Here is a 56,655-nt window from a genome sequence, read left to right on the forward strand (position 1 = left end):
TCTTCGCGGCCACCACCCCCAACCCCGGTAAGACATACCGAAGACCCGGATCAACCACCTAATTTCGCAACACCCCGGGAGAGATGTCGCATAACTGGCCACTCGGCGCAGACCAACGTTTCGATCCCGCATCCACCGAATCTGAATACAGCTGTGTCGCAGCGTTTTCCAAATGTCGTTCTAGGCTGTGAGGATGGCCCTCTCCAAGGACGAACGCGAACAGTTTCTAGCCGAACCGCACATCGCCGCCCTGTCGGTCTACGCAGGCGACAAGCGCGGGCCCCTGACCGTACCGATCTGGTACCAGTACACGCCGGGCGGTGAGCCTTGGCTGCTCACCGGGAACGGGTCCCGCAAGCACCGGCTCATCGAAGCGGCCGGGCATCTGTCGCTGATGGTCGAACGGCTCGAACCGAGCGTGCGCTACGTAGCCGTCGACGGCGCGGTGAGCCGCATCGAGCCCGGCACCGACGAGCAACTCGTCGAGATGGCCAAGCGCTATCTGGCCCCGGAAAAGGTCGAACCGTATCTGGAGTTCGCCCGTAGTGACCACGGCGACAGCGTCGCGGTCTACCTGAAGCCCGAGCACTGGCTTTCGGCCGACCTCGGCAGCCTCTGACACCAGAGGCATTCACAGCTTTCTGACAGTTGGTTCACAGTCCCACTGTCACAACGGAATTGGCGCGCAGACGGCGTCTCATCGGCGGTTAGGCTCCGTGGGTGACCCCGAAACTGCGCGTCGATCCCGGTGTCTTGCGGTCGGCGGCCGACGGGTTCCATCAGATCGGTGCCGTCGTGTCCGGCGCGAACGTCGGCCACGGGCTTTCGGGGCTGACCGCCAGCCTGCCGGGCTTGGTCGCCGGTGGTGCCACCGAACAGGCCGCCGCGCTTGTCGACAGTGCTGTCCGACGGGTGGGATCCGAGCTGGCTGCGCTGTCGACCAACCTGGGCCACGCCGCTGACAAGTACGAACAGACCGATGCCGAGCTGGGTAAGAAGCTCGACAAGACCGTCGACGATCCCACCAAGAACGACGACGGCGGCGCGAAGAAGGACAAGCCCGGCCCCACGGCGCCCGCCGGCCCACAGGCCATCCCCGTCGATCAGGTGACCTACGACAACGGGAATTGGCCCTCCGGGGCCGAAGCCACCCGCGCCGCCATCAACCAGGCCTTGGACCAACGCGGGGTCACCGACCCGGCTGCCCGGCAACGCTGGATCGACGCCTACATGACTCTGACCGAGCACGAATCGTCGTACAACCCGATGGCGGTCAACAACTGGGACATCAACGCCAAGCCGCCCAATTCGACCTACAAGGTCTCCGATGGCTCCGGCAACGGCTGCTCCCGCGGTCTGGCCCAGTGCGTGCCGGGCACGTTTGCCCAGTACCACCAACCCGGCACGTCGAACGACATCTACGACCCGGTCGCCAACATCGCCGCATCGATGAACTACCTGGTCGGGAACTACGGCGTCGCTCCCGACGGTTCGGACATCCTGGCCAAGATCCCGCAAGCCAACCCTGGCGTCCACCAGGGCTACTGAGAGTGAACAGGAGTTCGATGACAGCCAGGCACGCGTTGGCGCTCGTTGTCACGACAGTCATTGCCGTCGCGGCCGTGTCGGCTTGCGGTACCACCACGACAGGCACGCCTCAGGCTGAACCGTCCACCCTAACGAGCTCTACACCGCCGAAGCCGGCCGCGACTGCCGAAACGGTGAGCGCTTCTCCGTCCCCCAGCGTGAAATCGCAAGCGGCGGTTCCTGTGCCGGCCGCAGCGTGGATCAGCGCCGACCAGATTCCACAGAACTCCGACCAACCGTGGCCGAATTTCTCTGACCGCGCAGAACCACTGGGAACAAACACCTTCCGCCTCTACGGGCTGTGCGGGGCGACGCCGTCACCGATTGCCAACGGGGACAACGCCCGAGCCGTGGTGGACAACGGTGACGGCCACTGGTCAGCGGAACAAGTCATCGTGCACTACCCCGGCGACCCGTGGACCATGGGGCAGACAGCGAGCCTCGACGCGGCCAACCTGCAGAACGTTCTGACCCAGTGCACCTCCACCGCACCAGGCACAACACTGCAGTTCACCACCCCCGTGAGCTCCCGCTGCCCTAGTGTGACTCGCGGCGGATGCCACCAGGTGGCCGCTGAAATACGCTCTGCTGACGGCCAATCCACGGCACACGTCTATCTCGCCAACGTCGGCAGCACCATCACCGAGCTGACCGTGTGGGCTGGCGGCACCCCCAGCTCACCATGGGCGGGCACCGCTGACGAAGATGTGTTCGCCGCGATGAACCCGCAGCTCTGCACCGTTTGGGAATGCTGACGGGTCCCGCCGATGACGGTCACGATTTCTACGGTCAGCGGTTCGCAACCCGAGCACGTGCTGGCCGCCGCAGCCCATGCCGGCAGTTCGGCGACCACCATCAGTCAGCAGATCGACGCCGGGAAGCAGAACCTGGCGGCATTGAAAAATGGCTGGGAAGGAACAGCTTCCGAGGCTGCCGTCGCGAATGCGGAACGGACACTCGTCGCGCAGCAGAAGATCTCCGACGTGCTCCGTGCGCTCCAGTCCGCACTGTCCGACGGTGGATCACAACTGTCAGCCATCCGCACCGGCATCGTCGACGGAGTTGAATCGTTGACCCAGCAGGGTTGGCAAGTCGCCGATGACGGCACCGTGACGGTACGTCCAGGAAGTCCGCTGGACGTTCTGGCAAAACTCAGTCCGGTCACCGACATGCAACTTCGGCAGATCGCCCCGGCCAGCTCGGTCAGGCTCAAGGCAATGCTCGCGCAGTTCGACGGCGCGGACCGGGCCTTGGCCGATGCGGTTCACAAGGCGACCGCGGGGCTGGACGCATCGGCTGCCCCGGCCGGAGCCCCGAACCGGACGGACAATCCGAGGCCCACCGGACCAAAACCCGAGGACGGCAACGCTCCTGCGCCCGATCCCGGCCCGGGCGCAAAGCCGGGCGGCGTCGACGGTCCTGGCCAGGTTAATCCGGGGTCTCCCGGTCCCACACAGAAACCTGCGCCCGGCAGTCCACAAAGCGCCCTGCGCACGCCCGCCCAACCTCTGTCCGCGCCGACGCCGCGGCCCGCTTCCGGCACGACGCCGGCGCAGGCGGGCCCGTCGAATCCAGGCCGCAACCCCGGTGCAGCGCCGACTCGACCGGCATCGACGAACGCCGGATCTGCGCCCGTCCAGGCCAACACCCCGGCACAAGAACCGGCCACCCGCTCAGGCCCGACATCAGCTCCGTCCGGTGCGGGCGCCCCACCGGTCGGCAAGGGCGGCCCAGCCAGCGCAACCGCGTCGATGCCTGCGACATCGGCGCCAACAAGGTTTGACGGGAACACCACCAGTAGCAACGCGTCCGCCGCCGCCAATGGTGGCGCGCGCGTCTTCAGCGCATTCGACGGTGGCGCGGGGAATGTGCCAACCAGTTGGAAGCACCAGATTGACCACGAGGGTTGGCCGGTTTACGTCCATGTTGATGACGGTGACGAAGTAGAAGTCGACGACGACGACTGGTGAGCCTGGCACCCCGCCTTGGCAGGCATCGCTCGACGGGGCAGGGTGGGGGTATGGCGTCCCGACAGCGGTTGTTCCGAGTGTTCTACCGGCTCGGCTTCACGCCGTGGGACGGGCACCCGATCGCTCAGGGACTGCTGGAGTTGGTCGAGGGTGAGGATTCGTTACCGCCGGGCAAGGCGCTCGACGTCGGTTGCGGAACCGGTGACAACTCGATTTATCTCGCGCAGCAGGGCTGGCAGGTGACCGGTGTGGACTTCGTCGCGACAGCGGTCGACAAGGCGCGTGCGAAGGCAGCCAGACGAGGTGTCGACGTGCGGTTCCTGCAAGCCGACGCGACGCGGCTGAGCACCGAGCCGGTCGACCACGACTACAACCTGATCGTCGACAGCGGCTGCCTGCACGGGATGAGCGCCGATGACCGCGATGCGTACGTACGGGAGATCACGGCGGTCGCCGCGCCCGATGCGGTGTTGTCCATCGTGGCGTTCGTTCCCGGGACTTCGTTCGGTGTGCCAGGCATCGCCGAGGCCGAGGTCAAGCACAGGTTCTCCGAACACTGGTCCCTGGTGTCCAGCGGCAGCGAGCCCGCGATGGACCACAACGGCAAGGATCCGGCCCGACATTACGTGTTTGCGCGCCGGAGCTGAGTCGCTACCGCGGGGGGGTCGCATGCAAGTCAGGTTCGCGGGCGCGCTCATCATCGCGACGGTCGTTTGCGTCGTGAATCTGTCGGCATGCGGCAGCACCACCCGGGTCCATGCCCAGCAGACAATCATCAGATTGCCGGTCGATTGACAGTTGACCAAGCCGGAACGGCGGCAGATGCTGTTGAAGATGATCGCCGGCAGCGAGCAAGCGGCTTTGGCCGAGATCGAGCGTCGGCTCACCGTGGAGTTTCCCGAGGCCGCACCCGATGCCATCGATGCGGCAGTCAAAGAGGCTCATACGCGATTCGCCACGAGCAGGATCCGTGATTTCGTCCCGCTGTTCGTGGAGAAACACGCTCGTCACCAGCTAGCTGGTCGAGCTGTGCGAACGACCTGATTTCTGAGTAGCGAAGCGTCAGTCGGACGAAAGAGTCTCGTACCGCAGTTCCAGGCCGTCGAGCACGGCCTGAAGTCCGGTGTCGAATGCCCGCTGGTCGACTCGTTGCTGCCGCGCCGCGAGCGTATGGGCACCATCGAGATGCGGGTACTTGGCACTGTAGACAGCTGCGTCGGCGGGGAACGCCGACGCGAAGGATCCGAGTGCCGAACCGAGCACGAAGTACCGCACCACCGCACCCACGCTGATCGCCTCGCGACGCGACCATCCTGCCGCCACCAGCCCACCGAACACGTCGTCCGCAATTCTCAAAGCGTTGGGACGGCGCCCCAACCCAGCAGCCAGCACCGGCACGATGTTCGGGTGTGCCGCCACCACCTGCCGATAGGTGCGTGCCCACTTCTCCAGCGCCGCACGCCACGCAGGGTTCGTCGTACTCAGCTTCGCGAACATCGCAGTGTCCACCTCGGCGAGCACCGAGTCGACGATGTCGTCGAGCAGCTCCTCTTTGGTGCCGACGTGGTTGTAGAGCGACGGCCCGGCAACGCCTAACTCCGCGGCAAGCCTGCGCGTCGACAGCGCCTCCAAACCCTCTGAATCCACCAGCGCCAGCGCGCTCGACACGATCCGATCGCGACTGAGTAGCGGACGTGGTGGCCGCCCCACTTCACCTCCCGATGCCCGGCTTCACGACACATTACCTTTCACCGCTAGTTTTCCGCCCACGCCATGTCGTGGCACGGATCACATTGTTAAACTAGCAGCGCTAGTTTAACTTGGAATGAGGCCGGACGGATTCTCGTACGGCCGTAAATGGGAAGCAGCCCAACGCCATCGGCGGTAGCGCCCATCCCGTTCGCCTACGTCGCGCCTACTGGTCGACGGTTCCAAAACCAACAGGGAGGTGGCGCGATGCGCCGCACAGTTTTCAAGAACCGGGGTCTCTGATGGGCACCCTGCATTCGGCGCTCCGACAGGCCGAGCTGATTCAAGACACCACCCGCACGTTCGGGGCCATGGGCTTGAGCGCCGCCCGCTCGCTACCCGTGGCCGGCCAGCTGTTCACGCCGTCACCGCGCCTGCCGCTGTTCGGTCGCGTCGTGTTCATCACCGGTGCGGGCCGAGGCATCGGTGCCGAGGCGGCCAGACAGGCCCACGCGCGTGGCGCGCGGGTCGCACTCGTCGGACGACGTTTGAAACCGTTGCAGCAGTTGGCTGAACAGCTCGGCGAAGGCGCAGCCGCGTTCGAAGCCGACGTGCGTGACCTCGATGCGATGCAACGCGCTGCCGACGCCGCGGTGGCGCGGTTCGGCGGCATCGACGTCGTGATCGCCAACGCCGGCATAGCGCCGCCCTCGGAGCCGATACTGACGATCGACCCCGAGGATTTCGAGCGGACCGTCGACGTAAACCTGCTCGGCCAGTGGCGCACGATCCGCGCCACCCTGCCCGCCGTGATCGAGCGGAACGGACACATCCTGGTTGTGGCGTCGATATACGCATTCGTCAACGGAGCGCTGAACGCGTCGTATGCGGCCAGCAAGGCCGGCGTCGACCAACTCGCCCGGGCACTGAGAGTCGAGCTTGCCCACCACGAGGCAACAGCCGGCGTGGCCTATTTGGGATTCGTGAACACCGATCTCGTCGGTGACGCGTTCGCGCAGCAACAGGTCTCGGAAGCACGCTCGATTGTGCCGGAGCTCTTCACCAAGCCCATCCCGGTCACCCAGGCCGGTCGCGCGCTGGTCGAGGGCATCGAATCTCGTGCCGCCACTGTAGCGGCGCCGGGCTGGATCCGGCCGCTACTCCCGTTGCGCGGCATCGCAGGCACGCTCATGGACGAGTTCATGCTCGCCAACCCGAGGCTGTCCCGGGCAATAAGTACCGTAGAGCGACAGAATCACCGTCAACAGGCGTAGTGCTCGATCACTCGTTTCACCGTTTCAACGGACCGTTGCAGCACGTCCATGTCCACTGAGCCCAGCGCCAATCTGATCGCGTGTGGCGAGTGCTTGCTCGTGGCAAAAGGTTCAGCCGTGGACACCGAGACGTTGTCACGCATGAGCTTCGACGCGACCTGATCAGCACGTGCCCCACCAGGCAACGGCAACCACAGGAAATACGAGCAGGGATGCCCGACGAACTCGAGCCCGTCGAGAACGGCACGGGCGACAGCCTGCCGGCGAGCAGCGTCGTCGCGCTTCTGCGCTTCCAACCGGGCGACGGTGCCGTCGTTGATCCACCCGGTGGCGATCGCGGTCATCAACGCGGGAGTGTTCCAGGTCGTCGCTCGGATGACCCGCTCGAAGGTTTCGATGAATTGCGTTGGAGTAACTACGAATCCGACGCGGAGTCCGGTCGCGACGCTTTTTGAGAGTCCCGAGACATAGACGGTGGATTCTGGGGCCAGTACCGCGAGGGGCTCTGGCGCGTGTTCCACCAAATACGCGTACGACGCATCTTCGAGAATGACAAGCCCGTGCTCGCGGGCGATCTCGACCAGTCGCAGGCGGGACCGCTCGGGGCTGACCCATCCCAGCGGATTGTGCAACGTCGGCATCACGTAGATCGCCCGGACCCGCCGCGTGGCGCACAGCCGGTCCAGCGCGTCCAGGTCAGGTCCATCGATGGCCGCAGGCAAGGGCGCCAGTTCCAGTCGAAGTGACTGCGCAAGCACCTTGAATCCCGGATAGGTCAGCGCGTCGACGGCGACCACATCACCGGGCTGCAACAGCGCCAATGCCGCGACGGCCAACCCGTGTTGTGCACCGCTGACGAGCAGCACCCGGTCCGCCGGAACGCCCACCCCCCGATCTTCCAGATACAATGCGGCCGACGCCCTTTCATGCATCCGGCCACCGTGGGGCTGGTAGCGCAGCAGCGCGTCCAGGTCGCCTGACGATGCCAGTGCGCGCAGCGCGTTTCTCAGCAGGCCTGCCTGCTCCGGCAGGGATGGATAGTTGAAATTCAGGTCGACGACGTCGTCGGCGAACACACGTCTCACGATGTCGTCGCGCGACGTCAGCGTGGATTCCCGCACGAACATTCCTCGGCCGGTCTCGCCGCTGACGAGCCCCATGTCCGAGAGTTCGGCATAGACCCGGCTCGCGGTGACCAACGCAAGCCCTTCGCGGGCCGCGAGTTCGCGATGGGTGGGCAACCGCGTTCCCGGCGCGATCTTGCCGGCCCGGATGTCGGCCGCCATCGCATCGACGACCTTCTTGTATCGCGCACGGGCCACGCAGGCATTGTATGCATGACAATTTCTTGATCGTATTGGTTTGGCCGCAATAGGCTCAGCGCATGCACATCGCCATTCTCACGTTCGAGGGCTACAACGAACTCGACTCACTCATCGCACTCGGTGTGCTGAACCGAATTCGCAAGCCGGACTGGCGGGTATCGATCGCAAGCCCCGGCCCGCGGGTTCGCTCGATGAACGGCGTGGTCATCGAATCCCATGTCGCGCTGGAAAAAGCGAGTAGCGCGGACGCCGTCATCGTGGGGAGTGGCAGGCAGACCCGCGAGGTCGTCGCCGATCCGGAGCTGATGGCGCGACTGAGGCTCGATCCGTCTCGGCAGCTACTAGGTGCACAATGCTCCGGCACTTTGGTGCTGGCGAAATTAGGGCTGCTCGACGGGGTTTCGGCATGCACCGATCTCGTTTCCAAGCCGTGGGTGCAGGAGGCCGGCGTCGAGGTGCTCGACCAGCCGTTCTTCGCCAAAGGCAACGTGGCAACAGCCGGCGGCTGCCTCGCGTCGGCGTACCTCGCCGGCTGGATGATCGCCCGGCGGGAGGGCGTGGACGCCGCGAGAGGTGCTCTGCACCATGTGGCTCCGGTCGGCGAGAAGGACGAGTACGTCGAGCGGGCGATGGGCAACATCGGCCCTTACCTGGTGCGGTCCCACCAGTCGACAACCAGCGCAGCATAATCGTCGGCACGTTCTTCCCAAACGAAATGTCCGCCGCCGTCGATGAAGTCGACCTTGCTGTTCGGCAACCGATCCCCGAGATAGGTGGCGTTGACCGCAGGCACCACCTGGTCTTCGCTGCCCTGTACGACGCGCACCGGTGTGTGGATCCCGGGCAGCAACGTTCCGAGGATGGGCAACTGCTGCGGGTAGGACTGAACGTAGGCAATTGATTCGGCGAACTTGTCGCCGTCGTAGCTGGCGATGTAGTCCCCACGGACCTCGTCCGACGGCTCGTAGCCGGCGATGGTGTCCAGTGCGATCTCGACGATCTTGCGGCCACCGATTCGCCGGTACGGTTCCAGGTCGGGCGCCTCAACCCAGTCCTTGAGCGGGCTGCCCAGGGTGATCGGCACCGCGGCGCCGCCAGTGCCGATCACAAGGCTCGCGAATCGATCCGGATGGGCCGACGCGGCAAACAGTGTCGCCGAAGTTCCGACGTCCGGTGCGACGACGTGGGGCTTGTCCAGGTCGAGAACATCGGCGATACGAACAATGAAGTCCCCCATGGATTTCGGATTCATCAACGCTTCGCGCCGTTCCGACCCACCGAACCCGGGTAGGTCGACGGCGACGACATGTGCTTCTTCGGTCAGCCGTGGCCAGACCTGCTCGTAGGCGAAAATGCTTTCCGGCCACGGGCTGAGCAGCAGCGCCTCGACGGGGCCGGCGCCACCTTCGGCGAACCGGATCGAGAGTCCATCGGCGGTCATCGTCCTGGGCCGAATGTTCACACTCATGATTGCTCCTATCCAAAATTGCCATTCGCCAACCGACAGCGCAGCGTGCGCATCACCGATTCCGCAGCAGGGCCCGGCAAGGTGGCCCGCCTTGTGGTGGTACTGCCAATGCCAGGATCATTCCGGTCCGGTTGGCGCTCAAAAGTCAGGAATGTACAACTTCGGTGCAGTGCTCATGACGGTGTGACCGCAACCGCGCCTGGACCCTCCGTCATGCCTATCGGTTCGGGCACTGCCCGAGCCGCTTCACCCGGCGACTTGTTGCGTTGGTATCCGCTGGCGCTCGGATTGGGCGGCCTGGCCGGAGGTTGGCGGACGGCAGAGGGATTCGGCGCAGCCTCCTGGCCCGCACATTGCCTGACCATCCTGTGCTTGTCCGCCTGGCTGACGATCACCACGCTGTACGCAGTCAGAGGTGGTGGCAACCCGTCGACACTCGCAGCCGACTTGCGCCATCCAGAACAGGGGTTCGCCGTGGGCTACATCTCGGTGATCCCGATGTTGCTGGCCGCCCAGATCTTCCCCCACGCGTCTGGCTACCGGTACCTCGACCTCGCGCTGGTGGCGGCCTGGGCTGTGACCGCCGCAGCGATTGTGGCGCAATGGATTACCACACCTCGCGATCGCCATGCAATACATCCGGGATTCTCGCTACCTGTCGTCGCCGGGCCGTTCATCGCCAGCATCTCGCTGCAGACGAACGGCTGGCACCTCTTGGCCCAGGGTCTGTTCGCGGTCGGAGCGTACTTCTGGGTGACGTTCGGCACACTGATCATCGGACGGCTCATGACCGAACAGCGCCTGAGCGATGCGCGCTTTCCGACGCTGGTGGCGTTGATGGTGCCTCCGGCCACCGCCGGCACGGCCTGGTTTACGTTGAACAGCAACAAGATCACCACCGCCGGTGTGGGGTTGGCCGCGGTGCTGGCGATGATGGCACTCGTGCAGTTGTTCATTCTGCCCGACTATCTCCGTCGCCCGTTCGGCATCTCTTCTTGGGTTTTCAGCTTCCCTCTCGCGGCGACGGCCAACACCGTCGGCCACTGGGCCGTCGCCGATCCGTATCCCGGTGTCCGGATGCTGGCTTGGTCGATGCTGGCCGCGGCCACCGCGATCATCGCGTTGCTTGTCGTGCGCACCGGGCAGTTGATGTGGAGCACCACGCGGAGACAACGGAATGCGTCATGCAATTGACGATCGAGGAATATTCCCACGGCATCCGTCATGCCGAGCTGCCGGTAATCCCAAGGGAACTCATTGCAGATTCAAGTAAGTCGAGTCATGTTGGCAAATTGCGCTGCTATCAGCGAATCTGCGTGGAAAATGTAGCAGTTCCTGCTTAGTGGATGAGGGGGGCGCGGTTGTGGTGGCTTTGACGCCTCGACGGGACGAGGTCCCATGACCGAAATCGTCGTGCTCAACCTCGCCAAGCGAGAGATGCAGGCAGTATCCCTCGACGGCTCGCAGGTGCGAACCGTGGTGGGCGGCCTCGACGAGACCCCCGACGGCATCGTCGTCGATGCGGCACGTCGCCACATCTACTGGACCAACATGGGAAGCCCCGATCCCGGTGCGCTCCCGGGCGCCGAACCGAACTTCTTCACCCGCAACGGCTCGATCGAACGCGTCGATTTCGACGGTGGAAATCGCCGTACCATCGTCCCCCGTGGAGCCTTCACCACGGGGAAGCAACTCACCGCCGACTTCGACGCCGGCAAGCTCTACTGGTGCGACCGCGAGGGCATGCAGGTGCTCAGCTGTGACCTGGACGGCCGCAACCTGCACGCCCTGATCGTCACGGGCATCGGTGACGACGCGGCAAGGGATGCGCGCAATCACCCCGTCGGCGTGGCCGTCGATCCGGCCTGGCGGATGATCTACTGGTCACAGAAGGGCGCCCCGAATGCCGGTGAAGGCAGCATCTTCCGCGCGCCCATCGACATCCCACCCGGCCGCAGCGCCGCTGACCGTGATGACATCGAAGTGCTGTGGACCAACCTGCCCGAACCCATCGATCTACATCTCGACGTCGCCGGAACACTCGTGTGGACCGACCGAGGCAGCCCCCCGGCCGGGAACACCCTCAACCGGGCACAGGTACAACCCGCAGTCGGTCAGCGCGAGATCTGTTCGCGCGGCTACCAAGAGGCCATCGGTCTGGCCACCTCTGACGGCGTGACCTACTACGTGAGCGATCTTGCGGGCGGGCACATCCGCGCTGTCAATCTCGACGATCAGACCGAACACGAGCTCGTCACGCTGGGGCCCGGGCTCACCGGCCTGGCGCTGGCGGACCTCGCGCCGGCTGCGCCGACAGGTGAGACGCCGGCGGTAAAGTGTAAGCGACGAAAGGGCGGCGGCGTCCTCAGCAAGATATGGCTCCCGCTCGTTGTGCTGGCCGTCATCGCAATTGTCGGTTACGGGGTGAGCACCGTGCGCGGGTTGAACGAGGCAATCACCAATCCTCCTGAGGCGAAAGCGATCCCGGCCACCGTCGTCCAGATCAACCCCAAAAACGTCACGTACGAGGTGTTCGGAGACCTCGGCGGCAGCGGAAAAGTCACCTACGCAGATCTCAACTCCGCCCCGGTCGAAGTCCAGTTGACGTCGTTGCCCTGGACGTATTCGGAAACCACGATGGCGGCGTCGGCCTCGTTGAGCCTGGTGGCACAGGTCGAAGGTGATTCGGTGGGATGCCGAATCCTGGTCGACGGGCATGTGAGAGAGGAACATTCGGTGACTCATACAGGGGCCGCTGTGGCGTGCACGGTGACCGCGGCATGAGCACCACCGTGTCCGACGCACCCCAGAGCACTCCCGAACGGATGCACCGGCCCTTCCTGGCCAGAACGCTGCGGATGCTCGCCATCCCGATCGTCCTGATCTGGCTGGCGGTCGCCGTGGTGACCAACGTGTTCGTCCCCTCACTCGACGACGTCACCGCCGAGAACGCCGGACCCCTGGTCGCGCGCGATGCGCCCTCAGCGCAGGCCGCGATCCACATGGGCAATGACTTCAACGAGTCCAACTACACCAGCGTCGCAGTCCTGCTACTGGAAACCCACAACCGCCCACTCGGTGAGCAGGACCACCAGTACTACAACGAGTTGGTTCAACGGCTGCTCGACGACACCAAACACGTGCAGTCCGTCCAAGACCTCTGGGGCAAACCGGTGACCATGTCGGGGTCGCAGAGCTCCGATGCGCAGGCCACCACTCTCAACATCCGCCCCGCCGGCGACCTCGGATCCTCGCAAGCCAACGAATCGATTGCCGCGATCCGCGACATCATCGCCAAAGTCCCCAAACCCGAAGGCCTTTCGGCCTACATCACCGGCCCGGCACCGCTGGCCGCCGATACGCTCCACGCCACCGACGCCAGTTTGGTCAAGCTGACCATCGTCACGGTCATCTTGATCCTCACCCTGTTGCTGATCGTGTACCGGTCGATCACCATCGCGGTGATCCCACTGATGGGGGTACTGACCACACTGGCTGTCGCCCGCGGAATCATCGCATTCCTGGTGCAGCAAGGCGTCATCGAGATCTCCTCGTTCGCGTCCAACCTGCTGGTCTCACTGGTGCTCGGCGCATCCACCGACTACGCGATCTTCTATCTGGGCCGCTACCAGGAAGCCCGCCAAGCCGGCGAAGACAAGGAATCCTCGTATTACATATCAGTGGCCAACGTCCCACACATCATCATGGGTTCGGGTATCGCCATCACCGGCGCCACCCTGTGTCTGAGCCTCACCCACCTGGACTACTTCCGTACTTTGGGTCCGCCATGTGCGGTATCGATGGTCGTCGCGGTGCTGTCCGCTCTGACCATGGGCCCGGCGCTGCTCACCCTCGGCAGCAAGATCGGCTGGATCCAGCCGCGAAAGAAACGTGCCAACCCGGTATGGCGCAAGGTCGGCACCGTCATCGCCCGCTGGCCGGTGCCGATGATCGCAGTTGCCGCCCTTGTTATTCCGTTGTGCATGATGGGTCTGACCGCCTACAACGTGAGCTACAACGACCGCGATTTCGCCCCGGCCAGCGTCGAAGCAAGCACTGGTTACGCCGCAGCCGACAAGCACTTTCCGAAGAGCTGGCTCAACAACGACATCGTGTACATCAAGGCCGACCACGACATGCGCAACACCGCCGACATGATCTCTCTCGACCGCATCGCCAAGGCAATCACCCGAACCCCGGGAGTCGCTCTGGTACAAAGCGTGACCCGGCCCAACGGACGGCCGCTCGAACACGCATCACTGCCGTACGCATTCGGCTCACAAGGCACCAAACTCGGTGAGAACATCGGCTTCCTACGCGACCGAGTGGCCGACATCGGAGCCCTGTCCACCAGGACCGGCAGCATTCTCGAATCAACGAAGAAAATCCAGGAGATCACCGCGCAACTGGTAGTCGGAACGCACGTGTCACGCGAATCCGCCGAGCGACTCAAGGCACTCTCCGATGAAACCCGCGATCACCTGGCCGATTTCGACGATTTCTTTCGACCGATGCGCAACTACTTCTACTGGGAACCACACTGCTTCGACATCCCGATCTGTGCAGCGTTGCGCTCGCTCTACGATTCACTCGACGGGGTCGACGGCATCACCAACGAGCTCGGCAACACCGTCAAAGGCATCACCATCATCGACACCGTCACCCCGCAGATCATCCCGCAGATCCAAACCACCGTAGCGAACCTGCAAGCCATCCAATCCCTCACGCTGACCCTGCAAAGCACTCTCAATTCCATCGTCGACCAACTGGATGTCTTCATCAACCCACTGGTCGACATGGCACAAGCCTTCGACAACGCCAAAAATGACGACTTCTTCTTTCTGCCGCCCGACGCGCTGAAGACCGACGACTTCAAAGTCGGCATGAACTTCTTCATGACACCCGACGGCAAAGGCGCCCGCATCGTCTTCTACCACACCGGCGAGGCCCAAAGCCCCGAAGGAATCAAGCAGGTTCAAGATGTGACTGCCGCCGCGGAGCAGGCCGTCAAAGGCACATCGTTGTCGAACGCCAAGATCTACCTGGCTGGTGCCGCATCGAATTACCGCGATGTCAAGGACTATTCGAGAAACGACATCATCATCATGATGCTCGCGACGTTCGCTTTGGTCTTCACCATCGTGCTGGTCATCACCCGTGCTCTCGTCGGCGCCATCATCGTTCTCATCACTGTCATCCTGTCCTTCTCCGGCGCCTACGGGCTCTCGGTCTTCCTTTGGGAAGTCCTGCTGAAAACCCAATTGCACTGGCTGACATTGCCTATCGCGTTCATCGTTCTGGTGGCCGTCGGCTGCGATTACAACTTGCTCATGCTCTCGCGCTATCGCGAAGAAATCGGCGCCGGCATCAAAACCGGACTCATCCGGACCATGGGCAGCTCCGGCGGCGTCGTCTTCACCGCGGGCTTCGTCTTCGCCTTCACCATGCTGGCCCTGCTCGCCAGCGACGTCAAAAACATCGGCCAAGCCGGCTCTACCATCTGCCTGGGCCTGATCTTCGACATGATCATCGTCCGCCTTTTCCTCGTCATGCCCCTCGCCCGAGTTCTCGGCCCGTGGTTCTGGTGGCCGCAACGGCTTCCGAGCCAGCCTCGGCAGGAGTTGGTCGGTACGGCCTAGTTGTGCGGTGGGCTGAGGGTCCGGAACTTGTCGGACCCTTCTGCTTGGATAGTGTTATGTCCTCGCAGCCAACATCTTTCACTGATGATGGGCCGAGCCCTGCGCAGCGGCTGGAGGTGTTGATCGACGAACTGTCGGAGTTGTGCGGGCAACGCAACGCGATCGACGGACGCATCGTCGACATCGTCGCCGAACTGGATCGCGACGAATTGTGTGGCGCCACCGGAGCCCGCTCAATCACGGCATTGGTGGCCTGGAAAACCGGTGTCACCCCGAACAACGCCGACACGATCGTGGCGGTGGCACGCCGGGCCGAGCAATTCCCCCTCTGCACCCAAGCACTGCGGGAGGGCCGGTTGTCACTCGATCAGGTCGGGGTCATCGCCGAACGCGCCGCCGACGGCTCCGACGCGCACTTCGCCGAGCTGGCCGCGGTCGCCACCGTCGCCCAATTACGCACCGCGATCAAACTCGAACCCAAGCCCGAACCCCAACCCGACGCCGAAGCCGAGCCGGCTGTGGAGCCGAAACGGTCGTTCCGCAAAGAGGTCCACGACGACTACACGACCTACCAGATCACCCTGCCCCGGCTGGAAGCAGCGAAACTCGACGCCGGGATGCGCTCACACCAGGAGGCGCTGATCGCGGCGTGGAAACGCGACGACGACGAAGGGGACCAGGTATCAGAACAGGCAGCACCCTTCCCGAATGCTGTGGACGCCTTCATGAGCCTCGTCGAGGCCGGCTGGGATGCCGATGCGACGGCCCGCCCACACGGGCAGCACACCACCGTCGTCGTCCACGTCGATCTCGATAAGCATGGCGAGAAACCCGTCGCAGCATTGCACCTGGGCCCCGTGCTCACTGATGAGGAGCGGCGCTACCTGACCTGCGATGCCACCTGCGAGGTGTGGTTCGAACGCCACGGGCAACCCATCGGCGCGGGACGCAGCGCCCGCACCGTCAACCGCCGGCTGCGCCGCGCCCTGGAGCACCGCGACCGCTGCTGCGCGGTCCCCGGCTGCGGAGCCACCCGCGGCCTACATGCGCACCACTTGCGGCATTGGGAGGACAGTGGCCCCACCGAGCTCGACAACATGGTCTTGCTGTGTCCCTACCATCATCGGCTGCACCACAAAGGTGGGATCACCATCACCGGCCCCGCTGACCAACTCAGGGTCACCGACGCCACCGGCCGCGAACTGCACCGGGGTTCGCTGGCCCGGCCACCGACCACACCCCCACCCCAGGTGCCGCCCTATCGCGGGCCGACCGGCGAACGCGCCGACTGGTGGTGGTACACCCCCTTCCAACCCAAGCCACCACCATCGCCCAACTGATATGTAACGAAGTTTGTCAAGGGGCAGGGTGAGGCGCCGCCGGGGAGTTAACCCATACCAACTAGGGGTTCACCCGCGCCGCGGCACCGGAGCGCGCATCGATCACATCGGAAGCGCCCCAGGCTATTCGCCGGCGAGAGTCGCCGCGATCTCCTGCGAGTCCGAGCCCGTCCGGCGCAGCACGAAGGCGACGACACCGAGCGCAACGAGCGTCAGCAACAGCATGAGTGTCGACACCGCAGCCACTTCGGGGCGCAAGCCGACCTTCAACGACGAGAAGATGTAGACCGGCCACGGGGTGGAACCGGGAAGCTGAACGAAACTCGACACGATGGTGTTGTCCAAACTGAGTGTGAACGACATCAGGGCGCCGGCCAGGATTCCGGGAAACGCCAGCGGCAAGGTGACTTGGCGGAATGCGTTCCACTTGCCCGCGTACAGGTCGGCCGCGGCTTCCTCCAGGCGTAGGTCCGTTCCTTGCATTCGCGCGCGGATGATGAATGTCACGACGGCAACCGACATCACCGTATGCGAGATGATCAGTCGGACCATTCCGTTGTTCATCGGCAAGAATCCGGCATCGGTTCCCAACGACACGAACCATGGCAGCAGGGAAACACCAGTCACCACTTCGGGTGTGACCAGAGTGATGGCAAGAATCGCGGTGAGCGCGATGGCCCATCGGTTGCCTTTGCGGGAACGCGCGAGAGCCAGCCCGCCGAGCGTGCCGAGCACGGTCGAGAGCACCGCCGCGCCGGCCGCCGCCTGTAGGGAGGTCAATACCGAGTTCCGGATCATGACGTTGTCGAAGGCGCTGGTGTAGGCGCTGAATCCGAAGCCCTGCCACGCTGCGAGGATCCGTCCGGTGTTGAACGAATAGGCGATGATCACGAGGATCGGCAAGAACAGGAACACGTACACCGCGATGCCCCACAGCCGCAATCCGACGGCGACCGGATCCCAAGACCTGCGCCTGCGTTGTACCGCTGCGACACCTGCGACGGGACGCTCCAGCGTATCGGTCATGCTTGTGCCCCTTCGGGAATCGTGACGCGGCGGGATCGTTTGATGAGCGCCTTGACGATCAACGCGACGGCGCCGACGGCCACCACGGTGGCAAGAATGAAGGTCATCAGGATGATGGCCATCGCCGATCCCAGCGCCCAGTTCTGAGCGATGTTGAACTGGGCGGCGACCAACTGGCCCACCATGTTGCCCTGTGCGCCGCCAAGCACCGACGCCGTGATGTAGTCGCCCATCAGCGGGATGAACACCAGCAGGCAGCCGGCCGCGATGCCGGGCAATGCGGACGGGACTGTGACATCGACGAAGGTTCGCATCCGGCCCGCGCCGAGGTCTTTACTGGCCTCACGCATGCTCTCCTCGGAGCGTTCCAGGGCGACGTACAGCGGCATGATCATGAGCGGCAGATAGTTGTACACGACGCCGATCTGCACCGCGGTCTGCGTGTAGAGGATCGACAGCGGCCCGTCGGCGAGCCCGACCTTGTTCAAGACAGCGGAGACGAAACCCTCCGGGGACAACATGATCTGCCACCCCAGCGTGCGGACCAGGAAGTTGGTCCAGAACGGGATCAGCACCAGCGCGAGCAGCACGGCGCGCCGGCGTGGGGCGACCTTGACCGCCAGCCAATAGGCGAACGGCAAGCCGATCACGAGGCAGATCAGGGTGCCCACGCCGGCGATGCGCAAGGTGTTCCAGAACGTGGTCAGGAAGGTCGCGTCGCCGGCCTCGAGGTAGCGGTCGAACGACATGCGCTCGTTGGAGCGGGCCGTGTAGATGTCGGGCTTGCTGCCGAAGCTGTACCAGCCGATCAGGGTGGTCGGGATCAGGAAGAAGAAGACCAGATAGGCCCACAGCGGAAAAGACAGTGCTGCATTCGATTTCGTTCCCGCGGACAGTCTGCTCACGTCACGGCTCCCGCCTGCATGCGATTGAAGATCTTCACCAATCGGCCGGTGGCGTCGGTGACCTCACTGGGCGTCAGCCGATCCAACGTGGCCTGGGTCGGGTAGATCAGGTCGAGCATCGGGACCTCGTTCTGCGCGGCGAGTTCGCGCTGGCCGATCAGCCCGGTCGGGTATCCGATGTGCTCCATTTCCTTCATGCCCACCTTGGCCTCGAGCATGTAATTGATGAATGCATAAGCGGCATCAGGGTGTTGGGCACCCTTGGCGATCGCCCACGTGTCCATCCACAGATTGGCGGTCGGCGTCGGGAACACGAAGCGCCAGCGGTCGGGATCGTCATCCTCGAGGAGGGCGAGGCGCACGTCGCCGTTGAAAGCCTGCATGAGCGCGAACTGGCGCTGGGCCAGTTGCGACGATACCTGGGACACGAACGCCGATATGGTCGGCGCGATCTTACCGACCATGAACTGCTCGCAGGCGTCCAAGTGGCGCTCGTCTGTGGTGTTCAGATCAATACCGTTGGCGGCGAAGAAGATCGCACAGACCTCCCACGGGTCCTCAAGCACCGTTGTCTTGCCCCGTGCTTCCTTTGGGCGGCATCGAGAAAGTCGTTCCACGACGTCAACTCCCGGCCGATGACATGGGTGTCGTAGACGAAACCTGTCGTACCCCAGTTCTTGCAGACTGCATAGGTGTTGGTCCGGTCCCAGGGCTGGTGCAGGTAGGGCGGTTCGACGTTGGAGAGGTTGGGCAGATAGGTGTGATCGAGCTGCTCCAGCAGGCCGGCGCGCGCCATCATCGGAACGTAACTACCGGTCGGCACCACGATGTCGTAGCCACTGGTTCCACGGGCCGCGCCGAGCTTGGCCACCAGTTCTTCGTTGGAGCCGAAGTTGTCAACCTGGAGGGTGACACCCCGGCGTCCGAACTCCGCGAGGTTGTCGGGGTCGTCGTAGTCGCCCCATGAGTAGATGTTGAGCTGGTCCTCGATCTTGCCGTCTGGCGCCGGGGACGGCACGCCGCCGTGCGAACAGCCCGACAGTGCCAGGCCTGCTCCCGCCACGGCGAAACCGGCCAGCAGGCTCCTACGAGTGATTCGCCGGGAATCGCTGGGGGAGGCGAGGATTCGTAACCGGTCCACGCGTTTCACTTCTCGGCCGCGACGGTGGAAGGATCTGCGGGGAAGACGTGTACGGAGTTGCCGTCCCAGCTGCACCGGACCGCCGAGTGCAGATCGAGTTGCTGGGCGGCAGCGGCGGGCATCCGCGACAGCAGCTCGACGCCGGAGTTCGTTGTCACCACGTACTGCACGGTCTCGCCGAGGAAGGAGATGTTGGCCAGGGTCCCGTCGACCGCGTTGATCGGAGTTTCGCCGATGACAGACCCTACTGAGATGGACTCGGCCCGCACCACGGCCACTACCGGCTGGCCGGTGCCATGACCCTCCATGGCGCTGCGATCGGGCCGGATGGTGTACTCGGGGCCGGTGAGGGTATCCGGCCCGGAGACCATGCAATTGAGGAAGTTCTGCTTGCCGATGAAGCCGGCGACGAACGAATTGGCCGGCGACTTGTAGATCTCAGCCGGAGTCCCGAGCTGCTGAATCGCGCCGTCGCGCATGACCACCACCCGGTCACTCATCGACAGCGCCTCTTCCTGATCGTGCGTGACGAAGACAAAGGTGATGCCGAGCTGGAGCTGAATCAGCTTGAGCTCCACCTGCATTTCCTCACGCAGCTTGCGGTCGAGCGCCGACATCGGCTCATCGAGCAGGAGGACCTTGGGCCGGTTGACCAACGCGCGCGCCAGTGCCACCCGCTGCTGCTGCCCTCCGGAGAGGTTCTTGGGACTGCGGTCGGCGAAGCTCTCCATTCTGGCCAGGCGCAGCGCGTCACCTACCCGGCGGCCGATCTCGGCTTTGGGGGTGCGCTTTTGCCGCAGCCCGTATGCGACGTTCTCCGCGACGGTCATGTGCGGGAACAACGCATAAGACTGAAAGACGGTGTTCACGGGCCGCTTGTTCGGCGGCAGTCCGACTATCGATGAGCCGTCGAGCAGGATGTCGCCTGCGTCGGGCTCTTCGAATCCGGCGATCATGCGCAGCAGGGTCGTCTTGCCGCACCCCGACGGGCCGAGCAGCGAAAGGAATTCGCCCGCCCGGATGTCGAGGTCGACGCCGCCCACCGCGGTCGAAGCACCGAACTGCTTGGTGATGTTGAGCAATTGTATTGCAACACCGGACTTTTGCGTTCTGGCCGGCGCCTCGGCGATGGTGGCTTCGGTCATGGTGAATCCTTCGCTCGGTGGATGTGATCAGCGGGTGGCGGTGGCGGACAACATGCCTGCATAGACGAGTGCACCGTCGACATAGGTGCGTTCGACCCGGGTCTGGCAGATCTCATCGGAGGGCAGGTCGAACGGATCCCGGTCTAGCACCACGAGATCGGCGAGGTATCCGGGCTGGATCGCTCCGGTGTCATCGAGGTGGTTGACGTAGGCCGAGCCCGCGGTGTACGCCGCGATTGCCGCCATGAGGTCGATCCGCTGCTCGGGGAGGAACACGCGGTCGTCGGTGGTGCCGGGGGCCCGGCGGTTGACGGCGACGTGGATGCCCTGGATGGGATCGGCGCTGCTCACCGGCCAGTCGCTGCCTGCGGCGAGGACGGCCCCAGCCCGCAGTAGGTCCCCGAACGGATACTGCTGCAGCGACCGTTGCTCGCCGAGAAACGGGATCGTCAGCTCGTCCATGGACGGCTCATAACAGGCCCACAACGGCTGGATGTTGGCCGTGGCGCCCAGGGTGCGGAACCGCGGAATGTCGTGCGGATCGACCACCTGCAGGTGCGCCAGATGCGGGCGGGTGTCGCGAAAACCGTTGGCACGCCGGGCGGCTTCGACGGCGTCGAGTGCTTCCCGCACAGCGCGGTCGCCGAGGGCGTGGAAGTGCAGCTGAAATCCGAGAGCGTCGAGTTCGACGACGTAGTGCCGCAACGCCTCCGGATCGACGAAGCTGACGCCGGCATTGGCGGTACAGCAGCCGCAGCCGTCGAGATAAGGCGACAGCAGCGCAGCGGTCTGGTTTTCAGCGATCCCGTCGATCATGATCTTCACCGTGTTCGCGCGTAGTCGCCCGTGCTGCAATGCGGCGCGGCGTTCGACCATCTCCGGTATCTGCTCGGCGCCGGGGTCGCGTTCCCACCATTGCGCCGCCGCGACGCGCACCGTCAGGGTTTCCTCGAGAATGGCCCGCCGATAGGCGGATTCGGCATCCGGCACTGCGGCGTAATTGCCCAGCATGGCGTCCTGCCACGCCGTGATGCCCAGCGAGTGCAGGTGTGCCTGTGCGTCCAGCAGGGCTCGGTACAACTCGTCCTCGGTGGGCGGTGGAACGTATACCGACACCAGATCCATCGCTGCTTCCTGCAGCATGCCCGTCGCCCCGCCGTCGGCGTAGCGCTCGATGCGTCCGCCCGGCGGATCGGGGGTGTCGTCGGTGATCCCGGCAATCTGCAGGGCGAGGGTGTTCACCCATGCTCCGTGATGGTCGCGATTGGGCAGGTACACCGGGCGGTCGGCGACTACGGAATCGAGCATGTGTGCTGTCGGGATTCCGCCGTCGAAGGCCTCCAAGGACCATCCGCCCCCAGTGATCCACGGGCGGTCGGGATGTGCCGCGGCATACTCGGCGATCGCGGCCAGCGTGGCGGCGGCGTCGTCGACACCGAGGAGGTCGCACGTCATGCGCTCCACGCCGGCCCCGACCGGATGGACGTGCGCGTCCTGAAAGCCGGGGATGAGAAGCCTGCCGGCCAGATCGACGACTTCGGTGTCCGGCCCGATCAGGGCGTGGGCCTCCGGTCCCACCGCGGTGATCCGGTTGCCCGTCACTGCGACCGCTCCCACGCGGGACCGAGCCGAGTTCATCGTGAGGATCGGACCGCCGCTGAATACGATGGTGGCCGGCGCAGCGGACATTGCGGTGTCTCCTCGTTTCGGTGGGGCGGACGGCGGTGAGATGGCCTCCGGTCGCGAATTGTTGTGGGCCATGACACAGCAGTGCCGCAAAATGGAGCAAGAGCGTTGACGTAAGCGAAGGCAGTGCGGATGGGCAGAACACTGAAGTCCGAGTCGCCACGGCGGCGACGGCGCCAGACGAACCAGGGCGTGTTGCTGTCCGAACAGGTCATCGTCGAAGCAGCATTGCGGGTGTTGCAGTACCACGGTGCGGCGGGTCTGACGGTCCGGCGCCTCGGGGTCGCGCTGGGAGCTGACCCGAGCGCCCTGTACCGCTACTTCCGCGGCATCGAAGATGTGGTGCTCGCCATCACCGACGAGTTGCTGCGGCGTGTGGCCGAGGGCTGGGAACCGGGCGGTGACTGGCGTGAGGCCATGCGGGAACTCGGGTTGCGCGTACACCGCGTCTACGTCGAGCATCCGCAGGCTGGGGTGCTGGCGGCAAGCCGGGTGACCGGTGGCCCGCACGAAATCCAAGTCATCGAAACGGTTTTGGGTCTACTGCGCAACGCGGGGTTCCCCGACCGGGAAGCCGTCGACGTGTATCACGCATTCATCGATCAGATGCTGGGTTTCGCCGCGCTCGACGCGGCATTCGAGGCGCTGCCCGTCGAACATCGCCAGCGCGATGACAGCAAGTGGCGCGACACGTACGCCCAGCTGCCCGCCGACACGCACCCGAATATCGCCGCCACCAGTCGGCTACTCGACGAGTCGATGCGTCGGAGTGGATGTGAACCGGCTCTGGACCTCCTGCTCGACGGCATTGCCGCGCGGCTGAAGACCCACGTCCGCTAACCCGATCAGCTGGTGTGCTCGGCGATACCGTCGAGCAATTGGCCAAGGCCGGAATGGAATTCGGTGAGCGGTCCGTCCTCGGCCTGATCGAACGCGCCGGCATCGATGGCGGCTGCCAGCGCGGGGAACCGGACCGGGTCCACCAGGCGACGCAGTAGCGCGGGGTACGCGCGGTCGTCGACACCGCGCGCTTCGATCGCCAACGCCGCCGAGCCCCGGGTGAACACCAGCACGGCGATGACGGCGGTGAGCTTTTGGCGTTCGGTCAGGCCCGTGCCGGACAAGGTGGCCAGGCCGGCGTCGAGCCATGCCAACTGTCCGGGATCGGCAGGCGGTCCGGCCGACGCGGTCTGCAAGATCCAAGGGTGCCGATGGTAGACAGTCCATAACCCTCGTGCCCAGTTCGTCAGGGCGGCACGCCAATTCGTGCCCGGCTGCGGTGACGGCGGCGGGCCGGGACCGGCGGCGAGCATGAACATCACCAGTTCGTCTTTGTTGGCCACGTGCCGGTACAGCGACATGGTGCCGCATCCGAGTCGTTCCGCCAGCCGTGCCATGGACAGGGCGGCCAACCCGTCGGCGTCGGCCAGTTCGATCGCCGCCGCGACGATCGCTTCCCGGCTGAGCCCACGTGACCGTCGCGGCGCCGGGTCCTGTTGCCAGAGCAGACGCAGCGCGCGGGGGAGCGGGGGTTCGGAGCCGTCCATCAACGCTCAGAGTAACCAGTGACATTCGAATGCGTATGCAATACGCTTTTGCGTATGACATACGCATCACCGCGCTCGGTGCGGCTCGCCATGGCGTTGGCAGTGATCGTCGTGGCGTTTCTGGCGTACTCGCTACCGCCGTATCTGTCCGGCGGCACGCGGGTGCCGTCCACCTTCGGCCTGCATTACCCGCTACTGGTCGCGCATGTGTTGCTCGCCGCCGTGGCGATGGTGTGCGCGGTAGGCCAGATCTGGCCGGGGCTGCGGCGTCGTCACCCGAAGGTGCACCGCCGAACCGGACGGATCTACGTCGCGACGGCGATTCCGGCGGCCGGGTGCGCCATGGTGATCGGTGCGGCGACGCCGTTCGGTCCGATCCTGGCGGTCAGCGACGTCGCCCTCGCTGCGCTGTGGCTCTGGTTCACCGTCGACGGATTCAGCGCTGCGCGGCGGCGTCGGTTCGGCAGGCATCGACGCCAGATGCTGCGCAGTGCGACGCTGGCGCTCTCGATCATCACCAACAGGATCTGGACACCCGTGCTGTACGTGTGTTTGGAACCGTTGCGCGACAGCATCTTCGGTGGCAACGAGGAGAAATATGTCTGGCTCGTCGCAGGCGTGGGCGCGTGGTTGGGCTGGACGATTCCGCTGCTGGCGCTGCAGCTCTGGCTGCGGCGGCAGCCGATTGCGGTTACTGATCGATCGGCGCACTTGAGCCGGCTGTGATCTGATCGATCACGGCCAGCAGTCCGTCGTCCTGTTCGGTCGCGGCCAGGTGTCCGCCGAGGGCGCGGTGCAAGGCGCTGAAGTAGAGGCCGTCGCCCATCAGTTTCACCGCACGGGCCACGTTGCGGTCACCGAGCGTCTCATGTAGGACGTTGAGCCAATCAGCCGAGACCGTCTCGATGACGGTACGGGCGCGATCATCACCCGCCTGCTGTAGTCGGGACACCGCAACCACGGCCCGATCCAGCGGTGTGCCGGCGTAGTGCGACGTGCGGATGTAATAGCGGGCCGGTCCCTCGGGCGCGGTCCGCATCCGTTGCACGTCTTCGGCGGCCAGGGCCAGCAGCCGATCGCACACGGCCGCGGCGAGGCGGTCCTTCGAGGGGAAGTGATACAGCAGGCCGCCCTTGGACACACCCGCCTTTGCGGCCACCGCGTCGAGCGTGGCGTAGCGCTCGCCTTCGACGGCAAGTAGGTCCTCATAGGCGTCGAGGATGCGGTCCCGCGACGAAGCCATTCCCAGAGCTTACGACAGCGGCATTCACTGTACCGTCTGGACGGTATAGTGATGTCCGGTCACGCGTGGTCGGTGAGGGAGTTGGTGATGCGGGCGTATCGCGATGTGGTCCGGATGCCGGGCGTGTTGAACATGACTGCCTCTCAGCTGTTCGCCCGCCTACCGCTCGGCATGCTCAACCTGGCGATCCTGCTCCACGTCCAGGCCATCAGCGGGTCCTACGCGCAGGCCGGGGCCGTGGTGGCGGGTGTCAGCGTGGGGGAGGCGCTGGCCATGCCCGTCACCGCCCGGATCGCCGGGCGCGCCATGGTGACGACGCTCGTCGTCGCGGCCCTGGCGAACGGCGCCGCGATGCTGGCCCTCGCATTCGCCGGTACTTCGGCGGTGCTGCTGATGGTGCTCGGCTTGCTCATCGGCGCAACCGTTCCGCCGTTGATGCCGGTGGTGCGGGCGCTGTACCCACAACTCGTTTCTCGCGACGCGGTGCGGGTGCTGTTCGCGCTCGACACCACTGCGCAAGAGCTGATCTGGGTCATCGGCCCCGTGGCCGCCACGTTCCTCGCGTCCACCCTGTCCACGGTCATCCCTCTGGTGGTGTCTGCCGCGGTCACCGTCGTCGGGACCGGCTGGTTTCTACTCAGCGCCAAGCATCTTCGCCTACCGGTGACGCCAAGATCGTCGGGCTTCGGCCGGGTGATGGCCAACCGCACAGTCATCCTCGCCATGGCCGCCAGCCTCACCATGGTCGCGTCATACATGGCCTTGGAAGTCGGAATCGTCGCGATGCTGGGCCGCACCGGCATCACGGCCGGTCTTGCGATCGCGGTGGCCAGCGTGGGATCGGTCATCGGAGGTTTGGCGTTCGGGCACCGGCGATTTGGGCTCCCGGGACTGGTGGCCGCCTTGGCGACCGTGGCACTGGGCACCGCGGTGTTCGGCGTCATCGACAATCAGGCACTGCAGTTCTGTGCATTGTTCGTGTCCGGCTTGGGCTTTGCGCCGGCAATGTCGGCCTTGTACATCATGGTGTCCGCGGAGATTGCCGACCATGCGGCGACGGAGGCGTTCGGCTGGCTGAACAGCGCGGCGCTGGTGGGTGGCGCCGCCGGCACGGCCATCGCCGGTGTCGCGGCCGACGCACACGGTGCCGCCGGTCCGATCGTCGTGGCGGTGGTACTGGCCCTCGTCGCCGTGAGCAGTCCGCTCGCCGCGCGCATGACCGGTCCGCTGCGGGGCCTCGCCGGGCAGCCGGAGGCCCGAACCGACACTGACGATCCCCTGTGCAGGTCGGCACCGAATTCCGAAGGTTGACAGCATGTTGTCGGGGTCGTCAGTTTCCCCGGCAACCCTCAGCGACCGGGTGTAATCTCCGGGCGATCGCCCTTATCGGCGCTTGTATCGCCAACCGGGAGTGAGGCTCACCATGGCTACCGACTTCAACGGCAAGATCGAACTGGACATCCGGGATTCCGAGCCCGACTGGGGACCGTATGCGGCGCCGACTGCCGATGAGAATGCCCCGAATGTGCTGTATCTGGTGTGGGACGACACGGGCATCGCCACCTGGGACTGTTTCGGTGGGCTCGTGGACATGCCTGCGATGAGCCGCATCGCCGAGCGCGGTATCAGGCTCTCTCAGTTCCACACCACCGCACTGTGTTCACCGACCAGGGCCTCACTGCTCACCGGCCGCAACGCCACCACCGTCGGAATGGCCACCATCGAGGAGTTCACCGACGGATTCCCCAACTGCAACGGGCGGATTCCCTTCGACACCGCACTGCTTTCGGAGGTGCTCATCGAGAACGGTTACAACACCTACTGCGTGGGCAAGTGGCACCTGACACCGTTGGAAGAGTCCAATCTCGCTGCCACCAAACGGCATTGGCCATGTTCGCGTGGTTTCGAACGGTTCTACGGATTCATGGGCGGCGAAACCGATCAGTGGTATCCGGATCTGGTGTACGACAACCATCCGGTCGATCCGCCGGCCACGCCCGAGCAGGGCTATCACCTGTCGAAGGACCTTGCCGACAAGACAATCGAGTTCATCCGCGACTCCAAGGTGATCGCGCCCGACAAGCCCTGGTTCACCTACCTGTGCCCCGGAGCCGGTCATGCCCCGCACCACGTGTTCAAGGAATGGGCGGACCACTACGCGGGCCGCTTCGACATGGGCTACGAGCGGTACCGCGAGATCGTGCTGGAGAACCAGAAACGCCTCGGCATCGTTCCACCTGACACCGAACTCTCGCCGGTCAATCCCTACGCAGATGTCAAGGGACCCAACGGCGAACCGTGGCCGGTGCAGGACACCGTGCGGCCGTGGGACACTCTGAACGACGACGAGAAGCGACTGTTCAGCCGGATGGCCGAGGTGTTCGCAGGCTTCCTGTCCTACACCGACGCCCAGATCGGGCGCATCCTCGACTACCTCGACGAATCCGGTCAACTCGACAACACCGTGATCGTGGTGATCTCCGACAACGGTGCCAGTGGTGAAGGCGGACCCAACGGATCGGTCAACGAGACCAAGTTCTTCAACGGTTACATCGACACCGCCGAGGAAGGGCTCAAGTTCATCGACCTGCTGGGCTCACCGGAGACCTACAACCACTATCCGATCGGCTGGGCGATGGCGTTCAACACGCCGTACAAGTTGTTCAAGCGGTACGCCTCCCATGAGGGTGGCATCGCCGACACGGCAATCATCTCGTGGCCCAACGGGATTGCCGCGCACGGCGAGGTCCGCGACAACTACGTCAGCGTCTGCGACATCACGCCAACGGTGTACGACCTGCTCGACATCACCCCACCCGCGACCGTGCGGGGAGTTGCCCAAAAGCCGCTGGACGGCGTCAGTTTCAAAGTGGCGCTGGATAATCCGACGGCGCCGACCGGTAAGGAGACGCAGTTCTACACCATGCTCGGCACCCGCGGCATCTGGCACAAGGGCTGGTTCGCCAACACCGTGCACGCCGCGACGCCGGCCGGGTGGTCCCATTTCGACGCCGACCGCTGGGAGCTCTTCCACATCGAATCCGATCGCAGCCAATGCCACGACCTGGCCGCCGAACAGCCGGACAAACTCGAAGAACTCAAGGCGCTGTGGTTCGCCGAGGCTGACAAGTACAACGGCTTGCCGCTGGCCGATCTGAACATCCTGGAGACGATGACGCGGTGGCGCCCGTACCTGGCAGGTGCCCGGTCGACCTACACGTACTACCCGAACACGGCCGAGGTCGGCCTCGGTGCTGCCGCCGAACTGCGCGGGCAGTCGTTCAAGGTGCTGGTCGAGTTGACCGTCGAGCGCCCCGATGCCCAGGGCGTGCTGTTCAAACAGGGCGGTGCGCACGGCGGGCATGTGTTGTACGTCGCCGACGGGCGTCTGCACTACGTCTACAACTTCCTCGGTGAGATCGAGCAGCAGTTGGTATCGCCGGATCCGATCCCGTTGGGACGGCATATCTTCGGTGTGCGGTACGCCCGCACCGGCACGGTCGAGAACAGTCACACACCGCTGGGCGACACGGCGTTGTTCATCGACGACGTCGCGGTGGCCGAACTGCCTGCCATGCGCACCCACCCGGGCATGTTCGCGCTCGCCGGCGGCGGCATCTGCATCGGGCGCAACACCGGTTCGGCGGTGTCGAAGAACTATCGGGGTCAGTTCGGCTTCACCGGCGGAACCATCGCCCGGGCCACCGTCGATCTGTCCGGGGAACCGTACGAGGACGTCGAAGCCACCCTGGCCCTGGCCTTCTGCAAGGACTGAGCCATCGGCGCGCCTACCCTGATCGCATGCACACCGAACTGGTCGAACTGCCCGGGGGAGCGTTCCGCATGGGTTCGACGCGCTTCTACCCGGAAGAGGCTCCGGTGCACACCGCGACGGTCGCATCGTTCGCGATCGAGAAGTACCCCGTCACCAACGCCCAGTTCGCCGAGTTCGTCGCTGCCACCGGATATGTGACCATCGCCGAGCGGCCATTGGATCCGGCACTGTATCCCGGTGTGGCGCAACAAGATCTGTTACCCGGGGCGCTGGTGTTCCGGCCCACCGCCGGTCCGGTGAACCTGCGGGACTGGCGGCAATGGTGGGACTGGGCACCCGGCGCGAGCTGGCGACACCCGTTCGGGCCGGACCGCGACGCCGGTCGGCCCGAGCACCCCGTCGTCCAGGTGGCCTATCCCGACGCCGCGGCCTATGCCGCGTGGGCCGGGCGGCGGCTGCCCACCGAAGCCGAATGGGAGTATGCGGCGCGCGGGGGAGCCGACACCGTCTACGCCTGGGGCGACGATGTCAGGCCCCGCGGTCAGCTGATGGCCAACACCTGGCAGGGCCGGTTCCCGTACCGCAACGACGGCGCCCTGGGCTGGGCCGGCACGTCCCCGGTGGGGTCCTTTCCGCCGAACGGCTTCGGGCTCTACGACATGATCGGCAACGTGTGGGAGTGGACGTCGACGCGATTCTCGGCCCACCACCAGCCCGGCGCGGCCCAGCCCGCCTGTTGCCCACCGGCGGATGCGGATCCCAGCGTCAACCAGACCCTCAAGGGCGGGTCATATCTGTGCGCGCCGGAGTACTGCCATCGCTACCGACCGGCGGCGCGTTCACCGCAATCCCAGGACAGCGCGACGACGCACATCGGTTTCCGCTGCGTCGCTTCGCGAGTGTGAACCGTCTGCGAAAAAACCGCCCGAGAGTCGCAGCAGGCTCACACTCGCGGCGCGCGCACGAGGAGCAACGACAGCCCGGGTGCCCCGCCTAGATTCACCGCGATCCGATATGTGGGCCCGTACGCCCGCGCGCGCCACGATGAGCCGGCGTCGGCCGCGTGCCGGCAGTCCGACACGGAGGAGCGCACGGTGACAGAGGGAACACCCGCAGACAACGCTGCGGCACCCGAGCGGGGACTGTTGGCCCGCATCGGATCCGACTGGTGGGCAACGATTCTCGGCCTCGCGGTGACCGCACTCGCGGTGGCCGGGGTGCTGCCGAAGATCCCGTGGTGAGACAACCATGAGCACTGTTGCCGACCGCGACGTCGCCGATGAGCCGGCGTCGGATTTCACCAGCAAGCGTCCCCTCGATTACCTGCCCGGCCTGCTGCTGCTCGTCGCGGTGGGGGTGGCCGGCAAGTACGCCGAGGTGGGCTGGCTGGCGCTGGCCAAGCATCAGCACTGGCGGGTGCCGGACATCGAGTATGTCCTGTGGGCCATCCTGATCGGCCTCGTGATCACCAATACCGTTGGGCTACATAGGATTTTCCGCCCGGGCGTACTGACCTACCAGTTCTGGCTGAAGGTCGGCATCGTGGCACTCGGATCCAGGTTCGTGCTCGGCGACGTGCTCAAGCTCGGCGCCACCAGCCTCGTGCAGATCCTTATCGACATGACGGTGGCCGGGACCATCATCATCGTCGCCGCGCGCCTGTTCGGGCTCTCCGGCAAGCTCGGCTCCCTGCTGGCTATCGGTACCTCGATCTGCGGGGTGTCGGCCATCATCGCGTCCAAGGGCGCCATCCGGGCCCGCAACTCCGACGTCAGCTACGCCATCGCGGCGATCCTCGCGCTCGGCGCCGTGGCGTTGTTCACGCTGCCACCACTGGGGCATGCGATCGGACTCACCGACCACGAGTTCGGCCTCTGGGCGGGCCTCGCGGTCGACAACACCGCCGAGACCACCGCCACCGGCTACCTGTTCTCCGATGAGGCCGGCAAGATCGCGGTGCTCGTCAAGTCGGTGCGCAACGCCCTGATCGGTTTCGTGGTGCTCGGCTTCGCGCTGTACTGGGCGTCCAAGGGGGAGGCCGACGAACTGGCTCCTGGCGTGCGGGCCAAGGCCGCGTTCGTGTGGGACAAGTTCCCCAAATTCGTCCTCGGCTTCCTCGCGGTGTCGGCGGTGGCGACGGCGGGCCTGCTGAGCAAGGGACAGCTGACCAATGTCGGGAACATCTCCAAGTGGGCGTTCCTGCTGACCTTCGCCGGGGTGGGCCTGTCCACCGACATCCGCCAGATCGCACGCACCGGCTGGCGTCCGCTCGTCGTCGCAGTGATCGGGCTGGTCGTGGTGGCCGTGGTCTCGCTCGGGCTGGTGCTGCTGACCTCACGCGTGCTGCACTGGGGTGTCGGCGGCGCGTAGATTGTGCCGGTAGCGACTGCGGGCCGGACCTGCAGCGATTTGGCGCCTTGCCCGAGCTCACCTACTATGTAGGGGTTGTCTTGGGTAGACCCTGGCTGATTGCTGTTCTTCAGATCAGTCTGGCGTATCCATAGCCAACAAAGACCGCGCACGTCCAGGTCGGAATCTGGCGTGCATAAAAACCCAGGTCAGGAGATCGAGTGATTCAGCAGGAATCGCGGTTGAAGGTCGCCGACAACACGGGTGCCAAGGAGATCTTGTGCATCCGCGTGCTCGGTGGCTCGTCGCGACGCTATGCCGGCATCGGCGACATCATCGTGGCGACCGTCAAGGACGCCATCCCCGGCGGCAACGTCAAGCGCGGTGATGTCGTGAAGGCCGTCGTCGTGCGCACCGTCAAGGAACGTCGTCGCGCCGACGGCAGCTACATCAAGTTCGACGAGAACGCCGCAGTCATCATCAAGAACGACAACGACCCCCGCGGCACCCGCATCTTCGGGCCCGTCGGTCGCGAACTGCGCGAGAAGAAGTTCATGAAGATCGTCTCGCTGGCCCCGGAGGTTTTGTAAATGAAGGTCCACAAGGGCGACACCGTTCTGGTGGTCTCCGGTAAGGACAAGGGCGCCAAGGGCAAGGTCCTGGTCGCCTACCCGGAGCGCAACAAGGTCCTCGTCGAGGGCGTCAACCGGATCAAGAAGCACACCGCGCAGTCGCAGAACGAGCGTGGGGCCTCGTCGGGCGGCATCGTCACCCAGGAGGCGCCGATCCACGTGTCCAACGTGATGGTGGTCGACTCCGACGGCAACCCGACCCGCATCGGCTACCGCGTCGATGAGGAGAGCGGCAAGAAGGTTCGCGTCTCCAAGCGCAACGGCAAGGACATCTGACTATGACCACCGCAGAGAAGACCCTTCCCCGGCTCAAGCAGCGCTACCGCGAGGAAATCCGCGAGTCGCTGCAGCAGCAGTTCCAGTACGGCAACGTCATGCAGATCCCCGGCGTGGTCAAGGTCGTCGTCAACATGGGTGTCGGTGACGCCGCCCGCGACGCCAAGCTGATCAACGGCGCGGTCAACGACCTGGCCCTGATCACCGGTCAGAAGCCCGAGATCCGCAAGGCTCGCAAGTCCATCGCCCAGTTCAAGCTCCGCGAGGGCATGCCCATCGGCGCGCGCGTCACGCTGCGCGGCGACCGCATGTGGGAGTTCCTGGACCGGCTCATCTCCATCGCGCTGCCCCGTATCCGCGACTTCCGCGGCCTGTCGGCCAAGCAGTTCGACGGCACCGGCAACTACACGTTCGGTCTGAACGAGCAGTCGATGTTCCACGAGATCGACGTGGATTCCATCGACCGGCCCCGCGGCATGGACATCACCGTCGTCACCTCGGCGACCAACGACGACGAAGGCCGTGCGCTGCTGCGGGCGCTGGGCTTCCCCTTCAAGGAGAACTGAGCACATGGCAAAGAAGGCTCTGGTCCACAAGGCCAACAAGAAGCCCAAGTTCGCGGTTCGCGCGTACACCCGCTGCAGCAAGTGCGGCCGTCCGCACGCCGTTTACCGCAAGTTCGGGCTGTGCCGCATCTGCGTGCGCGAAATGGCACACGCCGGCGAGCTGCCCGGCGTGCAGAAGTCCAGCTGGTAACAACGCACTGACGGCAGCACCCCGCGACCCGGCCATCCGGGACCCGCGGGGTGCTGTTGGTGTTCAGGGCCAGTCGGTGAGCTCCGCTCGCGGATTTGGCTCTGAGCTGCCGGTTGTCTACACTTGACCGGTTGCCTGTAGCTATTCGCCCAGGCGAGTCGGTATGTGCCGCCCACAAGTGTCACTACTGATGCACGACCCCTGACCGAACCCGGTCAGATACGGATGAACACTTCGCAGTAGGCCCACCGTGCGATGTGCCAGGCCCTTATTCCGGGAACCGGCGCGAGCACGCTGCATGGGAACCGCAGCGGGAGAGGTTGATTGACACTGTCATGACAATGACGGATCCGATCGCAGACTTTCTGACACGTCTGCGCAACGCCAACTCGGCGTACCACGACGAGGTGACCCTGCCCCACTCGAAGATCAAGGCGAACATCGCCGAGATCCTCAAGAAAGAGGGCTACATCTCCGATTACCGCACTGAGGACGCCCGCGTCGGCAAGTCCCTGGTGGTGCAGCTCAAGTACGGCCCCAGCCGTGAGCGCAGCATCGCCGGCCTGCGTCGCGTGAGCAAGCCCGGTCTGCGGGTTTACGCAAAATCCACCAATCTGCCGCGCGTTCTCGGCGGCCTGGGCGTGGCGATCATCTCCACGTCCTCGGGCCTGCTCACCGACCGCCAGGCATCTCGACAGGGCGTGGGCGGCGAAGTCCTCGCTTACGTCTGGTAGGGGGAAGCAGAAATGTCGCGTATTGGAAAGCAGCCGGTTCCGGTTCCCGCCGGAGTCGACGTGACCATCGACGGTCAGAACGTTTCGGTGAAGGGGCCCAAGGGCACCCTGGTGCTCGACGTCGCCGAGCCGATTGCCGTGTCGCGCAACGACGACGGTGCGATCGTGGTGGCCCGTCCCGACGACGAGCGGCGCAACCGCTCGCTGCACGGACTCTCCCGCACCCTGATCGCCAACCTGGTCACCGGTGTGACCGAGGGCTACACCCGCAAGATGGAGATCTTCGGCGTTGGTTACCGCGTGGTGGCCAAGGGCTCGAACCTGGAGTTCGCCCTGGGCTACAGCCACCCGGTTCTGATCGAGGCACCCGAGGGCATCACCTTCGCGGTGGAGACGCCCACGAAGTTCTCGGTGTCGGGTATCGACAAGCAGAAGGTCGGCCAGATCTCCGCGGTCATCCGTCGCCTGCGTCGCCCGGACCCGTACAAGGGCAAGGGCATTCGCTACGAGGGTGAGCAGATCCGCCGCAAGGTCGGAAAGACAGGTAAGTAACCATGGCTCCCAAAACTGTTACCGCAGAAAACGCAAAGCGTAAGCCGGTGGGCCAGAACATCTCTGAGACCCGTCGCAACTCTCGTCTGCGCCGCCACGCCCGGTTGCGCAAGAAGGTTGCCGGCACCGCCGAGACCCCGCGTCTGGTGGTCAACCGGTCGGCCCGGCACATCCACGTCCAGCTCGTCGACGATCTGGAAGGCGTCACCCTGGCGGCGGCCAGCTCGATCGAGCCCGACGTCCGCGCAGTGGACGGCGACAAGAAGGCGCACAGCGTGCGCGTCGGTCAGCTGATCGCCGAGCGTGCCAAGGCTGCCGGCATCGAGGCTGTCGTGTTCGACCGTGGTGGCTACACCTACGGCGGCCGCATCGCCGCGCTGGCCGATGCCGCGCGTGAGGGTGGGCTGAAATTCTGATGACTGTTAACGAGAGGACTGCATGATGGCCGAGCAGGCTGGCGCCGCTTCGGCGCAGGACAACCGTGGCGGTCGTGGTGACCGCGACGGCCGTGGCCGCCGCGATGACCGTGGTGGCCGTGGCCGCGGCGACGACCGTGGTGAGAAGAGCAACTACATCGAGCGCGTGGTCACGATCAACCGCGTGTCCAAGGTGGTCAAGGGTGGCCGCCGGTTCAGCTTCACCGCTCTGGTGATCGTCGGCGACGGTCACGGCATGGTCGGTGTGGGCTACGGCAAGGCCAAGGAAGTTCCGGCCGCCATCGCCAAGGGTGTCGAGGAAGCGCGCAAGGGCTTCTTCCGGGTTCCGCTGATCGGCGGCACCATCACCCACCCCGTGCAGGGCGAAGCCGCTGCCGGTGTGGTGATGCTGCGTCCGGCCAGCCCCGGTACCGGTGTGATCGCCGGTGGCGCCGCCCGCGCCGTGCTGGAATGCGCTGGGGTGCACGACATCCTGGCCAAGTCGCTGGGTAGCGACAACGCGATCAACGTGGTTCACGCCACCGTTGCCGCGCTGAAGCTGCTGCAGCGTCCGGAAGAGGTGGCGGCCCGTCGCGGTCTGCCCATCGAGGATGTTGCGCCGGCCGGCATGCTGCGGGCCCGACGCGAGAGCGAAGCGCTGGCTGCTGCAGCCGCGCGTGAGGGATCGGCATAACCATGGCAGAGCTCAAGATCACCCAGGTGCGCGGGGTCATCGGCGCACGCTGGAAGCAGCGCGAAAGCCTGCGGACGCTGGGACTGAAGAAGATCCGTCAGTCCGTGGTTCGTGAGGACAACGCCCAGACCCGCGGTCTGATCAATGTTGTGCATCACCTCGTCGAGGTGGAGGAAGTCAAATGAGCGTTATCAAGCTTCATGACCTGAAGCCGGCTGCGGGCTCGAAGACCGCCAAGACCCGCGTTGGTCGTGGTGAGGGCTCCAAGGGTAAGACCGCCGGTCGCGGTACCAAGGGCACCAAGGCCCGCAAGAACGTCCCGGTGACGTTCGAGGGTGGCCAGATGCCGATCCACATGCGGCTGCCGAAGCTCAAGGGCTTCAAGAACCGCTTCCGGACCGAGTATGAGGTCGTCAACGTCGGCGACATCAACAAGGCCTTCCCGCAGGGCGGCACCATCGGTGTCGACGAGCTGGTGGCCAAGGGTCTGGTTCGCAAGAACAGCCTGGTCAAGGTTCTCGGCGACGGCAAGCTGACCGCCAAGGTCGACGTCACCGCCAACAAGTTCAGCGGCAGCGCCCGTGAGGCCATCACCGCTGCAGGCGGTTCGGTCACCGAACTGTAGATTTCGGCGTGCAAAGGCCCTCGCTTCGGCGGGGGCCTTTTCCGTTGCCGCCCCTTTCGCGAATGTGAATCGTCTGCGAGATCCCGCGCGATTTCTCGCAGAGGATGCACGCTCGCGGTGGCTTCGTATTGAATACGGATACGAGCGGGACGGGAGGCGCGGCTGTGGATGCCGATGTGATCGTGGTGGGCGGGGGACTGGCCGGACTGGTCGCCACCCGTGAATTGACCCGGCGCGGAAAGAAAGTCGCCGTGGTCGATCAGGAGAACGCAGCCAACCTCGGCGGTCAGGCGTTCTGGTCGTTCGGCGGTATCTTCCTCGTCGGCAGCCCTGAGCAACGCCGGTTGGGAATCAAGGATTCGCTCGAGCTGGCGTGGAACGACTGGCAGGGCAGCGCCGCGTTCGACCGTGGCGACGACGAAGATGCCTGGGCGGTCAAATGGGCCCGAGCCTACGTGGAGTTCGCCGCCGGCGAGAAACGCGCGTACCTTTCCGAGCACGGCATCACCTTCGTACCGACCGTGGGTTGGGCCGAGCGGGGAGATCTGCGCGCCGATGGGCACGGCAATTCGGTGCCCAGGTTTCACGTCGCGTGGGGTACGGGCACGGGAATCGTTGAACCCTTTGTGAATTCGGCTCGGAGCGCAGCCGGTGACGGGCTCGTGACGTTTCGCCACCGGCATCGTGTCGACGAACTGGTGTTCACCGATGGTGCCGTCACCGGCGTCCGCGGCGTGGTGCTGGCCCCCGATGACGCGCCCCGCGGTGCGCCGTCGAACCGCGACGTCGTCGGGGACTTCGAACTGAGCGCGCAGGCCGTCGTCGTCGCCTCGGGCGGGATCGGCGCGAACCATGAGATGGTGCGGCGCTACTGGCCGTCGCGCATGGGCACTCCGCCGCGGTCGATGATCACCGGCGTCCCCGCCTACGTGGACGGTCGCATGCTCGACATCGCTGCCGACGCCGGTGTGCGCCTGGTGAACCGGGACCGCATGTGGCACTACACCGAAGGCATCCAGAACTGGAACCCGATCTGGCCCGACCACGCGATCCGGATCCTGCCCGGCCCGTCGTCGATGTGGTTCGACGCCATCGGCCGACGCCTGCCCGCGCCCTACCTGCCTGGCTACGACACCCTGGGTACCTTGCGCCATCTGCGCACCGATCCCGACATCGCGGGCCATGACCATTCCTGGTTCATCCTGACCCAGAAGATCATCGAGAAGGAGTTCGCACTGTCGGGCTCGGAGCAGAATCCCGACATCACCGGCAAGAACAGGTCTGCGATGCTGCGCGAGCGGGTGCTGAGTCGCTCGGCGCCGGGGCCGGTCGAGGCGTTCAAACGCCACGGTGCCGACTTCGTCGTCGCCGACGATCTCGAATCCCTCGTGGCCAAGATGAACACGCTCACCGACGAGCCGCTGCTGGACGCGCAAGCCATCCGGGCTCAAATCGAGTCTCGTGACCTGCAATTCGCCAACCCGTTCGCCAAAGATGCTCAGGTGCAAGGCATCCGCAATGCGCGGCGCTACCTCGGTGACCGGCTGGCTCGCGTCGCCGCGCCACACCGCATCCTCGATCCGTCCGCGGGCCCGCTGATCGGCGTCAAACTGCACATCCTGACCCGAAAGACGTTGGGCGGCATCCAGACCGATCTGTCGTCGCGCGCATTCGGGACTGGCGGTCAAATCATCTCCGGGCTCTATGCCGCGGGTGAGGCCGCCGGGTTCGGTGGCGGCGGCGTGCATGGTTACAACGCACTCGAGGGCACGTTCCTGGGCGGGTGCATCTTCTCGGGACGTGCCGCCGGGCGGGCGGCGGCCGAAGCGCTCTAGGTGAGTTGCGGTATGACCTCGGCGGCCAGCCGTTCCATCTGCTCACGGTCCTCGGCGATGTTCGCGCCTGCGGGGTTGAGCACGACCATCTGGGCGCCGGCGTCGGCCACCTCCTGCAGCCCGCGCACCACGTCTGCCGGCGTGCCCGACACCGGGACCGCCTCGATGCCGGGCATCTGGCCGTAGATGCGGTGCAGCCCTTCGACGACTCGCTCGCGGGCGCGGGCGGGGTCGTCGTCGATCATCAGGTACACCCGCTTGCCGATGGTGTAGCCGGCCGGATCCTTGCCCTGCTCGTCGAGTTCGCGGCGCACCGTCTGGACCGACTCGGCGAATGTGGCGGTGGTCGACGACCCGGCTCCGAGGAACGAGTCCCCGTACCGGACCGCCCGGGCCAGCGCATTGGGCGCGGTGCCACCGAACCAGATCGGCGGGTGCGGGCGCTGCACGGGCTTCGGCTGGATCGGCAGGTCCTCGACGTCGCGGAACTGGCCGTGAAACGTGATGCGCGGTTTGTCGGACCAGGCCGCCTTCATCAACTCCAAGCCCTCGTTGAAGTAGCTGACGAACTTGGCGCGGTCCACCCCGAACGCGGCGAACGGCCGGAAGTTGCCGCCGTGCCCGACCCCGACGTCGAGGCGCCCGTGGCTGAGCTGGTCGACGGCCGTGATGGCCGACGCGAGCTGCAGCGGATCGTGCAGGGAGGTGATGAGCACGGCCACTCCGAGCCGAAGCCGGGTGGTGCAGGCCGCCGCATACGACAACAGCTCCAGCGGCGCGACGCCCGGCGCCTCGCCGATCGTCTGCTCCATGGTCCAACCGCCCTCGAACCCCAACTCCTCGGCGCGAGCCAGATAGGCCTTCAGACCCTCATCGTCGAACCGACCCGTCACCAGCTGCGGTATCGAAATCGAGAACTTCACCCTCACCACGGTACGGTGCGGCGCCGCGTCAAGCGCGGTCTCCGGGCTCCTCCAAGAAGCTGCAGATAGCCGGGGCCAGCTCGTCGGCATTGGCGACCAGGTCGATGTGACCGCCAGGATGGCTCAGCATCTGCGCGTGCGGCATCAGGCGACTCATGATGTGGGCGTTGGCAATCGGGATGATGGGATCGTCGGTGCCCGCCACCAGCAGCGTGGGTTGGCGGATCGCGGGCAGGGCGAACAGGCTCGTCCAGACGGCCCCGGCGAGCAACTGGTGCAGATAGCCCATCTTCGACCCGGCATGCAGCTGGGTTCCGAAGATCTTGGCGATGTCGAAGCCGTGATCACGGGCCGCGCCGCCATAAAGCTCACCGGCAATGGCCGACACATATTCCGGATCCCGAAAACGCCGCGGCGTCAACATCTTCGCCAGCACCCGCGGATGAGCCGGCACCATCAACGCGCCGGTGCCCGTCGCCACCAGAACCAGACGCCTGCAGCGGCGGGGATTCTGGAATGCGAACTGCTGGGCCAGCGCCCCACCCCAGGACAGGCCCAGGACGTCGACGACGTCGAGGCCGAGCTTGGTCAACACCCGTCCCAGCACCCAGGCCAGGTAGGGAAAGCCGTACGGCAGGGCCGAGACCGGGGAACCACCCGTGCCCGGGACGTCGAACCGAACCACCGTCAGATCGGGATCAAGTGCCGCGACGAAGGGGTCGAGCACCTCCAGGCTCGCCCCGATCCCGTTGCACAGCACCAGTGGGACACCGGTGCCGGGGCGGACATCCACCCGGATGCGTTGCCCGCCTGCGGCGACGTAGGTCTCGGTCATGGCCTCAGCTCTCATGGACGTAGGTTCCGGGCGCCGGGGCCAGTGGCTCGTAACCGGGACCGCCGAGGGCTTGGGGCGCATCGACTTCCGGCCCGCTGCGCTCGCCCAGCCACGCCATGTAGTGCGGCCACCACGAATCCTTCTTGGGTTCATTTTCGGTGAGCCATTCCTCGGCGGTGGAGTCGTCGACCGCGCCCGCCCGGAACGACGCCTTCGGGTTGCCCGGAGGATTGACGAGCGCGGCGATGTGGCCGCTCGTGGACAGCACGTAGGTGTTGTCCTTGCTGCCCAGCAGCTGAGCACTGCGGTAGGTGGCCTGCCACGGGCAGATATGGTCGGCAACACCGCCGATCACGTAGGCGTCGTTGGTCACCTTGCCGAGGTCGACCGGGGTGCCGAGCATGCTCACCGCACCCGGCGTGGTCAGTGAATTGTGCAGGCCCATCAACACCATCTCGCGGTGCAGGGCGGCAGTCATCCGGGTGGTGTCGGCGTTCCAGAACAGTACATCGAAGGGCGCCGGTTCGCGGCCCTGCACATAGTTGTTCACCCAGTACCGCCACACCAGGTCGGTCGGGCGCAGCCAGGCAAACATCTCGGCCATGGCCCGCCCGTCCAGGTAACCGGCACGGGCCGACGACCGGATCGCGGCGTGCGCGGAGCGCTCGCTCATCGCCGCGGAGGCGAAACCGGCCCGGTTCTGGTCGAGCACCGTGACGGCCAGCGTGAGCCCGGCGATCTTGTCGGCCTCGCCGATCTCGGCGAGATGGGCGGCCACCATCGCCGCCAGAATGCCGCCCGAGCAGGTTGCCAGCAGGTGCGCACTGTCGGTGCCCGCGATCTCCCGGACCGCGTCGAGCGCCTCGATGATCGCGCCGCCGTAGGCGTCGAATCCCCAATCCCGGTGCCGGGCTTGCGGATTGCGCCACGAAATGGCGAACACCTGCTGCCCCTGAGCCACGAAGTATTCGATCATGCTGCGGCCAGGCGCGATGTCCATGATGTAGAACTTGTTGATCACCGGCGGCACCATCAGCAGCGGGATCTGCCGCACGGTGGGGGTCTGGGGCGCGTAGTGGATCAACTCGAACATCCGGGTCTTGAGCACCACCGCGCCCTTGGTGATCGCGACGGTCTCACCGACGGTGTACGCGTCGGGTTCGACCATCGCGGGCACTCTCGGCTTGGCAGCCATGTCACGGGCGAAGGCTTTCACGCCGCGCACCGCCGACAGGCCGCCGGTGTCGATGAGCGCCTTCCAACCCAGCGGGCTCAGGATCGGGCTGTTGCTGGGTGAGAGGCCTTCGAGGATGTTGTCCAGCACGAAACGCATCTTGTCGCGATCTCGCCAGTCCAGGTCGGCGGCGGCGAACAGCGCCTCGGCGGTGTCGGCCGCGGCCAGGTAGGCCTGCATCGTGCGGCGCATCAACGGATTACCCTGCCAGGCCGGATCGGTGAACCGCTTGTCGGAGCGGGCCGGAGCGCGCTCGGAATTGCCGGTGGCGATCGCAGCGAGTTCACGGCCGAGGCCGCCGATCTGGTCGGCGACGGTGCGGGGCTGACGGGCCAGGCTGCCCCCGAACCTGGCCCAGGACTGGTTGGGCATCATCCGGCCGGCAAAGCTGCGGGTCGAATTGACCAGTAGCAGGTCCAGCGGTGCGGCGAGTTCATCGAAACGGTTGTCGGTCATGGCGATCAGTTGCTTTCGGTGGAGGGGATGGCGATCTCGCGGCGCAGGATCTTGCCGGTCGGTCCTTTGGGCAGGGCGTCGACCAGCCAGACGCGGCGCGGGTACTTGTAGGCGGCGACGCGTTGTTTGACGAAGTCGCGCAGCTCCTCGGGTGCGGTCTCGGCGCCGTCCTTGAGCGCGACCGCCGCTCCGACCTCCTCGCCGAGTGAATCGTGCGGGATGCCGACGACGCAGGCCTCCGCAACGGCCGGATGCTCGTAGAGCACCTCCTCGATCTCCCGCGGATAGATGTTCAGGCCGCCGCGGATGATCATCTGCTTCTTGCGGTCGACTATGTAGAAGTAGCCGTCGTCGTCGACCTTGCCGATGTCGCCTGTGCCGAACCAGCCGTCCGGCGAGATCGCCGCGGCGGTGGCCTCGGGCAGGTTCCAGTAGCCCTTCATGACGTTGTGGCCGCGGATCTGAATCTCGCCGGGCTCACCGGTGGCAACCTCGGTGCCGTTGTCGTCGACGACGCGCATCTCGACACCTTCGATGGGCGTGCCGATCGAACCGGCCTTGCGCTCGCGGTCGGGATGGTTGAAGCAGGCCACCGGTGAGGTCTCCGAGAGCCCGTAGCCCTCCAGGATCGTGGTGTCGAACGTCGTCTCGAACTCCGTGAGCACCGGCACCGGCAGGGCCGCGCCGCCGGACGCGCAGATCCGCAAAGTCGTTGCAGCACTGGGAAATTCGGGTGCCACGGCGAGCAGTGCCGAGTACATGGTCGGCACGCCCTGGAACACCGTCACCCGGTCACGCTGGATCGCCCGCAGCACGGTGCGCGGGTCGAAGCGGGGGATCAGCACCAGCGTCGCACCGCCGGCCACTGCGGCGTTGAGGCCACACGTCAGGCCGAACACATGGAACAGCGGCAGGCAGCCCATGATCACGTCGTCCGGGCCGACCCCGATCAGGGTGCGCAACGTGACCTCGGCGTTGCGGCGCAGGCCACCGTGGGTCAGCTCGGCGCCCTTGGGTTTGCCGGTGGTACCTGAGGTGTGCAGCACCACCGCGGTGTCCGTGTCGGCCCGCTCGACCGGTTCGCGCTGTTCGGGGAGGTCGCCTATCAGGGCGGGCAGCGTCGCGTCGTCGACCAGCCAGACCTGTGCGCTCGCCGCCGCGGCGCCGTCGGTGGCGGCCTCGGCGAACGTCGGTGCGCCGAACAGGGCCTTCGCCCCGGTGTTGGCCAGGTAGAACTCGACCTCCCGCGCCTTCAGCAGCGGGTTCATCGGGACGGCGACGGCACCCCGGCGCATGATGCCGTAGTACGCCACGGCGAATGCCGCACTGTTCGGCAGCATGATGCCGACCCGGTCGCCGGGGGCGATGCCGGCGCGGTCGAGGAACGTGGCGACGCGGGCCGCCGCGGTGTTGAAGTCGGCGAAGCTCAGGGTCGTATCGTCACAGCGAAGTGCCGTTCGATCGGGGTACTTCTGCGCTGCTGCAACGAGATTGGTGCTGAGGTTGGTCACGGTCTCCTCCGGGTGCCGACGTTGTCGTTCGATACCTCAACTGTGCGGCCAGAGCTGCGGGAAGAACATGGTGGCGGGAACAACGTCGCAGGCAGTCTGCTGTGAGCGCTCACACCCGGGGGCCCGCGGGCCTATCGTGTCACTCATGCCAGCGGCGCCCGATCCGAGCATTGTGCGGCTCGCCGAGGCCGTGCTGGCTCGTGCCGATGCCCTGGCCGCGGAGATGGCCGAGGTCATCCGTCGCGACGTCGCGTTCTACGCGTCCAACCGCAGCCTGGTCGACGACGCCGAGCTGCAACGCAGCTGCCGGGCCCAGATGGTCTACGTGTTCGACGCCCTGACCGCCGACAACGGTCCCGAACTGGCCGACGTGTCGGCCGCCGAGGACACCGGCGTGCGGCGTGCGCTGGCCGGCGTGCCGCTGGCGACGGTGATGTCGGCCTACCGCGTCGGCTTCCGGTTCATGTGGGAGACGAGCCTGGCCCAGGCGCGCGATCTCGACATCAGCCCCGAGGCCATCCTGGCCACCACGTCGCAGATCATGCTCGCCCAGGACTCCTTCACCCAGGCGATGACGGGCGCCTACCGCCAGCAGCTGACCCAGCAGATGCTCGGCAAGGAAGAGGAACGCTCGGCTCTGGTCGAGGCGATCCTGCAGGGCCGCATCACCGACACCCAGAACCTGTGGGACGCCGCCGACATTCTGCGGCTGCCCACCTCGGGGCCGTATGTCGTTGTGGCAGCACAGGTTCCGGGGATCGGACGCACGGGTCTGCCGGAGATCGCGAACAAGCTCGATACCCGCGATATCCGATCGGCGTGGCGGCTGCTGCCCGATCTGCAGGTCGGCATCGTGCATCTGCGCCGCCCGGCCACCCAGGGCGAGCTGTTGGAGATTCTGCGGTCAGCGGCGTCGGACCGGGTGGGGGTGAGCCCGCCGTTCGACGATCTGACAGTCACCGGCGAGGCCCTGCGGTTCGCCCGGCTGGCGATCGCCGGGAGGCCCACCGACGATCAGCTCGTGCAGGTGTTCGACGGTTCACCGTTGGCGGTGGCAGCGGTCGCCGCACCCGAGGTCATGCAACGCATCGGGCATGACGTCCTCGGAGGTTTCGACGATCTGCCCGCCGAGGAACGGCAGATCTTGGTCGACACCTTTCAGGCCTGGCTCGATGCCGGCGGCTCCGCCAACGAGACGGCCGCCAAGATCTACGTGCATCCCAACACCGTGCGCCATCGTCTGCACCGCATCGAGGAGCGCACCGGCCGATCGCTGTCGCGCCCGCGTGACATCGCCGAGTTGTGTCTGGCCTTCGAGGTGCACCGCAGGCTGCCGTGAGCACGTCACCTCTCCTGCGAGAAGACAAGGAGGTACCCCGACACGCCGATATTGCGGGACATTCGCGTCTGTTCGCGCAGACCGTCGAGCCTGCTCCGGGCGTCGGTAGGCTCGGAGCATGTTCGACTTTCTCCCGAGCCTGCCCGGTCCCGACGATGTGCGGGCGCTGGTCCGCAAGGTCGACACCGTCCGGCACAACGGCGTGCCCAGTGCCTGTGTTCTCGAACTCGATCTGACGTCCGTGCCTCCGGAGACCGCGGGGTTCGATCCGTTGGCGATGATCTCCGTCGGAGGACGGCCCCTGGTCCTGCACCAGGCCGTCGCAGCGATACACCGGGCCGCCGACGATGACCGGGTGGCCGGCCTGATCGCGCGGGTACAGATCCCCGCCGCGGCCGCCGGACCGGTGCAGGAACTGCGCGACGCGATCGCCGAGTTCGGCGCCGTCAAACCGACGTTGGCCTGGTCGGAGACCTATCCGGGCACCTTGTCGTACTATCTCGCCTCGGCGTTCCGCGACGTGTGGATGCAACCGTCGGGCACGGTCGGACTGGTCGGTTTCGCCACCAACGCGATGTTCCTGCGCGATGCCCTGGACAAGGTCGGGATCGAAGCGCAGTTCGTGACTCGTGGCGAATACAAGTCTGCGACAAACATCTTCACGCAGGATCGCTACACCGACGCGCACCGGGAAGCCGACAGCCGGCTGATCGAGAGCCTCCAGAGCCAGGTGTGGCAGGCCATCGCGGAATCCCGGCACGTCTCGGTCGACTCCATCAATGCGTTGGCAGACAAGGCGCCGCTGTTGCGTGACGATGCCGTGGCGGGCGGGCTGATCGACCGGATCGGCTTCCGTGACGAGGCGTACGCGCGCATCAGTGAACTCTGCGGTGCCGCAGCGGAATCCGACGGGGACGACAGTGCCCCGCGGCTGTATCTGTCGCGTTACGCGCGGGCCTCGGCGCACAAGCCCACCCCCGCGATTCCTGGGCTCAAGTCGAAGCCGACCGTCGCCGTGGTGACGGTGCACGGGCCGATCGTCAGTGGCAAGGGTGGTCGGCAGGTGCTGCCGTTCGGTAACTCCGGCGCCGGGGGCGACACCATCGCCGCGGCGCTGCGCGAGGCCGCAGCCCAAGACGACGTGGTGGCCATCGTGCTGCGGGTGGACAGCCCCGGGGGTTCGGTGACCGCCTCCGAGACCATCTGGCGTGAGGTGGTGCGGGCCCGGGAGGCCGGCAAGCTCGTCGTCGCGTCGATGGGTGCCGTGGCCGCATCCGGCGGCTACTACGCGGCCATGGCCGCCGACGCGATCGTGGCCAACCCGGGCACCATCACCGGCTCGATCGGGGTGTTGACCGGCAAGCTGGTGTCACGGGAGCTCAAGGACAAGCTCGGAGTCGGTTCCGATGCGGTGCGGACCAATGCCAATGCCGACGCCTGGTCGACCAATGCGCCGTTCACCGATGAGCAGCACGCCCAGGTCGAGGCCGAAGCGGACCTTTTCTACCAGGACTTCGTGCAGCGCGTCGCGGACGGCCGGGGCTTGGCGGTGGATGCGGTTCAGGACGTGGCCCGCGGCCGGGTGTGGACCGGGGCCGACGCTCACGAACGCGGGCTCGTCGACGAGCTCGGCGGGCTGCGCACCGCGATCCAGCGCGCCAAACTGTTGGCCGGACTCGACGAGGACGCCAAGGTCAAGATCGCGCACCTGCCCGGGTCGTCGCTGCGGGATCTGTTGGCGCCCAAGCCATCCTCGCAACCGGCAGCGGCGTCACTGCCCGAGGCTCTGGGCTCGCTGGCCGTCGCGTCGGTGACCGGTGTGCTGGACCAGGCGCAGCGCTCGTTGACCGGCGCGCATGCGATGTGGCTGGGGGAGTACCGCTTCTAGAGTCGCGGACAGACGGAAAATCGCACTATTTCAGCCGGAGTAGTGCGATTTTGCGTCTGTTCAGCGGATTTCGCGCCCCGTTCTGACGCCGATGACAATTGCGGCACACCCCGGGGGCGGTGCATTGTGCCTGCCAGCGAGGTAACGTCAAACCTTGGCAACTACTGAATTGCCGGACGAGACGACGGCCTGGCCCTGCGGTGTTCACCGATCAGACCAGCCGAAACCAGAGCGCGCGGCGGGGACCGGTGTCGTCAGACACATGGAGGAACCGTGCCTGCGCACAAGAGCCCGATGAGGGGCTTCGGAGACAAGCCGGAGATCGACTACAGCGAACCCGCGGAAAGTGCGCCAGACCCGGGTGTACTCAGACGGGCGATCGCCGCATCGGCGATCGGAAACGCCACAGAATGGTTCGACTACGGCATATACGCCTACGGCGTGAGCTACATATCGGCCGCCATCTTCCCGGGTGACACGCAGCAGGCCACCCTGTTGGCGCTTGCCACATTTGCGGTTTCGTTCCTCGTGCGGCCGCTCGGCGGATTTGTGTGGGGACCACTGGGCGACCGGCTCGGACGCAAACACGTTCTGGCCATCACCATCGTGCTGATGGCAGGTGCGACATTCTGCGTGGGTCTGGTCCCGTCCTACGCCGCGATCGGATTGTGGGCACCGGCCATCATGGTGGTGCTGCGCATGATCCAGGGCTTCTCCACCGGCGGCGAATATGGCGGTGCGGCAACGTTCATGGCCGAGTACGCGCCGTCCCGCCGCCGCGGGTTCCTCGGGAGTTTCCTGGAATTCGGCACCCTTTCCGGGTTTTCGCTCGGCGCGCTGCTCATGCTCGGTTTTTCGATGCTGCTCACCGACGACCAAATGGGTTCGTGGGGTTGGCGATTGCCCTTCATGGTCGCCGCACCGCTCGGCTTGATCGGTGTCTATCTGCGTTCCCGACTCGAGGACACCCCGGTATTCCGTGAACTCGAGCAGTCCGGGGACACCGAACAGGGCGCGGTGACGCAATTCAAGGATCTGGTGGGGGAGTACTGGGCACCCGTACTGCGGCTGGGCGGTCTGGTGGTGGCGCTCAACGTCGTCAACTACACGCTGCTCACCTACATGCCCACATACCTCGAGCGGACCATCGGACTGTCGAGCAATCACGCGCTGGTCGTACCCATCATCGGCATGCTCACGATGATGGTGTTCCTGCCGTTCGCCGGTCACATCTCCGACCGGGTGGGCCGCAAGCCGATGTGGTGGTTCTCGCTGATCGGGCTGTTCATCGCCGGTGTGCCGATGTTCCTGCTGATGGGCACCAACATGGTCGGTGCCGTGATCGGATTCGCGGTGCTGGGGTTGCTCTACGTGCCGCAGCTGTCGACCATCTCCGCCACCTTCCCGGCGATGTTCCCGACGCAGGTGCGCTACGCCGGTTTCGCCATCGCCTACAACGTGTCGACCTCACTGTTCGGTGGCACCGCGCCCGCGGTCAACGACTGGTTGGTGTCGTTGACCGGGGACCATTTGGTGCCGGCGTATTACATGATGATCGCGTGCGTGATCGGGGCGATCGCACTGGTGAAGGTGCCCGAAACGGCTCGATGCCCGATCGGGGGAACCGAGATCCCCGGCACGCCCGAAGCGCCGCCACAGCTGGAATACGACGTCGAACCCAGTGGGGCGTCGTAGCTCTCAGCCGGCGGGCAGGCGCGCGATGAGCCGGTCGACGGCGTCCTCCATGTGCGCGAGCATCAGCTTGTCGGTGAGTGCGACGTCGCCGGATCGGATAGCGCAGGCCAGCGCATGGTGCTCGGTGACGCGGTCGCTGGGCGTGTCGTAGGTATCGGCCAAGGCGTGCAAGCACATTCGGGTCTCGACCAGGTAGGTCTGGTGCATCCGGATCAGCCGTGAGCTGCCGGCCGACGCGACCAGGAGTTCATGGAAGCGAATGTCGGCCTCACTCAACTCATCTGGTTCGACAGCCGATTCCATCTCGTCGACGATGGCGAGCAGTCCGTCGCCGACCGCGGCGTAGTCGCCCTGCAGGATCTTGCGGGCCGCCGTGCGCTCGACGGCTTCGCGCGCCAGATACATATCGCGAACCTCGTCGGGCGTCATGTCGATCACGAACACGCCGCGGTTGCGGATGGCGATCACCAGGCCCTCCTGGGCCAGGCGCTGAATGCCCTCGCGGATCGGACCGCGGCTCACACCGAACCTGCGGGCCAGTTCGGCTTCGCCGAGCTGAGATCCCGGTTCCAGCTCACGGTGCGCGATGGCCTGGCGCAGCTTGTCGGCGATGAGGCTCGGCGTCGATTGCTGGTCCACCGGCCCGATGAAGTCGGTCACCGGGCCGTCCTGAACAGGGTGCCGAGGCCGGGCAGGCGCGGAACCGGGCCGATCAACTGCAGGCCCTTCCAGACCGTCACGGCGTTGGCGGTGAGTACCGGCTTTCCGGCTGCCGATTCCAGCCTGTCGATGATGCCCAGCGTGTGCATGGCGGTGTCGGGCACCAGCACCGCCTCGGCGTCGGGATGGTCGGCGGCCCGGACCATCTCGACCACCTCGTCGGGTGTCAGCAGGCCCACTTCCGCGGCCGTGACGATGTCGTGGCTGCCCATCGCGACCACGACCGCACCGCTGGCGGACAGGAACGTCACGAAGTGCGCGGCCACGTCCGCGGGATACGACGCGGCCACCGCGACGCGGTGAATGCCCAAGTACTGCAAGGCATCTACGAATGCGATCGAGGTCGACGAAGCCGGTACGCCCGCCGCGAGCGCGACTTGGTCGACCTGTTGGCGCGCGCCGTCGGGGCCGAAGACGAAGCTGCCCGACGTGCACGCCCACATCATCGATTCCGCTTGCGCACCGCTGAGCCGGGCGACACCGTCGGCGAGCCGTTCGGCCTTGCCGAGGTCCAACAACGCATCCACGCGGTGGGCATCCTCGCCGACGCTGGTGATCGCCACGGGCAACGACACAGAGGCGCCCAAGCGTGCCTCCAGCGCTTCGAAATCGTCCTCTGCGCTGTGGCCGGGGTAGAGGATGCCTACGGTCGGCATACGGTCTCCTGTCGGATCGTGGGAACGGTGCGGGGCTCGATCGCTCAGGTCTCCAGCAGTCGCTGGCCGGGGCCGACGGCCTTGCGTCCCGCGACGGCCAGCGCCGCCCACATCGTCACCTGGTTGGCCGTCACGACGGGTTTACCCAGGTCGGCCTCGAGCTGGGCGATCAGGTCGTAGGTCGGCAGGTTGGTGCAGCTGATGACGATGGCCTCGGCCTCGGGAACATCGGTGGCCCGCACCAGATCTGCCGTGGTCTCGTACGGCACCGCCCAGATGCGCGCGGTCATCCCCAGGCCCGCCGTCGCGACGACCTCGATGCCTGCCTCCATGAGGTAACTGGTCAGCCCGATGGTCAGGTCCGCGGTGTAGGGCGTGACGGTGGCGACCTTGTGCAGGCCGAGATGCCGAAGCGCGGTGAGCATCGCACCGCTGGTGGTCACCGCTGCCGGGGCGCCCGCCGCGCGCATCGCCGCGACCAGGGCGGCCTCGCCAGCCATGCCCTTGACGAAGCTGCCCGCGGTGCACGCGTAGGCGGTGACGAGCGGGGACACTGCAAGCACATTGGCGGCGCCTGCCACCACCTGTTCCGGCTCGGAGATGTGCACCGCCATGTCGACGGTCACGGGCATCGGCGCATACCGCAGCCGGGTTACGTAGAGACTGACGTCGTTGGGCACCCATCGCCACAGTTCCCGGTCGAGGGCGAAGTCGTATGGCGCCACAACACCTATCCCCACCTGCTGCAACGGCGGGTGAGGGGCCAAACCCTCGATCGTCATGTCCACAGTGTGAGGCCGAACGGGTCGACCGGCAACATATTGTTGACAATCCTACGAAACGGTTCCTAGCCTCGGACTGATGTCGAGCCCACGTCCGGTGATCGCGGTGTTGTGTGAGCGCGCGAGCGATCGTCCGGCCGGGGTGGCGGATCTCGACGTCGACGCCGACTTCCGGTATTGCGCCGCAGACGGTTTGGCCGACGCCCTGCGGGGCGCTCGGGCGTTGCTGATGTGGGACTACTTCTCCACCGCGCTGCGTGGTGCGTGGGCATCCGCGGACAACCTGGAGTGGATCCACGTCACCGCCGCAGGCGTCGACACCCTGCTGTTCGACCAACTGCGTGATTCCGACGTCGTGGTCACCAACGCTCGGGGCGTATTCGACCGTCCCATGGCCGAATACGTGCTGGGAGCGGTCATCGCATACGCGAAGGGAACCCAGGCCAGCCTCGATCGGCAACGGCGGCATCAGTGGCAGCACCGAGAGACCAGAACCATCGCCGGTGCGCACGCGTTGGTGATCGGAACCGGCGGCATCGGCCGGGAGATCGCCCGGTTGCTGCGGGCGGCCGGGCTGATCGTCCGCGGGGCCGGGCGCGTGGCGCGCGCCGCGGATCCCGACTTCGATCAGGTCGTCGCCACAGCCGACCTGGCCGCCGCGGTCGGTTGGTGCGACCACCTGGTGGTGGCCGCCCCGCTCACCGATGCCACCCGCGGCCTGGTGGACACCGCCGTCTTGGCGGCGATGAAGTCCGATGCGCATCTGGTGAACGTCGCCCGCGGCCCGATTGTCGACGAGTCCGCGCTGCTGTCAGCGCTGACCGCGGGCAGTATCGGTGGCGCCACCCTCGACGTGTTCGACACCGAACCCCTGCCGCAGGACCATCCGCTGTGGGACGCGCCCGGCGCCGTCGTCACCGCCCACATGTCCGGGGATGCTCGCGGCTGGCGCGACAGGCTGGCCGCGCAGTTCGCCGACAACCTCCAGCGGTGGCTCACCGGGCAGCCACTGCACAACGTCGTGGACAAGAAGCTCGGATATGTCAGGGGCACAACGTGATTCCCTCGGCGGCCGACCTCATGGCGGCCTATCGGAACAAAGCACTCTCGCCCGTGGAGATCACCCGGGCCGCGCTGGCGGCCATCGATCGCCAGAACGGCCTGGTGAACGCCTTCGTGCTGATCGACGAGGAGGGCGCGCTGGCGGCGGCACAGGCGTCAGAGGCCCGGTGGCAGGCCGGGCAACCGCTGGGGCCCGCGGACGGCATCCCGACCTCGATCAAGGACGCATTGTGGACGAAGGGCTGGCCCACGCTGCGTGGCAGCTGGCTCATCGACGAGGCCGGGCCGTGGGACGAGGACGCGCCAAGCGTTGCGCGACTGCGTGATTCGGGGGCGATCCTGCTCGGCAAGACCACGACGCCCGAGTACTCGTGGAAAGGGGTCACCGATTCGCCGCGCTACGGCGCGACCGGCAACCCGTGGAATCGGACCGTCACCGCCGGCGGGTCCAGCGGCGGCAGCGCCGCGGCCGTCGGTCTCGGCATGGGCGTGTGGTCGGTCGGCACCGACGGTGGCGGCTCGGTGCGCATACCTGCGGCGTTCACCGGCACCGTGGCGCTCAAACCGACGTATGGACTCATCCCGCTGTATCCGCCCAGCCCCTTCGGCACGCTTTCGCACGCCGGTCCGATGGCCCGGACGGTGGCCGACGTCGCCGCGCTACTCGACGTGGTCACCGGTTTCGACCCCCGCGACTGGTCCGCAATGCCTTCTCCCACTTCATCGTTCCGTGCCGGTCTCGACGCGGGCATCGCCGGCCTGCGGGTGGCTTACTCGCCCGATCTCGGGTTCGGCTCCAACGACCCCGAGGTCGACGCCGCGGTGCGCGCCGCCGTCAACGTGCTCGCCGCCGCGGGCGCAGAGGTCGAGGAAGTTTCGCCGGGCTTCGACGACCCCGTGCACGCCTTCCACGTGCTGTGGTTCTCGGGTGAAGCGAAAGTGCTGGAGGGCAAGAACACTGGTGACCGACCCGTCGATCCCGGGTTGCTGCGCACCGCCGAGATCGGCGCGACGTTCTCGGCATCGGATTACCTCGACGCGACCGCCGTCCGCATGGCACTGGGGGAGCGGATGGGCCGGTTCCACCGGCACTACGACGTGCTGATCACTCCGACGTTGCCGCTCACCGCTTTCCCTGTCGGCCAGGACGTGCCCGACGGCTCTGACTCACCCGACTGGACGAGCTGGACGCCATACACCTACCCGTTCAATCTGACTCAGCAGCCGGCGCTCTCGGTGCCGTGCGGGTTCAGCCGCAGCGGTCTGCCGATCGGGCTGCAGATCGTCGGTCCCCGGCATGCAGACGCCCTTGTGCTGCGCGTCGGACAGACCTACCAGGACGCCACCGACTGGCACCACCGGGTGCCGGCGCTGCTCACGGAGGAGGCGCAATGAGCCGATTGATCACGGTGTCGCTGGACGTGCGCGGGGTGACGTGCACCGCCCGGTTGCTCGATGATGCGGCGCCGCGAACCTGCGCGGCCGTCTGGGACGCGTTGCCGCTTTCGGCGCAGGTGTTTCACGGCAAGTACGCCCGCAACGAGATCTACACACTGCTGCCCGCGTTCGGCGCCGACCCGGGCCGGGAGAACACCACGGTGACGCCGATTCCCGGTGACCTGTGCTGGTTTTCGTTCGACTCCGACGATCTGGGCAACCCGGCCTACGGCTACGAGAACACCACGGGCACCGGGACGACGGGCGCCATCGTCGACCTGGCGCTCTTCTACGGACGCAACAACCTGCTGATCAACGGCGACCAGGGCTGGGTGCCCGGCAACGTGTTCGGGGCGATCACCGACGGGTTGGAGGAGATGGCGGCCGCGTGCCAGGACCTGTGGATGGGCGGTGCCCGTGGCGAAACGCTGACTTTCGCCAGGGCGTCTTGACCGGACCTCACACCGGAATGCAGTTGCGGTGAAAGGCTGCGGGAAACTCAGCCCAGAGTGCCGCTGATGTAGACGATTTCGCCCATCGGGTCCTGGTCGTCGGCCTCGGGGACCGGCAGGCCGTAGCGTGCGAACAGCTCCGCCCGGGGCGCACCGGTCATCTGCCAGCCCTTGGTGGCGAGATAGTCCGCCGCGGAATGTCGTTCGCCGTGGTAGATCAGCGACGGCATGTCCATGGTCAACCCGATCTGGCTGAAGCCGGCGGCCGCGGCCCGGGCCTTGTCGGGATCGAAATCCTTGAGGCCAGGCACGAACTCAGTTGCCAGAGTGCTGTCGGCAGCACTGAGGGCGTCGATGTTGTCGAACAAGCGGTCCTGGGCGTCGGACGGCAGATAGATCAGCAGACCCTCGGCGCACCAGGCTGTCGGCTGCCCCGGGTCGAAACCCGCCCCACGCAGTGCGGTCGGCCAGTCTTCGCGCAGATCGATCGGCACGGTGCGGCGCTGTGCCGTCGGCGCCGCACCGAGGTCGGCCAGCACCCGGGTCTTGAACTCGATGACCTCGGGCTGGTCGATCTCGTAGACGACGGTGCCGTCCGGCCAGGGCAACCGGTAGGCGCGCGAGTCCAGACCGGACGCCAGGATCACCGCCTGCCGGATGCCGCCTTCGGTGGCGGCGACGAAATAGTCGTCGAAAAACCGTGTGCGTACGGCCATCTCATCGATGTTCGCCCGCGCCCTGGCCGCCGCGTCCGGGGCGATGGCCTCGATAGCGTCGAAGTCCAGTTCACCGTTGACCATCTTGGTGAACGCGTCGATGCCGACGGCCCGCACCAGGGGTGCAGCGAAGGGGTCGTCGATCAGACCGTGCGGCGCGGTGCTGGCGACGGCCCGCCCCGTCGCGACGAGTGTCGCCGTCGCTCCCACACTCGATGCCAGGTCCCAGGTGTCGCCGTCGACCCGCGCCATCAGCTCCTCATTTCCGTTCTGCGGACAGGTAACCCGAATCGCCTGCGAGCTCGGCAAGGTCGTCGGGATAGTCGAAGCCGTACCCGGCGTAGGCGTCGCGGGTCGACAGCACGCTCGTCTGCCACCCGTGTCCGGCGAGATAGTCACCGGCGGTGTGACGGTCACCCGAATAGAACAGGTCCATCAGGTCGACATCGGACCCGACCCGCTTGGACCACTCGCTGACCTTCTTGGTCCATTCCTCGGAGAGTGTGTTCATGTCCATGTGTTCGGTGGCCAGCCGGCTTCCCGGTGCGGACAGTTCGGTGATGTTGTCGAAGAGCCGGTCCTGGGCGTCCGGCGGCAGGTAGATCAGCAGTCCCTCGGCGATCCATGCGGTGGGAGCCGACGGATCGAATCCGGCGGCGCGCAGCGCGGCGGGCCAGTCTTCACGCAGATCGATGGCCACGGTACGGCGCTCGGCGGCAGGTTCGGCGCCGAGCCCGGCCAGCGTGCGGGTCTTGAACTCGATCACTTCGGGTTGGTCGATCTCGTAGACCGCGGTACCGGCAGGCCAGTCCAGCCGGTAGGCGCGGGTGTCCAGCCCGGACGCCAGGATCACCGCCTGGCGGATCCCGGCTTCGGTTGCGCTCGCGAAGAAGTCGTCGAAGAACCGGGTGCGCACGGCGATCTGCTCGCACATCCGCTGCCGGTCGAGCATCTGATCGCCCTCGACGCACAGCTCGCCGTCGGCCAGTCGGATGCAGTGCTCCAGCCCGACCGCCTTGACCAGTGGATCGGCATACGGGTCGTTGATCAGCGGGTCGGGCTGCTTGGTGGCCAGTGCGCGGGACGCGGCGACACCCGTCGCCGTCGAGCCGACGCTGGACGCCAGGTCCCAGGTGTCACCGTCGGTACGTGCCATCGTTGTTCCTTACTGCCGTGTTGCCACGACTGCCAATGAATTGCGTTGTGGTTCAGCGTCTTCAGAGTCCGGAAAGGTGCGTCCATATTCGGCGAACACCTCGGGGCGCCGCCGGGCGGTCACCGACCAGCCGCCGGCGGTGAGGTAGTCGACCACCGAATTGCGGTCACCTACGTACCAGAGCTCGGAGAGGTCGACGTCGAATCCGTGTTCGCGCCAGCGCTCGGCCATGGACTGACTGCGGTTGCGTACAGCCGAGGCGATGTCCGGGTGGTATTCGGTGGCCAGCCGGCTGCCCGGGGCGCTCAGCGCGGTGATGTTGTCGAACAGTCGGTCCTGAGCCTCGGGAGGCAGGTAGACCAGCAGACCCTCCGCGCTCCACGCCGTCGGGAGGTCAGGGTCGAACCCGGCGGCGCGCAATGCCGCAGGCCAGTCGTCGCGCAGATCGACGGCCACGGCACGGCGCTCTGCGGTAGGCGTCGCGCCGATCTGCTCCATCGCGGCGGTCTTGGCGCCGATCACGTCCGGCTGGTCGATCTCGTAGACCACGGTCCCGTCGGGCCAGGGGAGCCGATAAGCCCGCGCGTCGAGCCCGGAGGCGAGGATCACCGCCTGCCGGATGCCGGCTTCGGTCGAGCTGGTGAAGAAGTCGTCGAAGAACTTCGTCCGCACCGCCATCACCGACGTCATGAACTCGGCTGCCGAGGAGTCCTCGCCGTCGAGCACGAGGTCGCCGTCGACGAGCTTGGTGAAGAAGTCCACGCCCACGGCACGCACCAGCGCCGCGGCGTAGGGATCGTTGATCAGAGGCTCGGGTTCGGCGCTGGCGATCGCGCGGGCCGCGGCCACCATGGTGGCCGTCGCGCCGACGCTCGAAGCCAGGTCCCAGCTGTCCGCATCAGTACGTGCCATGTCGGCCCCTACCGCTGCGCACTGATGTAGAGGACCGACGCGGCGTGTGCCTCATCCTCGACCGGCGGCAGACCCGTCTGGATCAGCAGATCGTTGGAGCTGATGCCGGTGGTCTGCCAGGAGTGGCCCTCCAGATAGGTGGTCACGTCGGCGCGGTCCCCGAGGAAGATCAGCTCGTTGAGGTCGATGTCCAGGCCGTGTGCCCGCCAGCGGTCGGTGAAGTCCTTCATCTTCGCGCGGATCGACTCTTCGTCGTTGGCCTCGGTCGCCGGAACACCCTCGACGCCGAGCCTGCTGCCCGGCGCGCTGAGAGCGGTGATCTGATCGAGCAGGCGGTCCTGGGCGTCGGGCGGCAGGTAGCCGAGCAAACCCTCGGCGATCCACGCTGTCGGCTTGGTGGCGTCGAACCCGGCCTCGGTGAGCGCCGTGGGCCAGTCGAAGCGAAGGTCCATGGCCACCGTGCGCAGATCTGTGGTCGGCGTGGCGCCCAATCCGGCGAGGGTCTTCGCCTTGAAGTCGACCACCTGAGGCTGGTCGATCTCGAAGACCACGGTGCCGTTCGGCCACGGCAGCCGGTAGGCCCGCGAATCTAGGCCGGCGGCGAGGATGACCGCCTGGCGGATGCCGGAGCGGACCGCGGACAGAAAGAAGTCGTCGAAGAACCGGGTGCGAGCCGCCATGCCGTTGGCGAAGCGATGCAGCCCCGTCGCCGCCTCCTCGTCGAGACCGTCGGTGGTGAAGTCCTCGTCGACCAGTTTGGTGAAGAAATCCATCCCGACGGCCCGAACCAGGGGTGCGGCGAACGGGTCGTCGATCACGGGGTCCTCGGCGTTGGTCGCCATCGCCCTGGCCGCCGCGACCATCGTCGCGGTGGCACCCACGCTGGACGCCAGATCCCAGGTGTCGTTGTCCGTGCGCGCCATGAACTCCCCTTAAATGCCTGTTAGTTAGGTGATGTAACGAGCCGTCGCCGACTGTACGCTCTGAAGCTGAATACACCCTTGGCCTGCGGGTGAAGCTGATCGATGCGGGGCCGTCCGGGCTCAACTGTTACTCTCGTAGACTGTTTGACGCTTGAGTTCGCAGGCCCGGCGCCTGCCGGGCCGGCATGTATACGACTTGACCATGACGCTGGACCCACCAGCCCCATTTGGCACGCCGCGCTGAGAAGTCGGCTGCGCAGGAGGAAGAGTGCTTTCGGCTTTCATCTCATCGCTGCGGACGGCCGACCTCAGACGCAAGATCCTGTTCA

59 protein-coding genes (1 of these 59 only partly in view) are annotated in these 56,655 nt (G+C 66.0%); 37 read left to right on the forward strand and 22 right to left on the reverse strand.

Annotation, left to right across the window (positions count from 1 at the left end):
• Positions 1-193: 193 nt before the first annotated feature.
• The 6 genes from BST13_RS23140 (at position 194) to BST13_RS23165 (ending at position 4,601) form a co-directional block, all read left to right on the forward strand.
• Positions 194-619: a pyridoxamine 5'-phosphate oxidase family protein gene (locus BST13_RS23140; RefSeq protein WP_083166361.1), complete on the forward strand. Its 426-nt coding sequence runs from the start codon at positions 194-196 to the stop codon at positions 617-619.
• 101 nt (positions 620-720) lie between these two features.
• Positions 721-1,548, forward strand: a complete 828-nt coding sequence (locus BST13_RS23145) for a type VII secretion target (RefSeq protein WP_083166362.1) — start codon at positions 721-723, stop codon at positions 1,546-1,548.
• Between the two features lie 221 nt (positions 1,549-1,769).
• On the forward strand, positions 1,770-2,342 hold the full coding sequence (locus BST13_RS23150; RefSeq protein ID WP_083166363.1) for a hypothetical protein: 573 nt from the start codon (positions 1,770-1,772) through the stop codon (positions 2,340-2,342).
• A 12-nt stretch (positions 2,343-2,354) separates the two neighbouring features.
• On the forward strand, positions 2,355-3,557 hold the full coding sequence (locus BST13_RS23155) for a WXG100 family type VII secretion target (RefSeq protein WP_083166364.1): 1,203 nt from the start codon (positions 2,355-2,357) through the stop codon (positions 3,555-3,557).
• Between the two features lie 50 nt (positions 3,558-3,607).
• Positions 3,608-4,204, forward strand: a complete 597-nt coding sequence (locus BST13_RS23160) for a class I SAM-dependent methyltransferase (protein WP_083166365.1) — start codon at positions 3,608-3,610, stop codon at positions 4,202-4,204.
• Between the two features lie 187 nt (positions 4,205-4,391).
• Complete coding sequence (locus BST13_RS23165; RefSeq protein ID WP_083166444.1) at positions 4,392-4,601, forward strand: three-helix bundle dimerization domain-containing protein; 210 nt, start codon at positions 4,392-4,394, stop codon at positions 4,599-4,601.
• Between the two features lie 18 nt (positions 4,602-4,619).
• Here BST13_RS23165 and BST13_RS23170 read toward each other — a convergent pair whose 3' ends face one another.
• On the reverse strand, positions 4,620-5,225 hold the full coding sequence (locus BST13_RS23170) for a TetR/AcrR family transcriptional regulator C-terminal domain-containing protein (protein WP_245839776.1): 606 nt from the start codon (positions 5,223-5,225) through the stop codon (positions 4,620-4,622).
• A gap of 323 nt (positions 5,226-5,548) precedes the next feature.
• Here BST13_RS23170 and BST13_RS23175 point away from each other — a divergent pair, with 323 nt between their 5' ends.
• On the forward strand, positions 5,549-6,520 hold the full coding sequence (locus BST13_RS23175; protein ID WP_083166367.1) for an SDR family oxidoreductase: 972 nt from the start codon (positions 5,549-5,551) through the stop codon (positions 6,518-6,520).
• Here the strand turns inward: BST13_RS23175 and BST13_RS23180 are convergent.
• The gene (locus BST13_RS23180) at positions 6,508-7,842 is read right to left on the reverse strand and encodes an aminotransferase-like domain-containing protein (RefSeq protein WP_083166368.1); all 1,335 of its coding nucleotides are present in this window, start codon (positions 7,840-7,842) and stop codon (positions 6,508-6,510) included. The genes BST13_RS23175 and BST13_RS23180 overlap by 13 nt on opposite strands.
• Before the next feature lie 62 nt (positions 7,843-7,904).
• On the opposite strand from BST13_RS23180, the gene BST13_RS23185 reads away from it, so the two are divergent.
• Positions 7,905-8,534 (forward strand): DJ-1/PfpI family protein, encoded by a 630-nt coding sequence (locus BST13_RS23185; protein ID WP_083166369.1) that lies wholly within the window; start codon positions 7,905-7,907, stop codon positions 8,532-8,534.
• Here BST13_RS23185 and BST13_RS23190 read toward each other — a convergent pair.
• Positions 8,492-9,313, reverse strand: coding sequence for an alpha/beta fold hydrolase (locus tag BST13_RS23190; protein WP_083166370.1), 822 nt, complete (start codon positions 9,311-9,313; stop codon positions 8,492-8,494). The genes BST13_RS23185 and BST13_RS23190 overlap by 43 nt on opposite strands.
• A 213-nt stretch (positions 9,314-9,526) precedes the next feature.
• Between BST13_RS23190 and BST13_RS23195 the strand changes: the two genes are divergently transcribed.
• The 4 genes from BST13_RS23195 (at position 9,527) to BST13_RS23215 (ending at position 16,292) form a co-directional block, all read left to right on the forward strand.
• Positions 9,527-10,507 carry an SLAC1 family transporter gene (locus BST13_RS23195; protein ID WP_158087182.1) on the forward strand — a complete coding sequence of 327 codons (981 nt, stop codon included), beginning with the start codon at positions 9,527-9,529 and terminating at the stop codon, positions 10,505-10,507.
• 1,179 nt (positions 10,508-11,686) lie between these two features.
• Positions 11,687-12,097 carry an MmpS family transport accessory protein gene (locus BST13_RS23205; protein WP_083166446.1) on the forward strand — a complete coding sequence of 137 codons (411 nt, stop codon included), beginning with the start codon at positions 11,687-11,689 and terminating at the stop codon, positions 12,095-12,097.
• Complete coding sequence (locus tag BST13_RS23210) at positions 12,094-14,952, forward strand: MMPL/RND family transporter (RefSeq protein WP_083166447.1); 2,859 nt, start codon at positions 12,094-12,096, stop codon at positions 14,950-14,952. The genes BST13_RS23205 and BST13_RS23210 overlap by 4 nt, the downstream gene beginning before the upstream one ends.
• A gap of 56 nt (positions 14,953-15,008) precedes the next feature.
• Positions 15,009-16,292 carry an HNH endonuclease signature motif containing protein gene (locus BST13_RS23215; RefSeq protein WP_083166371.1) on the forward strand — a complete coding sequence of 428 codons (1,284 nt, stop codon included), beginning with the start codon at positions 15,009-15,011 and terminating at the stop codon, positions 16,290-16,292.
• Positions 16,293-16,415: 123 nt separating this feature from the next.
• On the opposite strand, the gene BST13_RS23220 is transcribed toward BST13_RS23215, so the two are convergent.
• Genes BST13_RS23220 through BST13_RS23245 form a run of 6 tightly spaced genes read right to left on the reverse strand, consistent with a single transcriptional unit; the run spans position 16,416 to position 22,198 of the window.
• On the reverse strand, positions 16,416-17,318 hold the full coding sequence (locus BST13_RS23220; protein WP_083166372.1) for an ABC transporter permease: 903 nt from the start codon (positions 17,316-17,318) through the stop codon (positions 16,416-16,418).
• Positions 17,315-18,223 carry an ABC transporter permease gene (locus tag BST13_RS23225; RefSeq protein WP_083166373.1) on the reverse strand — a complete coding sequence of 303 codons (909 nt, stop codon included), beginning with the start codon at positions 18,221-18,223 and terminating at the stop codon, positions 17,315-17,317. The genes BST13_RS23220 and BST13_RS23225 overlap by 4 nt, the downstream gene beginning before the upstream one ends.
• Positions 18,220-18,789, reverse strand: a complete 570-nt coding sequence (locus BST13_RS23230; RefSeq protein ID WP_158087183.1) for an extracellular solute-binding protein — start codon at positions 18,787-18,789, stop codon at positions 18,220-18,222. Before BST13_RS23230 ends, BST13_RS23225 begins: the two co-directional genes overlap by 4 nt.
• Positions 18,729-19,364 carry an ABC transporter substrate-binding protein gene (locus BST13_RS23235; RefSeq protein WP_158087184.1) on the reverse strand — a complete coding sequence of 212 codons (636 nt, stop codon included), beginning with the start codon at positions 19,362-19,364 and terminating at the stop codon, positions 18,729-18,731. Before BST13_RS23235 ends, BST13_RS23230 begins: the two co-directional genes overlap by 61 nt.
• Positions 19,365-19,369: 5 nt before the next feature.
• The gene (locus BST13_RS23240) at positions 19,370-20,509 is read right to left on the reverse strand and encodes an ABC transporter ATP-binding protein (RefSeq protein WP_083166376.1); all 1,140 of its coding nucleotides are present in this window, start codon (positions 20,507-20,509) and stop codon (positions 19,370-19,372) included.
• A 27-nt stretch (positions 20,510-20,536) separates the two neighbouring features.
• Positions 20,537-22,198: an amidohydrolase gene (locus BST13_RS23245; protein WP_083166377.1), complete on the reverse strand. Its 1,662-nt coding sequence runs from the start codon at positions 22,196-22,198 to the stop codon at positions 20,537-20,539.
• 129 nt (positions 22,199-22,327) lie between these two features.
• Here BST13_RS23245 and BST13_RS23250 point away from each other — a divergent pair, with 129 nt between their 5' ends.
• Positions 22,328-23,035, forward strand: a complete 708-nt coding sequence (locus BST13_RS23250; RefSeq protein WP_083166378.1) for a TetR/AcrR family transcriptional regulator — start codon at positions 22,328-22,330, stop codon at positions 23,033-23,035.
• Positions 23,036-23,040: 5 nt separating this feature from the next.
• On the opposite strand, the gene BST13_RS23255 is transcribed toward BST13_RS23250, so the two are convergent.
• Positions 23,041-23,742 (reverse strand): TetR/AcrR family transcriptional regulator, encoded by a 702-nt coding sequence (locus BST13_RS23255; RefSeq protein WP_083166379.1) that lies wholly within the window; start codon positions 23,740-23,742, stop codon positions 23,041-23,043.
• 54 nt (positions 23,743-23,796) lie between these two features.
• On the opposite strand from BST13_RS23255, the gene BST13_RS23260 reads away from it, so the two are divergent.
• Positions 23,797-24,468: a DUF2306 domain-containing protein gene (locus BST13_RS23260; RefSeq protein ID WP_083166380.1), complete on the forward strand. Its 672-nt coding sequence runs from the start codon at positions 23,797-23,799 to the stop codon at positions 24,466-24,468.
• On the opposite strand, the gene BST13_RS23265 is transcribed toward BST13_RS23260, so the two are convergent.
• The gene (locus BST13_RS23265) at positions 24,434-24,985 is read right to left on the reverse strand and encodes a TetR/AcrR family transcriptional regulator (RefSeq protein ID WP_083166381.1); all 552 of its coding nucleotides are present in this window, start codon (positions 24,983-24,985) and stop codon (positions 24,434-24,436) included. The genes BST13_RS23260 and BST13_RS23265 overlap by 35 nt on opposite strands.
• A gap of 51 nt (positions 24,986-25,036) precedes the next feature.
• Here BST13_RS23265 and BST13_RS23270 point away from each other — a divergent pair, with 51 nt between their 5' ends.
• The 16 genes from BST13_RS23270 (at position 25,037) to BST13_RS23350 (ending at position 37,629) form a co-directional block, all read left to right on the forward strand.
• On the forward strand, positions 25,037-26,296 hold the full coding sequence (locus BST13_RS23270; protein WP_245839777.1) for an MFS transporter: 1,260 nt from the start codon (positions 25,037-25,039) through the stop codon (positions 26,294-26,296).
• Between the two features lie 112 nt (positions 26,297-26,408).
• Positions 26,409-28,760, forward strand: a complete 2,352-nt coding sequence (locus BST13_RS23275) for an arylsulfatase (protein WP_083166382.1) — start codon at positions 26,409-26,411, stop codon at positions 28,758-28,760.
• Positions 28,761-28,786: 26 nt separating this feature from the next.
• Positions 28,787-29,665, forward strand: coding sequence for a formylglycine-generating enzyme family protein (locus BST13_RS23280; protein ID WP_083166383.1), 879 nt, complete (start codon positions 28,787-28,789; stop codon positions 29,663-29,665).
• A gap of 189 nt (positions 29,666-29,854) precedes the next feature.
• Positions 29,855-30,001 (forward strand): hypothetical protein, encoded by a 147-nt coding sequence (locus BST13_RS39320; protein ID WP_095533680.1) that lies wholly within the window; start codon positions 29,855-29,857, stop codon positions 29,999-30,001.
• A gap of 7 nt (positions 30,002-30,008) precedes the next feature.
• A complete protein-coding gene (locus BST13_RS23290; RefSeq protein ID WP_083166385.1) occupies positions 30,009-31,130 on the forward strand; it encodes a YeiH family protein in 1,122 nt (373 codons plus the stop codon).
• A 200-nt stretch (positions 31,131-31,330) separates the two neighbouring features.
• The gene (gene rplN, locus BST13_RS23295; RefSeq protein WP_018601827.1) at positions 31,331-31,699 is read left to right on the forward strand and encodes a 50S ribosomal protein L14; all 369 of its coding nucleotides are present in this window, start codon (positions 31,331-31,333) and stop codon (positions 31,697-31,699) included.
• Positions 31,700-32,017: a 50S ribosomal protein L24 gene (gene rplX, locus BST13_RS23300; RefSeq protein WP_029369081.1), complete on the forward strand. Its 318-nt coding sequence runs from the start codon at positions 31,700-31,702 to the stop codon at positions 32,015-32,017.
• Positions 32,018-32,019: 2 nt separating this feature from the next.
• Complete coding sequence (gene rplE, locus BST13_RS23305; RefSeq protein ID WP_083166386.1) at positions 32,020-32,583, forward strand: 50S ribosomal protein L5; 564 nt, start codon at positions 32,020-32,022, stop codon at positions 32,581-32,583.
• Between the two features lie 4 nt (positions 32,584-32,587).
• Positions 32,588-32,773, forward strand: a complete 186-nt coding sequence (locus tag BST13_RS23310) for a type Z 30S ribosomal protein S14 (RefSeq protein WP_062827996.1) — start codon at positions 32,588-32,590, stop codon at positions 32,771-32,773.
• A gap of 335 nt (positions 32,774-33,108) precedes the next feature.
• On the forward strand, positions 33,109-33,507 hold the full coding sequence (gene rpsH, locus BST13_RS23320; protein ID WP_029369016.1) for a 30S ribosomal protein S8: 399 nt from the start codon (positions 33,109-33,111) through the stop codon (positions 33,505-33,507).
• 12 nt (positions 33,508-33,519) lie between these two features.
• Positions 33,520-34,059: a 50S ribosomal protein L6 gene (gene rplF, locus BST13_RS23325; RefSeq protein ID WP_064946109.1), complete on the forward strand. Its 540-nt coding sequence runs from the start codon at positions 33,520-33,522 to the stop codon at positions 34,057-34,059.
• A 2-nt stretch (positions 34,060-34,061) separates the two neighbouring features.
• Positions 34,062-34,475, forward strand: coding sequence for a 50S ribosomal protein L18 (gene rplR, locus BST13_RS23330; protein ID WP_083166387.1), 414 nt, complete (start codon positions 34,062-34,064; stop codon positions 34,473-34,475).
• A 25-nt stretch (positions 34,476-34,500) separates the two neighbouring features.
• A complete protein-coding gene (rpsE, locus tag BST13_RS23335) occupies positions 34,501-35,169 on the forward strand; it encodes a 30S ribosomal protein S5 (protein WP_018601820.1) in 669 nt (222 codons plus the stop codon).
• A gap of 2 nt (positions 35,170-35,171) precedes the next feature.
• Entirely contained in the window at positions 35,172-35,354 is a 183-nt protein-coding gene (gene rpmD, locus BST13_RS23340) for a 50S ribosomal protein L30 (RefSeq protein ID WP_029369011.1), read from the forward strand.
• A complete protein-coding gene (gene rplO / locus BST13_RS23345) occupies positions 35,351-35,794 on the forward strand; it encodes a 50S ribosomal protein L15 (protein WP_083166388.1) in 444 nt (147 codons plus the stop codon). The genes rpmD and rplO overlap by 4 nt, the downstream gene beginning before the upstream one ends.
• Positions 35,795-35,958: 164 nt before the next feature.
• Complete coding sequence (locus BST13_RS23350; protein ID WP_083166389.1) at positions 35,959-37,629, forward strand: FAD-binding dehydrogenase; 1,671 nt, start codon at positions 35,959-35,961, stop codon at positions 37,627-37,629.
• Here the strand turns inward: BST13_RS23350 and BST13_RS23355 are convergent.
• The 4 genes from BST13_RS23355 to BST13_RS23370 are packed head-to-tail and all read right to left on the reverse strand — an operon-like array spanning position 37,626 to position 42,588.
• Complete coding sequence (locus BST13_RS23355; protein WP_083166390.1) at positions 37,626-38,552, reverse strand: LLM class flavin-dependent oxidoreductase; 927 nt, start codon at positions 38,550-38,552, stop codon at positions 37,626-37,628. The two genes, BST13_RS23350 and BST13_RS23355, sit on opposite strands and share 4 nt — an antisense overlap.
• A gap of 28 nt (positions 38,553-38,580) precedes the next feature.
• Entirely contained in the window at positions 38,581-39,402 is an 822-nt protein-coding gene (gene phaZ / locus BST13_RS23360) for a poly(3-hydroxyalkanoate) depolymerase (protein ID WP_083166391.1), read from the reverse strand.
• The gene (locus BST13_RS23365; protein WP_083166392.1) at positions 39,392-41,077 is read right to left on the reverse strand and encodes a PHA/PHB synthase family protein; all 1,686 of its coding nucleotides are present in this window, start codon (positions 41,075-41,077) and stop codon (positions 39,392-39,394) included. The genes phaZ and BST13_RS23365 overlap by 11 nt, the downstream gene beginning before the upstream one ends.
• A gap of 5 nt (positions 41,078-41,082) precedes the next feature.
• A complete protein-coding gene (locus tag BST13_RS23370; protein WP_083166393.1) occupies positions 41,083-42,588 on the reverse strand; it encodes a long-chain-fatty-acid--CoA ligase in 1,506 nt (501 codons plus the stop codon).
• Between the two features lie 145 nt (positions 42,589-42,733).
• Between BST13_RS23370 and BST13_RS23375 the strand changes: the two genes are divergently transcribed.
• The 3 genes from BST13_RS23375 (at position 42,734) to BST13_RS23385 (ending at position 47,510) form a co-directional block, all read left to right on the forward strand.
• The gene (locus BST13_RS23375) at positions 42,734-43,927 is read left to right on the forward strand and encodes a PucR family transcriptional regulator (RefSeq protein ID WP_083166394.1); all 1,194 of its coding nucleotides are present in this window, start codon (positions 42,734-42,736) and stop codon (positions 43,925-43,927) included.
• 118 nt (positions 43,928-44,045) lie between these two features.
• The gene (gene sppA, locus BST13_RS23380; protein ID WP_083166395.1) at positions 44,046-45,815 is read left to right on the forward strand and encodes a signal peptide peptidase SppA; all 1,770 of its coding nucleotides are present in this window, start codon (positions 44,046-44,048) and stop codon (positions 45,813-45,815) included.
• Positions 45,816-46,109: 294 nt separating this feature from the next.
• Positions 46,110-47,510, forward strand: coding sequence for an MFS transporter (locus BST13_RS23385; protein WP_083166396.1), 1,401 nt, complete (start codon positions 46,110-46,112; stop codon positions 47,508-47,510).
• A gap of 3 nt (positions 47,511-47,513) precedes the next feature.
• Here the strand turns inward: BST13_RS23385 and BST13_RS23390 are convergent, their stop codons facing one another.
• From BST13_RS23390 to BST13_RS23400, 3 genes are read right to left on the reverse strand one after another with little or no spacing between them, the layout of a single operon-like run.
• The gene (locus BST13_RS23390) at positions 47,514-48,170 is read right to left on the reverse strand and encodes a GntR family transcriptional regulator (protein ID WP_083166397.1); all 657 of its coding nucleotides are present in this window, start codon (positions 48,168-48,170) and stop codon (positions 47,514-47,516) included.
• Complete coding sequence (locus BST13_RS23395; RefSeq protein WP_158087185.1) at positions 48,167-48,886, reverse strand: maleate cis-trans isomerase family protein; 720 nt, start codon at positions 48,884-48,886, stop codon at positions 48,167-48,169. Before BST13_RS23395 ends, BST13_RS23390 begins: the two co-directional genes overlap by 4 nt.
• A gap of 44 nt (positions 48,887-48,930) precedes the next feature.
• Positions 48,931-49,668, reverse strand: a complete 738-nt coding sequence (locus BST13_RS23400; RefSeq protein WP_211296164.1) for a maleate cis-trans isomerase family protein — start codon at positions 49,666-49,668, stop codon at positions 48,931-48,933.
• 79 nt (positions 49,669-49,747) lie between these two features.
• Here BST13_RS23400 and BST13_RS23405 point away from each other — a divergent pair, with 79 nt between their 5' ends.
• Genes BST13_RS23405 through BST13_RS23415 form a run of 3 tightly spaced genes read left to right on the forward strand, consistent with a single transcriptional unit; the run spans position 49,748 to position 52,619 of the window.
• Entirely contained in the window at positions 49,748-50,728 is a 981-nt protein-coding gene (locus tag BST13_RS23405; protein WP_083166398.1) for a D-2-hydroxyacid dehydrogenase, read from the forward strand.
• Entirely contained in the window at positions 50,725-52,125 is a 1,401-nt protein-coding gene (locus tag BST13_RS23410; protein WP_083166399.1) for an amidase, read from the forward strand. Before BST13_RS23405 ends, BST13_RS23410 begins: the two co-directional genes overlap by 4 nt.
• Positions 52,122-52,619 (forward strand): DUF3830 family protein, encoded by a 498-nt coding sequence (locus BST13_RS23415; RefSeq protein ID WP_083166400.1) that lies wholly within the window; start codon positions 52,122-52,124, stop codon positions 52,617-52,619. The genes BST13_RS23410 and BST13_RS23415 overlap by 4 nt, the downstream gene beginning before the upstream one ends.
• 47 nt (positions 52,620-52,666) lie before the next feature.
• On the opposite strand, the gene BST13_RS23420 is transcribed toward BST13_RS23415, so the two are convergent.
• Genes BST13_RS23420 through BST13_RS23435 form a run of 4 tightly spaced genes read right to left on the reverse strand, consistent with a single transcriptional unit; the run spans position 52,667 to position 56,326 of the window.
• Entirely contained in the window at positions 52,667-53,587 is a 921-nt protein-coding gene (locus BST13_RS23420; RefSeq protein WP_083166401.1) for a class I SAM-dependent methyltransferase, read from the reverse strand.
• A gap of 7 nt (positions 53,588-53,594) precedes the next feature.
• Entirely contained in the window at positions 53,595-54,491 is an 897-nt protein-coding gene (locus tag BST13_RS23425; protein ID WP_083166402.1) for a class I SAM-dependent methyltransferase, read from the reverse strand.
• Between the two features lie 9 nt (positions 54,492-54,500).
• Complete coding sequence (locus tag BST13_RS23430; RefSeq protein ID WP_083166403.1) at positions 54,501-55,403, reverse strand: class I SAM-dependent methyltransferase; 903 nt, start codon at positions 55,401-55,403, stop codon at positions 54,501-54,503.
• Positions 55,404-55,411: 8 nt separating this feature from the next.
• The gene (locus tag BST13_RS23435; RefSeq protein ID WP_083166404.1) at positions 55,412-56,326 is read right to left on the reverse strand and encodes a class I SAM-dependent methyltransferase; all 915 of its coding nucleotides are present in this window, start codon (positions 56,324-56,326) and stop codon (positions 55,412-55,414) included.
• Between the two features lie 268 nt (positions 56,327-56,594).
• On the opposite strand from BST13_RS23435, the gene secY reads away from it, so the two are divergent.
• On the forward strand, positions 56,595-56,655 hold the 5' portion of the coding sequence (secY, locus tag BST13_RS23440) for a preprotein translocase subunit SecY (RefSeq protein ID WP_083166405.1). It continues 1,265 nt past the right edge of the window; only the first 61 of its 1,326 coding nucleotides appear in the window; it begins with the start codon at positions 56,595-56,597; the stop codon falls past the right edge of the window.

It is taken from the genome of Mycobacterium aquaticum, from assembly GCF_002086485.1.
Lineage (GTDB): Bacteria > Actinomycetota > Actinomycetes > Mycobacteriales > Mycobacteriaceae > Mycobacterium > Mycobacterium aquaticum.

Coding starts and splice junctions, on each gene's coding strand:
- BST13_RS23140 (WP_083166361.1), top strand. CDS start 194: ATGGCCCTCTCCAAGGACGAACGCGAACAGTTTCTAGCCGAACCGCAC.
- BST13_RS23155 (WP_083166364.1), top strand. CDS start 2,355: ATGACGGTCACGATTTCTACGGTCAGCGGTTCGCAACCCGAGCACGTG.
- BST13_RS23160 (WP_083166365.1), top strand. CDS start 3,608: ATGGCGTCCCGACAGCGGTTGTTCCGAGTGTTCTACCGGCTCGGCTTC.
- BST13_RS23165 (WP_083166444.1), top strand. CDS start 4,392: ATGATCGCCGGCAGCGAGCAAGCGGCTTTGGCCGAGATCGAGCGTCGG.
- BST13_RS23175 (WP_083166367.1), top strand. CDS start 5,549: ATGGGCACCCTGCATTCGGCGCTCCGACAGGCCGAGCTGATTCAAGAC.
- BST13_RS23185 (WP_083166369.1), top strand. CDS start 7,905: ATGCACATCGCCATTCTCACGTTCGAGGGCTACAACGAACTCGACTCA.
- BST13_RS23190 (WP_083166370.1), bottom strand. CDS start 9,313: ATGAGTGTGAACATTCGGCCCAGGACGATGACCGCCGATGGACTCTCG.
- BST13_RS23195 (WP_158087182.1), top strand. CDS start 9,527: ATGCCTATCGGTTCGGGCACTGCCCGAGCCGCTTCACCCGGCGACTTG.
- BST13_RS23210 (WP_083166447.1), top strand. CDS start 12,094: ATGAGCACCACCGTGTCCGACGCACCCCAGAGCACTCCCGAACGGATG.
- BST13_RS23215 (WP_083166371.1), top strand. CDS start 15,009: ATGTCCTCGCAGCCAACATCTTTCACTGATGATGGGCCGAGCCCTGCG.
- BST13_RS23220 (WP_083166372.1), bottom strand. CDS start 17,318: ATGACCGATACGCTGGAGCGTCCCGTCGCAGGTGTCGCAGCGGTACAA.
- BST13_RS23240 (WP_083166376.1), bottom strand. CDS start 20,509: ATGACCGAAGCCACCATCGCCGAGGCGCCGGCCAGAACGCAAAAGTCC.
- BST13_RS23245 (WP_083166377.1), bottom strand. CDS start 22,198: ATGTCCGCTGCGCCGGCCACCATCGTATTCAGCGGCGGTCCGATCCTC.
- BST13_RS23250 (WP_083166378.1), top strand. CDS start 22,328: ATGGGCAGAACACTGAAGTCCGAGTCGCCACGGCGGCGACGGCGCCAG.
- BST13_RS23255 (WP_083166379.1), bottom strand. CDS start 23,742: ATGGACGGCTCCGAACCCCCGCTCCCCCGCGCGCTGCGTCTGCTCTGG.
- BST13_RS23260 (WP_083166380.1), top strand. CDS start 23,797: ATGACATACGCATCACCGCGCTCGGTGCGGCTCGCCATGGCGTTGGCA.
- BST13_RS23265 (WP_083166381.1), bottom strand. CDS start 24,985: ATGGCTTCGTCGCGGGACCGCATCCTCGACGCCTATGAGGACCTACTT.
- BST13_RS23270 (WP_245839777.1), top strand. CDS start 25,037: ATGTCCGGTCACGCGTGGTCGGTGAGGGAGTTGGTGATGCGGGCGTAT.
- BST13_RS23275 (WP_083166382.1), top strand. CDS start 26,409: ATGGCTACCGACTTCAACGGCAAGATCGAACTGGACATCCGGGATTCC.
- BST13_RS23280 (WP_083166383.1), top strand. CDS start 28,787: ATGCACACCGAACTGGTCGAACTGCCCGGGGGAGCGTTCCGCATGGGT.
- BST13_RS23290 (WP_083166385.1), top strand. CDS start 30,009: ATGAGCACTGTTGCCGACCGCGACGTCGCCGATGAGCCGGCGTCGGAT.
- rplX (WP_029369081.1), top strand. CDS start 31,700: ATGAAGGTCCACAAGGGCGACACCGTTCTGGTGGTCTCCGGTAAGGAC.
- rplE (WP_083166386.1), top strand. CDS start 32,020: ATGACCACCGCAGAGAAGACCCTTCCCCGGCTCAAGCAGCGCTACCGC.
- BST13_RS23310 (WP_062827996.1), top strand. CDS start 32,588: ATGGCAAAGAAGGCTCTGGTCCACAAGGCCAACAAGAAGCCCAAGTTC.
- rpsH (WP_029369016.1), top strand. CDS start 33,109: ATGACAATGACGGATCCGATCGCAGACTTTCTGACACGTCTGCGCAAC.
- rplF (WP_064946109.1), top strand. CDS start 33,520: ATGTCGCGTATTGGAAAGCAGCCGGTTCCGGTTCCCGCCGGAGTCGAC.
- rplR (WP_083166387.1), top strand. CDS start 34,062: ATGGCTCCCAAAACTGTTACCGCAGAAAACGCAAAGCGTAAGCCGGTG.
- rpsE (WP_018601820.1), top strand. CDS start 34,501: ATGGCCGAGCAGGCTGGCGCCGCTTCGGCGCAGGACAACCGTGGCGGT.
- rpmD (WP_029369011.1), top strand. CDS start 35,172: ATGGCAGAGCTCAAGATCACCCAGGTGCGCGGGGTCATCGGCGCACGC.
- rplO (WP_083166388.1), top strand. CDS start 35,351: ATGAGCGTTATCAAGCTTCATGACCTGAAGCCGGCTGCGGGCTCGAAG.
- phaZ (WP_083166391.1), bottom strand. CDS start 39,402: ATGAGAGCTGAGGCCATGACCGAGACCTACGTCGCCGCAGGCGGGCAA.
- BST13_RS23365 (WP_083166392.1), bottom strand. CDS start 41,077: ATGACCGACAACCGTTTCGATGAACTCGCCGCACCGCTGGACCTGCTA.
- BST13_RS23375 (WP_083166394.1), top strand. CDS start 42,734: ATGCCAGCGGCGCCCGATCCGAGCATTGTGCGGCTCGCCGAGGCCGTG.
- sppA (WP_083166395.1), top strand. CDS start 44,046: ATGTTCGACTTTCTCCCGAGCCTGCCCGGTCCCGACGATGTGCGGGCG.
- BST13_RS23385 (WP_083166396.1), top strand. CDS start 46,110: ATGAGGGGCTTCGGAGACAAGCCGGAGATCGACTACAGCGAACCCGCG.
- BST13_RS23395 (WP_158087185.1), bottom strand. CDS start 48,886: ATGCCGACCGTAGGCATCCTCTACCCCGGCCACAGCGCAGAGGACGAT.
- BST13_RS23400 (WP_211296164.1), bottom strand. CDS start 49,668: ATGACGATCGAGGGTTTGGCCCCTCACCCGCCGTTGCAGCAGGTGGGG.
- BST13_RS23405 (WP_083166398.1), top strand. CDS start 49,748: ATGTCGAGCCCACGTCCGGTGATCGCGGTGTTGTGTGAGCGCGCGAGC.
- BST13_RS23415 (WP_083166400.1), top strand. CDS start 52,122: ATGAGCCGATTGATCACGGTGTCGCTGGACGTGCGCGGGGTGACGTGC.
- BST13_RS23420 (WP_083166401.1), bottom strand. CDS start 53,587: ATGGCGCGGGTCGACGGCGACACCTGGGACCTGGCATCGAGTGTGGGA.
- BST13_RS23425 (WP_083166402.1), bottom strand. CDS start 54,491: ATGGCACGTACCGACGGTGACACCTGGGACCTGGCGTCCAGCGTCGGC.
- BST13_RS23430 (WP_083166403.1), bottom strand. CDS start 55,403: ATGGCACGTACTGATGCGGACAGCTGGGACCTGGCTTCGAGCGTCGGC.
- BST13_RS23435 (WP_083166404.1), bottom strand. CDS start 56,326: ATGGCGCGCACGGACAACGACACCTGGGATCTGGCGTCCAGCGTGGGT.